The sequence below is a fragment of the Duganella sp. CY15W genome (genome assembly GCF_009857555.1).
GTDB lineage: Bacteria > Pseudomonadota > Gammaproteobacteria > Burkholderiales > Burkholderiaceae_D > Rugamonas > Rugamonas sacchari.
Genome location: NZ_WWCQ01000006.1, coordinates 1 through 57671 on the forward strand (window position 1 = coordinate 1; position 57671 = coordinate 57671).

A 57671-nucleotide genomic window follows, 5' to 3' on the forward strand; every position below is an offset into this window, starting at 1 on the left:
ACGTTGATAGGTCAGGTGTGGAAGTGCAGTAATGCATTAAGCTAACTGATACTAATTGCCCGTACGGCTTGTCCCTATAACCTTGCCGGTTATATGCATTTACTAAGATGGTGAGTGCTACCCCCAACTTTACTTCTCCCAGATTCGCTGTGCAGCCCACCACGTGGCTGCAGAGCATACAAGTCAAAGCTTGATGACCATAGCAAGTCAGTCCCACCCCTTCCCATCCCGAACAGGACCGTGAAATGATTCTGCGCCGATGATAGTGCTGCAACCAGTGTGAAAGTAGGTTATCGTCAAGCTAGTTATATAGAAAAAGCCCCTTCCGAATAAAACCGGTTGGGGCTTTTTTGCGTTTACGCGGTAGTTTTTATGTGCAAAGAATTGCATTAAATATATAATTATTTTATTTTTAATTTCTATTTGGCATGAAAATTACCCTGAATACCGTGGCAGTAGCTCTGCTCCCTTTATTGCTGGCCTCCTGTGGCGGCGAAAACAGTAGTGCGCCATCGGCACAGAGGATGGCAATGCATGCGCCAGTTCCCGCGCAACATGATGCAAACGAGTATCGCCCTCTGATTGAACAGATTTTCCTGGTGTATTCCGGTCTCCCGCCTGCGGTGGCGGACATGGGAAGGCTGTCGCAGGCATTTCAGAAACAAGGCTTGCCCGTGTCTGCACTGGAGTGGCTGACCGCATATCCCCACAATGACGCGGTCAAGCAAGCGCTGGATGAGATATTCAACCGGCAAGAAGTGCAACTGAACTTCCTGGGTAATGACAATACTTTTGTTAACTCCGTCTACCGCCGTGTTTTTGGCCGTAACGCTGAGGCCGCAGGCGTTGCCTACTGGGCCGGTTTTCTGAAGAGTGGCCAGCTAACCCGGCCTCAGCTTGCATTATTGCTGAGTTTGTGTGGTCAGAACGATGATGCGCTGGCCGCTACCAACAAGCTGGCGGTACTCCACAAACTGTATACCTTGATTGATGAAGGCGGTCGGATTCTGCAGTCCTTGTACTCGGGCAACGACGAGCGGGCGGTACAGCTTATCGATGCGGTTGACGCCCACACCGATATCGCCAGTTACCAGGACAAGGTGCGTCATTATGTAGATTCTCTCGGTTCGCTTGGCGGTGCTGTCACTGCTGTTCGTCGCTACTATGGATACAGCAATCAGGAAGATTCAATTGCCTATGGCGCCAAGTATCTCTACTCGGAACGTGCGGTGCCGATCACGCCGTCTGCAGGCACCGTGGTTTTTGGTGCGACGCCTCAGAGCGTTAGCTGGACGCGCAATCTCAGCACGGATATCTGGAACTACACGGCGCCGGTGAGCAATAGTGTGGCGATGATCATCATGTCGGCGCGTTTTCATGACTCACCTAAATTTGTCGGTTATGCGATACCGGACATTGCAATGTTGTGTCAAGGCACGGCAGACAAGCCGGCCAGCGATGTGCTGATACCTAGCCAGGCGACGCCGGTCATCAGTGCAATAGATCTGGCCGGTATTATCACCGGTTCCCATTTTGAAAATTGCACGCAGCAAGGATCGCAGCAGCGTCTGGAGTTTGACAGTGCCGGCAACCTGTTCCTGTACGGCGCCGATGGCAGAACCAGCTACACTGCTGCTCAGGTCAGCGCCGCGTTGGTGGGCAAAAACCTTACCGACCCGAGTGATGGGAAAGGGCTGATGCTGCGCGCATACCGGCTGCCAAAAGTGAATACCAGTACGATGGTTTATGTGTTTGTCACGCAGCATGCGGGAACGCTTGGCCTATGGTCTTCCGAACCTGCTGAATAAGCCAGGACCGAACGGGTTTGTTGCCGTTCTGAGTGCCGTTCGCGCGACGCCGAGTCGGGCGAGCGGACTTTTTTTGGTCAATTGCAAAAATGGGTTGTATTATTAGTGCTCGAAGTGACCAACTCCTAGAGGTGCATTCATGTCGGAAGAGAAGAAATATCGCCTGGTGACCCGTAGCGACTTTGATGGCCTGGTTTGCGCAGTACTGCTAAAACATCTGGATCTAATCGACGAAATCCTGTTCGTTCATCCCAAGGACATGCAGGATGGGAAAATTACGATTACCGGCCGTGATATCACGACCAATCTGCCTTATGTCGCGGGGGCGCATATCGCTTTCGACCATCACCTCTCTGAGACCATCCGTAACACGGGGGAGCGCCAGAATCACGTTATTCACCCTGAGGCGCCGTCCGCAGCGCGCGTGGTGTATGACTACTATGGTGGCCTGAAAGCCTTCCCGGCGTCGTGGGATGACATGATGGCTGCAGTGGACAAGGGCGATGCAGCCCGTTTCAACGAGCAGGAAGTGCTGCATCCGGAGGGCTGGGATTTGCTGAACTTCCTGATGGACGCGCGCACCGGCCTGGGCCGCTTCCGCGAGTTCCGCATCTCGAACTACAACCTCATGATGGACCTGATCGATTACTGCAAGAACCACACGATCGCGCAGATCATGGAGCTGCCGGACGTGCGGGAACGCAAGGACCTGTACTTCGAGCATGCCGAGAAATGCAAGGACCAGATCCGGCGCTGCGCTACGGTGCACCAGAACCTGCTGGTACTGGACTTGCGCAATGAAGAGATCATCTTTGCCGGCAACCGCTTCGTGGTCTATGCGCTGTTCCCGCAGACGAATATCTCGATCCACGTGCTGTGGGGCCTGAAGAACCAGAACACGGTGTTTGCGACCGGTAAGTCGATTCTGAACCGTAGCTCGAAGACTAATATTGGCGCGCTGATGCTGGAGTATGGCGGCGGCGGCCACGAGAATGCTGGCACCTGCCAGGTGGAAAACGAGATGGCGGAAGATGTGCTTGGCGCCTTGATCCACCGGATCAACAAAGACGGATAAAAGAACAACGGCGCCCAGGGCGCCGTTTCTTTATGCTGTCAAGACTGATTAGAACTCTTTTTCAGGCATGGCTATCTGATTGTCCGTGCTGAACTGGTAGTCCTTGAACACGTGTTCCGCGCTCAGCAGCTGGTACTCTCCGTCCGGCTTCTTGAACGTGGTGTCCTTGAGCTTGTAGGTGTAGTGGCCGCAGGTCCAGCAGTTGAAGTTGCGCATGTGGGTGCACAGGCAGGTCTTGTCCATCACCGAGATATTCTTGTCATTCGGATGGGCCGCCACTTCACGGTTGTACGAGTTGATGTAGGCGCAGTTGCCGGTTGCATCCAGCAGATAGCCGTACGATTCGCAGCCCGGACGGATGCCGGCGCCGATCGCCGGCGTGTTCTTCAGCATACGCATCGGGTAGCCGGTCGGCGACACGCCATTGACGATGATGTCGTCTTCCTGCGCCTTGAAGTATTCCTGCTTGACCTTGTCCGGCAGGCCGCATTCCTTGGTGACGGTAAAGCGCGTGGCCACCTGCACGCCGGCCGCGCCCGCTTCCAGGAAGTTCACGGCGTCGGAGCCGGTGAAGATGCCGCCCGCAGCGATAAGTGGAATCTCCAGCTTCTCTTCCTTCAGATACGCCAGCAATTCCTTGGTAATCGTCATCAGGTCGTAGTCTTTCCAGTCCTCCAGGCCAAAGCCCAGGTGGCCGCCGGCCAGCGGACCTTCGACAATGATGTAGTCCGGCAGACGGTTCAGCTTGGCGTTCTTGCGCAGGAAGATCTGCAGCGCGCGCACCGACGACACGATGATGCCCAGCTTGGCTTCGCGGAAGCGTGGATGGTCGGCCATCAGCGCGAACGAACCAAAGTGCAGGCCGGCCGACAGCGTGATGCCGTCAATCCCCGCATCCAGCGCCGCGTTCAGGCGCGTGCGCAGGGTTTCGCGCGGACCGTTCATGGTCAGCTTTTCCATGCAGTTCACGAAGATCAGGCCAGGGCCTTGCTTCTGCTCCATGGTCTTGCCGATATGCAGGCGCTGCGCCTGCGCCAGGCGCTCCAGGTCGAACTGCACCATGGACTTGTCCATGTTGTTGATGTTGTGCTTGTAGAGCTTGGTTTTGTCTTTCACGAAGCTGGTGTCGAACTTGCGGTCGGACACGTCTTCCACCATGGCATCGGAAATGTGGCCGATACCGCCCAGGCGGGCTGCTTCCAGCGCCAGTTCAGAGGTCGAAATATCGACACCCATTCCGCCGATCATGATGGGCACGTACTCTTCATTGCCAAATCGCAGGCGGAAATCATCAACACGTTTCATTGCTATCCTTAGACTACCGAGGTTAAATGCGGTCGCGCGGTAGTACGCATACACGGAGGCTCCGATTCATTCTACTCCATGTGTACTACAGCTTTGTGACGGCGCGACGGCGCGTGGCCTGTCGCGCGCGCAGGCGGGGGATCAGTCGCGGAAGTTATTGAATTCCAGCGGCAGGTCGGTCACATCCTTGCGCAGCAGCGCCATGGCGGCCTGCAGATCGTCGCGCTTGGCGCCGGTGATGCGCACCGATTCGCCCTGGATGGATGCCTGCACCTTCATCTTGCTGTCTTTGATGACGCGCACGATTTTCTTGGAATCATCGGACTCGATGCCGTTCTTGACCTTGATCACCTGGCGCACCTTGTCGCCGCCGATTTTCTTGACGTCGCCGTCCTCCAGGAAACGCACGTCGATCTTGCGCTTGGCCAGTTTGTTGGTCAGCACGTCACGCACCTGCTGCAACTGGAAGTCGGAGTCAGCGGTGACGGTCAGCTCGCGGTCCTTTTGTTCGACGGCGGCGCCGGTACCCTTGAAGTCAAAGCGCGTGGCGATCTCTTTTTGAGATTGCTCAACGGCATTCTTTACTTCGATCATATCGGCTTCCAAAACTACATCAAACGACGGCATAACTATTTCCTTTATCTTGCTGCATCAAAGACTGCCATTTTAACGGACAACCTGCATTTCGCGCCCATATCGGCACTGGTTTTTTGCTTGTTTCGCTCTATAATCGACTAAATTTATTGGTTATTTCCCATATGTCCGCATCATCTTCCATTCAATATCAGTTTCCCCTGCAATTTCTGAATACCTTTGGCATTGCCGCCGCTGCCCACGCCTATTTGCGCGTCACAAAAAAAGAGCAACTGCTCGGCGTTTATGCTGACGGCGCCTGGGTTTCTTTGCCGAAGCTGATTTTAGGCGGCGGCAGCAATTTACTATTGACGCGTGATTTTGACGGCCTGGTGTTGCACATTGCGCTGGAAGGAAAAGAGATTATCGGTGACGATGCGCAATATCATTTTGTGCGCGCGGCGGCCGGTGAAAACTGGCACCAGTTTGTGCAATGGACATTGGCGCAAGGCATGGGCGGATTAGAGAATCTGTCGCTGATTCCCGGCACGGTGGGCGCGGCGCCGATTCAAAATATCGGCGCCTATGGACTGGAAATTAAAGACGTTTTCCACAGCGTGACCGTATTCGATCCAGCCACGGCGGAAACGCGTGTGATGGACGCGGCCACATGCCGCTTCGGCTACCGCGACAGCGTGTTCAAGCACGAAGGCCGCACGCTGATTATCCTGGATGTGACGTTTGCGCTGCCCAAGCAGTGGCAGCCGAATCTGCGCTATGCGGAACTGGCCAACGAGCCAGGCCTGGGCGCTGCGCCGACGCCGCAGCAGGTGGCCGATGCGGTGATCGCGATACGCCGCCGCAAGCTGCCCGATCCGGCCGTGATCGGCAACGCCGGCAGCTTCTTCAAGAATCCCGTGGTGCCGGGCGCGCAGTGCGCCGCGCTGCTGGAGCGCTTCCCGAACCTGGTGCACCACGCGCAAGCGGACGGCACTGAGAAGCTGGCCGCCGGCTGGCTTATCGATCAATGCGGCTGGAAGGGCAAGCACCTCGGTGCGGCCGGCGTCTATCCAAAGCAGGCGCTGGTGCTGGTGAATAACGGCGGCGCCACCGGCGCCGAGGTGGTGGCGCTGGCCAGGGCAATTCAGGCCGACGTGCAGGCCCGTTACGGCGTGCTGCTGGAACCGGAGCCGGTGTTTATTTAAGGCCGCGCCGCCTGCACCAGCTCAATCGCGGTGCGGGCATCTTCCGGATACAGCGAACTGCCCGTGTGGCAGGCCTGGCGCAGCGCGGCGTCGCTGAGGCCGGGCAGGGACTCGCCCGTCACTGAAAGACTGATGCGATGCAGCTGGCTGGTGACGATCGAGCGGCGCGAGGCCATGTTGAGGATCACGCCGAATTCATCGTGGCCGATGCGCGCCACCAGATCGCCCGGCCGGCATTCGCGTTCGATGCGGCGCGAGATATCGGCCAGTGCTTCCGGCAGTTTCTCGATGCCGTCGATGCGGACCACCGCCACGCCCAGATGGGCATGACCGTTTTGCGCGCTGGTCAGCTTGGCCTGCAGCTGCTCGTAGAAGAAAGAGCGGTTGGCGGTGCCGGTGGCTTCGTCCAGCGTCATGCGCTGCTTGAGCACATTCGGGCCTTCGCGGGTGGCGCGCTGCATCAGCATGGCCGTCATATCGGCCAGCAGCTGGGCGATCTCCGCCTCGTTCTGCTTGAATTCACGCGGCTCCTTCCATACCAGCTTCATGACGGCGACCGCTTCATCATCGGCGATCAGGGGCACGATGACCATGGCGCGCAGGCCGACCTTGCGGCAGGCGTCGCGGTTGACGCGGTCGTCGATTTCGCTGTCGGTGCACAGCGCGGCCGTGCGGCTGGTGAGCACGCGGCCGGACAGGCTGTTCGCCACCGGCATGCGCAACCCCAGCTGCGCTTCGGCGAGGCCGCTGGCGGAACGGTAGACGATGGAGTCCTCTTCCAGCAGCTCCACCACGGCGCCATCGGCATCGGTCAGTTCAACCGCCTTGGCGGACGCCGCGTCCATGACCGCGCTGAGGTCATTCCCCAGGCCGACCAGGTGCACCTGGGCTTCGATGATGGCCAACAGTTTGTTTGCAGGTATGGTAGTCATAGTCGTAAAAAAAGCAGACCCTGGTCTGCTTTTAGTGTAGTCCTTGTTCAGCCGAAGTGGCAAACGTAATCGAGGGTTTCCACCGTTTCGATATCGAATTTGCTGTTGCCCGCTACTTTGAACTCCTGTCCCGCGGAATAAGTCTGCCAGTCGCTGGCGCCGTCCAGGCGTACCTTGCAGACGCCGCCCACCACTTCCATGATTTCCGGCGCGCCGGTATTGAAGGTCAGGCTGGAGGGGAAGATGACGCCGACGGTTTTCTTGCTGCCATCGGCGAGGATGACCGTGTGCGACACGCACTTGCCGTCAAAGTAGATATTGGATTTTTTGACGACGCTGACTTGATCGATTTGAGTACTCATGCTGCTGCGTTTCCTTGGTTCGATGGAGTGGGACCGGGCGGCTCGTCCGCGTGCAGGACGCGGTTACGGCCGGCGTTCTTGGCCGCATACAACGCCCGGTCGGCTTGCTGGATCAGCTCTTCGATGCTGGACGCAGGCGAGGGCACCACGCTGGCCACGCCGATCGACATGGTCACGCATGAAAACTCGGTGCTGGCCTGCGGATTTTCAATCGCGAGCTGCTCCAGGTGACGGCGGCACGACTCGGCCACGATCATGGCCCCAGTCAGTGGTGTCTCCGGCAGGATAATCGCGAATTCCTCGCCGCCGTAGCGCGCGGCCAGGTCGGCCGGGCGCTTCAGGTGTTCAGTGAGGACAGCGGCGACCTTCTTCAGGCACAAGTCGCCTGCCAGATGGCCAAAGCTGTCGTTATACAGTTTGAAGAAATCGACGTCGCACAGCAGCAGCGTCAACGGCTTCTTGTCGCGCTGGCCGCGCTGCCATTCGATGTGCATGGTGTCGTCGAAGCGGCGACGGTTGGCGATGCCGGTCAGGCCATCCAGCGCGGCCAGCTTTTGCAGTTCGATGTTGGCGTCGGCCAGCTGCTTCTGGCTCTCGCGCAGGAAGCGGAAGGCCTGGTCGCGCTGCAGGCGGCTGATGTGCGCGCCCGAGTGATAGCGCACGCGCGCCAGCAGTTCCAGCTTGTCCGGCAGCTTGACCATGTAGTCGTTGGCGCCAGTGGAAAAGCTGTGCGCCTTGAGTTTCGGATCTTCCTTGGCCGAGAGGACGATCACCGGCACATGGCGCAGGCCTTCTTCCGCGCGGTACTGAACGATCTGGCCAAAGCCGTCGATGGTCGGCATCACCAGGTCCTGCAGGATCACGGTCGGCTGTAATTGCAGCGCCGTCTCCAGCGATTTGGTGGCGTCGGTCACGTAATGGAATTCGATATCCGGCTGGTCGCTTAGCATGCGCCGCACGGCTTCGACGATGATGAGCTGGTCGTCCACCAGCAGCACGCGCACTTTAAAGGTCGTCAGGACCGGTTCTTGATCTGCTGCAGATACTAATGCTTCGGACATCAGGATTCTCTTCGGTTATTAGCTACGACTGCCCAAGGTGCCACGCAAGACCGGGCCTATCTTCGCCAGCGGTAAAACCATCTGCGCCGCATCCAGCTCCGCGGCTGCACGCGGCATGCCATACACTGCGCTGCTGGCCTGGTCCTGGGCGATGGTGGTCTGGCCGGCACGGCGCATGGACAGCAAGCCTTCGGCGCCATCGCGGCCCATGCCGGTCAACAGCACGCCGATCGCCTCGCCCTTCCAGTGTTGCGCTACGCAGTGAAAGAACACGTCCACCGACGGCCGGTAGGCGTAGTCCTTTGGGTGACTATCGTAACGCAAGCGTAGGTTTTGATCCAGCGTGAGATGATCGTTACTCTTGGCGATAAGCACCGTGCCGGCCACCAGTTCGTCGCCTTCCTCGGCGGCGCGTACCGGCATATCCAGTTGTTCGCCCAGCCAGCGCGCGAAGTTGTCGGCAAAATGTTCGTCGATATGCTGCACCACCACGATGGCGCAACCGCGCGGCGGCTTCCAGCCGGCCAGCATTTTGGAGACCGCCACCGGGCCGCCGGTGGACGCGCCTATCGCCAGCAGCGCTGTGACCTTTTCGGCTTCATGCTCGGCCTGTCCGCCATTGCCATTGCCGATCGCGCTGCGCGGCAGCATGGCCTGGCTGCCGCCGCTGTGGCGTATCAGCTTGTCCATGGTGCGGATTTTTGCGAGCAGCTCGGCATCGCCGCCTGGCTGGCCTTGCAGCACCGGCGTGGCCGTGACATCCAGTGCGCCGGCGCCCAGCGCGCGGAACACCTGGTTGACGTTATCCTGCGGCCGTCCCGTCACCACCAGGATGGCGCACGGGCTTTGCTCCATGATCTGGCGCGTGGCTTCCACGCCATCCAGCTCCGGCATGTTCAGATCCATCAGGATCAGATCGGGGCGCTTTTCGGCCGACATGCGTACCGCCTCGGCGCCGGTGCGGGCGATCCATAGCACCTGGTGTTCGGCGGTGCTGGCGACCACGCGCCGCAGCGCTTCGGCTGCCATGGCGACATCGTTGGCGATGGCAATTTTCATCGGTGGGCGTCTCCAATCAGGTCATTGACCGCATCCAGCAGCGTCTCGTCGTGGAAGCTGCCCTTGGTCAGGTAGTAATCGGCGCCGGCCGACAGGCCGCGTGCCCGGTCTTCAGGCCGATCTTTGTAAGAGACTATCATGACTGGCAGCTTGTGCAGGTGTATATCTTTTTTAATTAATGTAACCAATTCGATACCGTCCATGCGCGGCATATCGACGTCGGTGATGACCAGGTCATAGTCGCCGCTGCGCACCACGTTCCAGCCGTCGATGCCGTCAATGGCAATGTCGACAAGATAGCCGCGACCGAGCAGCAGCTTGCGCTCCATCTCGCGCACCGTGAGCGAATCGTCCACCACCAGCACGCGCTTGGTCTTGCGGCGCTCGGCGGCGTCGGACTTGGCCAGTTGATGCAGGCCGCCTTCGTGCAGCAGTTTGTCGATGGACAGCAGCAGGTCCGGTACATCGAGGATCAGCACGGGCTCGCCATCGTCCAGCAGCGCCGCTGCCGAGATGTCGCGCATCTTGCCGAACACCGGATCGATGGCTTGCACCGCCAGGCTTTGTTCCCCGCTGATGGCATCGACCACCAGCGCATAGCGGCGCGCGCCGGTGCCGATGACCACCACGGCCAGTTCGGCGCTGCCTGCTTCGGTGGCGCCCAGCTCCAGCACCTGCGCCGCCGAGACCAGCCCCAGATGCTCGCCGCCGAAATCGAAGAACTGCTTGTTCTCCAGCGTGTGGATGGTCGATTGCGGCACCTTGAGTACGCGCTCCACCTGCACGATAGGCACGGCGTAGGCCTCGCCCTTGACGTCCACCACCAGCGCGCGCACGATGGATTGCGTCAGCGGCAGTGTGATGTAGGTGTGGAAGCCGACGCCCAGTTCCGACTCGATGCGCACCGTGCCGTTTTGCGAGCGGATGGTTTCGTGGACGATGTCCAGGCCGACGCCGCGGCCGGAAATCTCGGTGATGCCTTCCTTCAGGCTGAACGCCGGCAGGAACAGGAACTCCATCAGCTCCGCGCCGGACATGGAACTGGCCATCTGCGCTGGCGCCATCTTGCGCTCGATAACGCGGGCGCGGATTTTTTCGAGATTCACGCCTTTGCCGTCGTCGCTGATTTCGATACTCAGCATGCCGGCGCGGTGCTTGGCTTCGAGCACGATGGTGCCGGTACCAGGTTTGCCGACGGCGATGCGGTCGGCCGCCGGGTCCATGCCATGGTCGATGGCGTTGCGCAGCATGTGGTTCAGCGGGCTTTCGATCTTGGCCAGGATGTCGCGGTCGACCAGTGTGTCCTCGCCGATGATTTGCAGCTGCACGTCCTTGCCGAGACTACGCGCCAGATCGCGCACCATGCGCGGAAAGTGCTGCACGCCGTCGCGGAACGGGCGCATACGCATGGTCAGCACTTCGTCCACCATGCTTTGCGAGACGCCGAGCAGGCGGCGTTCGTAGGCTTCGATATCGGCGATGTGTTCCAGCACGAACTGTTTGAGCGGGTGGGTCTTTTGCAAGGCCAGCAGCGACTTTTCCTTGAGGCTGGCGTCGGTGCTGTTGGAGATGGCTTCGTGCAGTTGTTCGATCACCGCAAACAGGCTGCTTTGATTGCGCTTGAAGCGCTGCAGGTTCTGGATGAACGGATGCATCTGGTGTGCGTTGATGCGCGACTCGCTGGCCAGCGACAGCAGCTTGTCGAAGTTCTGCGCGTGCTTCATCGGCGCGGGATGGCGCGCGGCAGCGGCGGGCGCTTCTTCGGCGGCGCCGGCGGCAGGCGCGGGCGGCGGTGGTGCGATCGGCAGTTCACCTATCGGGAATTCGGGCGCGGCCGGTGCCGCAGCTGGCTGCGCCACGGCGGGTGGGGGCGGTGGCGGGACCAGCGGCACCGGCTCCGGCAGAAATGCGATGGTGGTGATCGCATGCATGGTGCGCTTGATCTGTTCCCCGTTGGCGCCCAGCCAGGCATCCACTTCGCTGTCCTGCAGGCGCGAGAGCTGCAGGATCAGGTCCACGCCCGCCAGCAGGACGTCGACGCGGTTTGGCGTCAGCGCCAGCTTGCCGTTTTGCGCGGCGATGAATGCGTCTTCCATGCCGTGCGCGAGCTGCACCACCACTTCCAGCCCGACGATGGCGGCGGCACCCTTGATCGAGTGCGCGGCGCGCATCATCGACTCGACGGCGCTGGCGTCATCCTTCAGGCGCTCCATGGCCAGCAGGCCATCGGTCAGGATTTGCGTCTGGCTGTCGGCCTCCATGCGGAACAGGTCCAGCATGGAGAACTGGCTCAGGTCTCTGTTGTTATCCTGGCTCATCGTAAGGTTCTCGCGAGTTGGTAGCCGATCAGCGTTTCGTCCAGTACGCCGATACGCATGTCGTCATGCGTAATCACGCCGGTCAGGAAGCGCGACAGGCCTTTGTTGATGGTGGCCGCAGGAGCCTGCATCTGGCTGCTGGCGTAGCGCAGCAGGCCATGCAGGTCTGCGACCGGCAGCGCGTACGCCTGATCCTCCCATTGCGTCAGCAACAGCCGGGCGAAGGTATGGCGATGGGTTGCCGCTTCGCCCTCGCTGTCATCGATGCCCAGCAGATCGGCCAGCGACATGCAGGGGTACAGCGTGCCACCGACGTTGACGATACCGCTCAAGCCGCGCGAGCTGCGGTGCGGCAGGCGGTGGGGCTTGGCGATGGGCGCGACCGAGACGAACATGCGGGTCGGCAGCGACAGCCATTCACGGCCCACACGGAACACCAGGCAGGACGCATCCTGCTGCTGGTTGTCCGTCGCCACCTGGCGGAAGTGGGCGGCCCATTCCTTTTTGTAGTCGTCGCTGACGGTGCGTTGCAGGTTTTGCTGCGCGGCGGCGGCATAGACTTCGCAGTTGCGGCAGTGGACGTGCTGCGCCAGCCGTTCGCAACTCTGGTCGCCATTGACGCCGATGCGGTTCCAGCAGTCCTGGACGCCGACGGGAATGGGGGAGATGATGGTGCTCATGTCGGATCGCCTTTAGGATGCCTGCTGGCGTTTGTAGATGCGGGCGGCGCGCGCCTTGAGCGCAGCGGCGCCGCTGGCGTCGTTATTGGCTTCGGCCAGCAGGGCCAGATGGCACAGGGCTTCGTAGTGGTCAGGCTGCAGGTAGATGCAGCGCTTCCAGTAGTCTTCCGCCATCTTGGGCTTGTTGGTCAGCTCATTCAGCAGGCCGAGGATGAAGTAGGCCTCGGCCGATTCCGGATGGAGCGCGAGATGGTCGCGGCAGCGCGTCTCCGCCGCCTTGATGTCGCCCAGGTCGGCCAGACGGCGCGCCTCGGCCAGCAGGTTGGCGGCAACTGCGGGCGGTGCGGTAGCCGGCTTGACCGCCGCAGGCGCGGCAACGCGTGGACGCGGCGCTGGTGCGGACGGCGGCAGCGAAGGCGGCGACGCGATGCTGCGGGTGGCCTTGGGCGCTGGCGGCTTGGCGGGCGTGCGCGTGGTGTGCAGCGATTTGCGTGGCGCAGCGGTTTCCTTCTGCAGGCCAAAAGCCTGGTTGTGCGACAGCGGCGAAAAGCCGTGCTGGCAGAAGGAGGGCACCTCGGCGTAGCCGGCAAACAGCTGGCCGTCGTCCATCAGCAGCGCCGACAGTTTTTCGATCGCGGCCTTGGTGGTCGGCTTGTCGAAGTAGATCAGCAGGTTGCGGCAGAAGACTACGTCGTAATAGCCGGCGCGCGTACTCAGGTCGAACTCCAGCAGATTGCCCTGCTTGAAGCGCACCTGCTTGCGGATCTCGTCGTTGACGCGGTAGTCGCCGTCGCCGGCGCTGGTGAAGTGCAGGTCGCGGAATGCCAGGTCCTGCGCGCGGAAGGCGTTGCGGCCGTAAATGCCGCTCTTGGCACGCGCCACGCAGGTGGGACTGATGTCGAACGCGTCCACCATGAAGTTCTCCGGCGGGATGCCGGCGTCCGTCAGCACCATGGCGATGGTGTAGGGCTCTTCGCCGCCCGCGCATGGAATCGACAGGATGCGTACCAGGCGGTCGTTATTGGCGGCCAGGCGCGCGCGCACGAAGTCCGTCATGGCGACGAAGGCTTGCGGGTCGCGGTAGAACCACGACTCCGGCACCACCACCAGTTCCACCAGCGCGGTCATCTCCTCCGGCGTCATCTGCCTGAGATAGTCGTCGTGGTCCTTGGCGGCGGTCTGCTCCATGCGGTTCTTGATCGCGCGCTCGACGATCGACTTGGACAGATTCAGTCCCGTCGCGGCGCGCAGCATGGTTTGGGCGGGCGTCATGATGCGCTGTCCACCGTCTGGAACAGCAGGGCGCGCAGTTCGGCTGGCAGCAGCTGTTCCAGTTCGACCAGTTGCAGCATGCCTTGCTGGTCGCTGGCCACCTGGCCGAGGAAGGGCGCGGCTTGCACGCCGCTGTCGGCCAGCTGGTCGTCGCGCACGTCCTGTACGCCCAGGACGCGTTCGGCGCGCAGGCCCAGTGGATGGTGCGCGCCTTCCGGCGTCACATAGTCCGTGACGATGATGCGCGTGTCGAAGTGGTCTTCGCCGCTGGGGATCCCGGCTGCGCGGCACAGGTCGATCACCGGCACCGAGGCGCCGTGCAGGTCCATCAGTCCCGCCACGGGATCGGGCGCCAGCGGCAGCTGCTTGAGTTCCAGCAGCGGCAGCACGCGCACCACATCACGCAGGCGCAAGCCATAACGATCGGCGCCGATGTGGAAGACGAGTAGTTTCATGGCCGCTCCGCCTTACACCGCCACCGCGAAGTTGGCGACGCTGGTTTGCAGGTCGCCAGCCGCGTATTGCAGCTGGTGCACCGCTTCGCTGGTGGCCTTGAGCGATTCCACCGTCTGCTGGGTGGCGTCATTCAGCTGCATCATGGTGGCGGTGATCTGCTCCGCGCCGACCGCCTGCGACTGCATGCCTTGCAGGACCACGTCGAACTGCGGCGCCAGTTTCTGCACCTGGTCCATCACGCCGGACAGCTGGTCCGTCACCTGGCGTACTTCGCCGACGCTGCGGCGTATCTCTTCGGAGAATTTATCCATGCCCATCACGCTGGCGGAAACGGCGGACTGCATCTCTTTCAGCATCTGCTCGATGTCCCAGGTGGAGACCGAGGTCTGGTCGGCCAGGCGGCGGATTTCCGTCGCCACCACCGAGAAGCCGCGTCCCGCCTCGCCAGCCTTTTCGGCTTCGATGGCGGCATTGAGCGACAGAATGTTGGTCTGGTCGGCCACCTTGGTGATGGTGGTCAGCACGCTGTTGATGTTGGAGGCTTTCTCCGACAGCGCCGCCAGCTTGGCGTTGATCGAATCGGTAGCGGACACCATATGCTGCATGGTGCTGTCCATGCGGCGCAGATTGTTCTGGGCGTCGGCCGTGGCGCTGGTGGTGTAGTCGGCGACAGCGGTGGCTTCTTCCATGGTCTTGAGCAGCTGCGAGGTGTTGGCCGAGATTTCCTTGGTGGTGCTGAGGATCTCGACACTGGTCTGCGCCTGCTCGATACCGGTGGCTTCCTGCTGCTTGGCGGAGGCGGCGATTTCGGTGGCCGACGTCGTCACCTGAATCCCGGCCTTCTGCACATTGTTCAGCAGCGCGCGCAGGTTTTCAAACATGCGGTCCAGGCCATTGGCCAGTTTGCCGATGGCGTCGTCGCCTTGCACTTCGATCTTGCCGGTCAAGTCGCCCGACGCCGCCTTGGAGACCACGCCCAGCAAGGAATCCACCTTGGACTTGAGCAGGTTGGTGGCGGCCAGTTCATTGGCCAGACTGTCCTGGATCGACTGCGCCATGCGATTGAATTCGGTCGTGACATCCCCCAGTTCATCGCCCGACAGCACTAGCGCGCGCGCCGACTGGTCGCCGGCGGCGATCTTGTGGACTGCACTGGTCAGGTTGTACAAGGGCGCCAGCAGCGAGCGCACCAGCAGCCAGGCGATCCCCAGCGACAGCACCACGCACACCACGCCGCCGCCGGTGAGTATCATGCGCATGGTTTCCTGCAGACGCTCCGAAGCGTTGCTGCGTTCGGCCAGCAGGCGCTGCTCTTCGGCCGCCGCGTCGTCCATGTATTTGTAGATGGCGCCGATGACGGATGAAGTGGAACCCGACAGCTGCGGCGTGCGGCCCATGGCGTCCGCCGCGCCGGGCTTGTCGCCCAGCTCCTGGCGCATCTTGATTTGCGTATCGATGACTTCCGCACTCCAGGCCTGGATCATCTCGTCCAGTTTTTTGAAGCGCGTGACCTGGGCTGGATTATCGGCCGTCAGTTTTTGCAGCGCACTGATGGAGGTAGGCAGATCGGTCATCTCTTTGCGGGTGCGCTCCAGGCGCGCCGCGTTCCCGGTCAGGTAGTAGCCGCGTGCCTCCACCTGGACTTGTAGCAGATCGTTGCGCAGCACGTCGATGGCCTGGATCACATCCATGGTGTGGCGGTCCCACGCATTCGCCTCCGACAGGCTCATAAAGCGGTTGTAGGCGATCGCTAATAACACCAGGATGATGGCAAGAATGGCGCTAAAACTCAGGTACAGCTTCTTTTTGATGCTCAAGTCGTTAAACATTTTTTCTCCAGGACTGGCGGGGACGCGCTTGCACGCGGCATTGTCCCACACCGGCCATTTTTATGGTTTTCAGCTAGCTACCGCAAAGGTGGCAACGCTGCTTTGTAGCCCGCCCGCCGCATACTGCAACTGGTGAACCGCTTCACTGGTCGATTTCAGCGATTCCACGGTTTGCTGGGTGGCGTCGTTCAACTGCATCATGGTTTCATTGATCTGGGCAGCGCCGACGGCTTGGGACTGCATGCCCTGCAAGACGAGATCGAACTGTGGCGCCAGTTTCTGCACCTGGTCCATGACGCCGGACAGTTGATTGGTCACCTGGCGTACTTCGCCGACGCTGCGGCGTATCTCTTCGGAGAATTTGTCCATGCCCATCACGCTGGCGGAGACGGCGGACTGCATTTCCTTGAGCATCTGTTCGATGTCCCAGGTGGAGACGGAGGTTTGGTCTGCCAGCCTGCGGATTTCAGTGGCGACGACGGAGAAGCCGCGTCCCGCCTCGCCAGCCTTCTCAGCTTCGATGGCGGCATTCAGCGACAGGATGTTGGTCTGGTCGGCCACTTTGGTAATTGTAATCAGAACGCTGTTGATGTTGCTAGCTTTTTCCGACAAGGCCGCCAGTTTGGCGTTAATCGAGTCGGTGGCTGTGACCATATTCTGCATGGTGCCGTCCATGCGTTTGAGGTTGCCCTGGGCGTCGGCGGTGGCATGCGTGGTGTAGTCGGCCACCGAGGTGGCTTCCTCCATGGTCTTGACCAGTTCCGTGATGTTGGCCGAAATCTCCTTGGTGGTGCTGAGGATCTCGATGCTGGTCTGGGCCTGTTCAACGCCGGTCGCCTCCTGCTCTTTGGCCGAAGCGGCAATCTCGGTGGCCGAGGTGGTGACCTGGATGCCGGCTTTCTGCACATCGTTGAGCAGGGTGCGCAGATTGTCGAACATGCGGTCCAGCCCATCGGCCAGCTGGCCAATCGCATCGTCACCGCGCACTTCGATCTTGCCGGTCAGGTCGCCCGATGCGGCCCTGCTGACCACCCCCAGCAGCGAATCGACCTTGGACTTGAGCAGGCCGGAGGCAGCCAGTTCCTTCTCCAGGCTGTCCTGGATCGCTTGCGCCATCTGATTGAAGGCGATGGATACCTGGCCCAGTTCATCGCGCGAACTGACTTCCACGCGTGCGTCTTGCTCGCCGTGGGCGATGCGGTCAACCACTGCGGCCAACCGGCCGATTGGCCCGCCCAGCGCCTGCAGCAGGATGGCGCCGATGATGAGCGCCAGCACGGTGCAGACGCCGCCGCCCAGCACCAGCAGCAGCATCATGGCGTCCGACAGGTTGGCGGAGGTGCGGCTGCGTTCCGCCAGCAGGCGGTCTTCCTCGTCGGTGATTTCCTTGATCATGCGCCGCGCTTCGCTGATGGTGCGGGTGCCGTTCAGCACATCGGCAGCGGCGGCGCCTTGCGGTGCACCGGTACGGCGTTTTTCCAGCTGCGGATTGACGACCTTGTCGAGCCAGCTGTTGAGGAAGGGCGTCAGGCGCTTGAGGCGCGCTTGCTGGTTGGCGTTGTCCGACGTGAGCCGCGTGACCTCGGCCAGATGGTGGCGCATGGTCTCTTCTTCGGCGGCGATCTGGCTGGCGATGTTTTCATCGCCGGTCAGCAGAAAGCCGCGCGTGGAGCTCTGGATCTGGACGATGGCGGTTTCGATCTGGTTCGCCTCCAGCAGCACTTCCAGCGTATGCCGGTCCCACCCGCTGGCGGTGGAAAGCCGGGTGAAATTATTGTAGGCCATGGCCAGCAGGATGACGATGATGGCGACGATGGCGCCAAATCCCGTGGCGAGTTTTTTCTTGATACTGAGGTTCTTAAGCATGGTTGCTCCACTCTCGATCAGGGCGTGGAAGCAATGTATCAAAAAAATGGCCGCTCAGCGAGCGGCCATTGATGCGGTGACGCGAAGCGTGGATTACTGGCCGCGCTTCAGGCGTGCGTTGGCGGCGATCCGCATGCGCAGCGCATTCAGTTTGATGAAGCCGCCGGCGTCGGCCTGGTTGTAGGCGCCGCCGTCTTCGTCGAAGGTGGCGATGTTCATATCAAACAGGGAGTCGGTCTTGGAGTCGCGCGACACCACGATCACATTGCCCTTGTACAGCTTGACGCGCACCCAGCCGTTGACGGTGGCCTGGGTGTGGTCGATCAGGGTCTGCAGCGCGACGCGCTCTGGCGCCCACCAGTAGCCGTTGTAGATCAGCGAAGCGTAGCGTGGCATCAGGTCGTCCTTGAGGTGGGCGACTTCGCGGTCCAGCGTGATCGATTCGATGGCGCGGTGCGCGCGCAGCATGATGGTGCCGCCTGGGGTTTCGTAGCAGCCGCGCGACTTCATGCCGACGTAGCGGTTTTCCACCAGGTCCAGACGGCCGATGCCATGCTTGCCGCCCAGGCGATTCAGTTCGGTCAGCACTGCGGCTGGCGAGAGGCGCACGCCGTTCAGCGCAACGATGTCACCTTTTTCGTATTCGATGTCCAGGTATTCGGCTTCGTTGGGCGCCTGCTCAGGGCTGACGGTCCAGCGCCACATCGATTCTTCGGCTTCGGCGCTTGGGTTTTCCAGGTGGCGGCCTTCGAACGAGATGTGCAGCAGGTTGGCGTCCATCGAGTACGGCGCGCCGCCGTTCTTGTGTTTCATGTCGATAGCGATGCCGGCGTCTTCCGCGTACTTGAGCAGTTTTTCACGCGACAGCAGATCCCATTCACGCCATGGCGCGATCACTTTCACGCCCGGTTTCAGCGCGTAGGCGCCCAGTTCGAAACGTACCTGGTCATTGCCCTTGCCGGTGGCGCCGTGCGAGATGGCGTCGGCGCCGGTTTGGTTGGCAATGTCGATCAGGCGCTTGGCGATCAGCGGACGCGCGATCGAGGTGCCCAGCAGGTATTCGCCTTCGTACACGGTATTGGCGCGGAACATCGGGAAGACGAAGTCGCGGACGAATTCTTCACGCACGTCATCGATGTAGATGTTCTCTGGCTTGATGCCGAACTTCAGCGCCTTGGCGCGTGCAGGTTCCAGCTCTTCACCCTGACCCAGGTCGGCGGTGAAGGTGACGATTTCGCATTGGTAGTTATCCTGCAGCCATTTGAGAATGACCGAGGTATCGAGGCCGCCCGAGTAGGCGAGGACTACTTTTTTAATGTCGCTCATGCTAGTTCCAAAGTGTGTGTGAAGTGTTCTTTATTTGCCGTCCAGACGGCCGAGCAGCAGGTACTCGATCAGCGCTTTCTGGATGTGCAGGCGGTTTTCCGCCTCGTCCCAGACCACCGATTGCGGGCCGTCGATGACGTCCGCCGAGACTTCCTCGCCGCGGTGCGCGGGCAGGCAGTGCATGAACAGGGCGTCCGGCGCGGCGCGCGCCATCTTGGTGCTGTCCACGATCCAGCCGTCGAAGGCTTTCAGACGGGCGGCGTTTTCCTCTTCGTAGCCCATGCTGGTCCAGACGTCGGTGTTGACCAGGTGCGCGCCCTCGCAGGCGTCCGACGGGTTGGCGAACAAGGTGAAACGGTCGGTGGAAACCAGCGACATGTCCATCTCGTAGCCGTGCGGCGTGGAGACGTTGACGTGGAAGCCGAATACCTCGGCCGCCTGCAGCCAGGAGTACAGCATGTTGTTGGCGTCACCTACCCACGCCACCGTCTTGCCGCTGATCGAGCCGCGGTGTTCGATGTAGGTGAAGATGTCGGCGAATACCTGGCATGGGTGATGTTCATTGGTCAGGCCATTAATCACCGGCACGCGCGAATTGGCGGCGAAACGCTCGATGATGTCCTGGCCAAAGGTACGCACCATGATGATGTCGCACATGCGCGACATGACCTGGCCGGCGTCTTCGACCGGTTCGCCGCGCCCCAGTTGCGAGTCGCGGGTGTTGAGATAGATAGCAGCGCCGCCCAGCTGGTGCATGCCGGCCTCGAAGGACAGGCGGGTACGGGTCGAGTTCTTGTCGAACACCATGACCAGGGTACGGTCGATCATCGGGTGGTAGATCTCGTAATTCTTGAACTTGCGCTTGATGATATGCGCGCGTTCAATCACGTATTCATACTCTTCCAGCGAGAGGTCGGAAAACTGCAGGTAATGCTTGATCGGTTTTTGCATGGGCATAATGACAACTGACAGATGGCTGAAGCTTAGCCGATCAATTATAAAGGCAATTCGGCGAATAGGGCTAATCGCCGCAGATTATGCTGTCTATACAGGTGCCACGGTGCGCTGCAGGTGCTGCACAAACGCGCTGGCGAGACGGTGGCAGTCGCCGGGCCAGCGGCCGGACAGGTAGTTGCCATCCTTGACAATGAAACCATGGCCGGGATGCGCTTCGCTGTCGCGCCTGGAGAGCAGCGGACCGTCGTCGAAATCCTCGGGACTGAGCAGGGCACGGCGCACTTCGGCGCGCACAGTTTCCTGGTAGGTGCGGTAGTAGCCGCCCAGCCACAGCCTGGTCAGCAGCCAGGCGCTCAGCTCCATCGACGGCGGCAGGGCAGTGGTCTTGCGGCCATATAGCACTGACTTGCCGGTGTGCGGATCGCGGGCGCGCGCCGCCAGTAGCACACCGTGGCAGACCGCGGCCACCGGTTTGTCGGCCTCGAAGAAGGCCAGGCAGATCGCCTGTGCGTGCGCCGATTCCAGCATGCTCCTGACGCCCTGCGCGTGGCCGCCCGGGATCATCAGGCCATCGTAGCCGGCCGGATCAACCTGGTCGTAAGGCAGCGGCGCGTTGAAGGCGGGCGAAGCGGCCATGGCGCGATAGCGGGCCAGCGCCGGCTTGCGTGTCATCAGGAAGGGATTCAGCAGGCCGAAACCGATGTCGGTCAGGCGGCGGTCGGCGTGGCCGGGCGCGCCGGCGGGCGTGGTGAACTGTACGTTGATGCCGGCCTGCGTCAGCGCATGCCACAGCACGGCGCTCTCGGTCGGGTCGTGATCAGCGGCGGGCAGGATGCACAGTATCTGCATGGGTCAGTGGTAGATCTGCGTGGTGGCTGACTGCTTGTGTTCCGGTGCGGTCAGCGGCAGGTCCAGCGTGAACGTGGTGCCATCGCGCGAACTGTGTACCGTAATCAGGCCGCCCATCAGCGAGGTGATGATGTTGTAGCTGATCGACAGTCCCAGGCCGCTGCCGCCTTGCCCCAGCTTGGTGGTGAAGAACGGGTCGAAGATGCGCGACATGTGCTCCGGCGCGATGCCGCCGCCATTGTCGCGGAAGGTTACTACTACGCGGCCATCCACCGGCGATTGCGCGCGCAGCCACATGCTGCCGCTGCGTTCACGCGTGAACGCATGCAGCAGCGCGTTGTTGATGAAGTTGGCGATGACCTGGCCATACGGCCCCGGATAGCTGTCCAGCGAAATCGCTTCCGGCACCTCGATCTCGATGCGGTGATTGGAGCCGCGGATGCGGTTCATCATGGTGGCGATGACTTCATGCGACACCTGCGCCAGATTGAACATGCGGCGCTGCTCTGTGGTGCGGTCGACCGCCACCTGCTTGAAGCTGTTGACCAGGTTGGCGGCGCTGTTCAGGCCACGCATCACCAGCTCATGGGCCTTGCGCGCGTCTTCCAGATAGGTGGCCAGCGATGAACGTTTCAGGCCGGGACCATTCATCTGCGCTTCCAGTTCTTCGGACTTTTGCTTGAGCGTGGAGGCGATCAGCAGGCTGTTGCCGATCGGCGTATTCAGCTCGTGCGCCACGCCCGCCATCAGCGCGCCCAGCGCGGCCAGCTTTTCCTGCGATACCAGCTGGGTTTGCGCGTCCTTGAGCTGGCGATAGGCTTCGGCGTTATCCAAAGCGATGGCGCCATAGGCGCACAGCGTGCGGAAGATCAGGCGTTCGCGTTCGCCGTAGGCGTTGCGCTGCCTGCTTTGCACGGTCATCACGCCCAGCGTGCGTTCGCCCACCAGCAGCGGCACGTACAGGGCGCTGGTCATGAGCTGCGTGCCCGGCGCGAGGAAGATGTCTTCCGGGCCGGCATCAGCGACGTAAATCTCCTGGCGTTCGCGCAGGCTGCGGGCGGCGTTGGCGCGCGGGTTGGCGATTTCAATGGTGTTGTTGGCCAGCGGCTGGCCATTCTCCATGCCGAACACGCGGCTGATGGTGTCGCAGCCCGGGTCGCAGATGTAGACCGCCATCGAATTGGCCGGCAGCAGCGCCTGCACGTGGCGATCCAGCGCCTTGAACACGGCGTCGGCATCGAGGTGGGTGGTGATTTCCTGGCCAATTGCCGACAGGCGCTCCAGCGTGGACGTGGTCTGCTGCAGCACCTGCACGCGGCGCGCTTCCGATGCCGCCAGCTCGCGGTGATGGTGGCCTTCGGCGCGGGCGTTTTCGGTCTGGTGCTGTACCTGCATGGCGATGGCGCGGTTGGTGGCGTCCTGGCTGTGGGTCTTCTCGCGTGCTGCTGCCGCCTGCTGCGCCGATGCGTAGGCTTTCTGGTAGTCGCCGATCTGCGCGTACTCGCGCGCCAGCGCTTCATGCAGGTCAGCGGGCAGCGTGTAGCCATTGATGTGGCCCGCCACCGCGAGCGCCTTGTGCAGGAAGTGCAGGGTGGCGTTAGGTTCGGTCATGCCGAGCGGTGTTGGCAACTGGTGGCGCAGATGGATCAGCGACATCACGCGCAGTGCCGCCACCTGGTTGTAGCGGTCGGCCTGCTGCTGCGCGAGGTAGGCCGCCTGTTCGGCCATCGCCATCGCCTCCTGTGGACGGTCGAGGAAGCACAGTGCGTGCGCCTGGCCGCGCCGGGCTACGCTCTGGAAGTCGGCGTGGCGCAGCGCCTCGCCGCGCGCTTCCAGCTTGCGGAAGGCGTCCAGCGCGGCGGTGTAGTCGCCTTTGTCGAGCGACAGGTCGCCCAGATAGTGCAGGGCGGTGGCGTAGCTGCGCGCACCCGACAACGGCGTCAGTATCTGCAAGGCTTCCTGCAGCAGCTCACCGGTCGCCTCCAGCCGCCCCAGGCGGCGCATGGTGTCGGCCGTGTGCATCAGGCAGGCGCCGATGCTGCGCGGCCAACCGGTAGGCCGTGCCAGATCGAGCGCGCTTTCCATCCATTCCAGCGCTGCGTGGTGGTCGTTGAGCAGCGTGAAATCCAGGCCGATATTGATGGCGGCGGTGATGGCCATGCGCAGCTGGCCGGTTTCCAGCGCGGCTTCATAGCAGCGCAGGTAGTGCGCGGCGGCGCCGCCGAAATCGCTGGCCTGGCTGGCGGCCAGACCGTAGTAATCGTAGACCCAGCTGGCGACAGTCTGCAGCGCCTCGTCGTCCTTGCTGAAGCGCTGTGCCCAGCGCTGCTGTGCGCTGGGCAGGTCATGCAACACGCTCCAGCGCGCGTTGACGGCATCGGCAATGGCGCAGCGTTGTGTGTCGCCGGCTTCGCGCGAGGCGGCGGCCATGGATTCGAGTTCGGTTTCCGCGCGCGGATGGTTGCCGCCGTCGATGGCGACCCAGGCGCGCAGCCAGTGGGCGTCGGCGCGGCCGATAGCGTTGTTGAGTGTGGTGAAAGTGGCACAGGCATCAGCCGCCTGTTTGTCGGCGGCGTCCAGTTTGCCGGCCAGCCAGTTGCCTTCCGCCTGCACCAGCAGGAAGCGCGCGGCGATCGCCTGCGCATCGGCGTCGGGAAGGCCGGCGGCGGGCAGCAGCGCCATGCCTTCGCTGGCCAGGTCCAGCGCGCGCGGCGTGTCGCGCTGGCGCAGATGCCATGCCAGCGGCAATAGCATCGGCAGCCGCGCAGCACCACGCAAGGGCGGCAGGGCTGCCTCCCAATCGGCCAACGCGTCATCCAGCGCAAACATGTCCATCACATACCTTCCTTGTACCGCGCGCCGCAGCTGGGGCTGGGCTGCTGATGGAAACGCGCGGAAATTGCCTCAGGGCATTATAGCCCTAAAACTTATTTTTAATACAGTGTCTGTGATGATTCATGCAAGAGCTGTGCATACAAAGTGTGGCGCATTTTGGCGATCTTGCCTTCCTCGACGGCCGCCAATACCGCGCACTGCGGTTCGATCAGGTGACGGCAGTTGTAGAACTTGCAATGGCCGAGGTAGGGTTCAAACTCGACAAAGGCGCGTTCCAGCATGCCCTCGCTCAGGTGGTAGAGGCCGAACTCCTGGAAGCCCGGCGAATCGATGATGGCCGATTCCGGTCCCAGGTCCGGCAGCGTGTACAGCCGGGTAAAGGTGGTGGTGTGCTTGCCGGTGTCGAGCGCGGCGGAAATTTCGCGCGTGGCAATGTCCGCTTCCGGCACCAGCAGGTTGATCAACGAGGACTTGCCCATGCCCGACTGGCCGATCAGGATTGACGATTGGCCCGCCAGCAGCGGGCGCAGCGTGGCAATCGTGTCTTCCGGCTGGGCCGTGGCCGACACTTCGTGCACCGGATAGCCCAGCGCCGCGTACGGCGCCACGCGTTCGCGCGTGCGTGGCAGCGCGGCGGCGACGTCGGTCTTGTTGAGGATCAGGTGGGCCTTGATGCCGGCCGCTTCCGCCGCCACCAGCGCGCGCGACACCAGGTCGTCGGTGAAGCCGGGTTCGGTGGCGACCACGATGAACAGCTGCGTCAAATTGGCGGCCAGCAGCTTGGACTTGTACTGGTCCGAGCGGTACAGCAGGGTTTTGCGCTCTTCGATCTTGTCGATCACGCCCTGGTCGGCCGAGGTCAGCGTAATGTGGACGATGTCGCCAACGGCAACATTGGTCTTTTTGCCACGCGTGACGCATTGCAGCTTGAGGCCGTCCGACTCGGCCAGGTAGTGGCGGCCATGGGCGGCGATGATGGTGGCGGTACGTTTCTCGCTCATTGTGCCGCCAGATTCAGTTGACGGATGCGGACGCTGGCCGGCGGGTGCGAGTCGTAAAACGCCGAATGCAGCGGGTCGGGCGTCAGTGTCGAGGCATTGTCTTCATACATTTTGACCAGCGCCGACACCAGGTCGCGCGCGTCGGTGTATTTGGCGGCGAAGGCGTCCGCTTCAAACTCATGCTTGCGCGAGCCGATCGACGCCAGCGGCGCGAACAGGAAGGTGAATACCGGCAGCACCAGCATGAACAGCAGCAGCGCCATGGCGTCGTTGGCCTGGCCTGGCAGCGTCAGCGGATTGATGCCGAGGCCGTCGTAAAACCAGGGCTGTACCTTGAGGTAGCCCAGCATGGCCATGAACGCCAGCGACAGCGCAAAGATCATCGCCAGGCGCTTGATGATGTGCTTGAGCTTGAAGTGGCCCAGCTCGTGCGCCAGCACTGCTTCGATTTCCTGCGGTTGCAGGCGCGCCAGCAGGGTGTCGAAAAACACGATGCGCTTGGTTGCGCCAAAACCGGAGAAGTAGGCATTGCCATGCGCGCTGCGCTTGGAGCCGTCCATCACAAACAGGCCGCGCGAGGCAAAGCCCACGCGCGCCACCAGGCCTTCAATGCGGCTTTTGAGCGCCTCGTCTTCCAGCGGCGTAAATTTGTTAAACAGCGGCAGGATCAGATTGGGCGCCAGCGCCATCATCAGCAGCTGGAAGCCGGTCCAGACCAGCCACGCGTAGATCCACCACAGGTCGCCCGCTTGCGCCATCAGGGTCAGAATCACCCACGCCAGCGGCAGGCCCAGCGCAGCGCCAATGGCGGTCGAGATCGCCAGATCCTTGAAGAACAGGCCTTTCCCCATCTTGTTAAAACCGAAATGCTGCTCCAGACCGAACTGCTTGTAATAGTCGAACGGCAGGTCGATCAGGCCAGAGATGGCGGCAAATGCTGCCAGCAGCGCTAGCTGGTAGCCCATGCCGGGGCCGGTGAGGTTGAAGATCTGTACCGACAGCCACTGCAGGCCGCCCAGCAGCGTAAAGCCGATCAGCAGCAAGGTGTTGACCATCAGCGTCAGCAGGCCGTACTTGGTGCGCGCGATGGTGTAGTCCGCGGCCTTCTGGTGGGCGGCGAGCGGTATCTTTTCTGCAAATTCCGCGGGGACGGCGCTGCGATGGGCCAGCACATGGCGGATATGGCGCGAGGCCAGCCAAAAGCGGACCAGCAGCGTCAAAATGATGAAAGATACGAACAAAATCGAAAACGCGAGTGAATACATTCTGTGCCTGTGAGAAAATGGCAGATTCGGATTAATTTAGCCAAGAGAAGAGAATTATGTCACAAGCTACTGATTTGCCAGAGGGTTCCGCCGCTGTTCCTGCGACGCCGCGCCAGAACGAGTTCAATCTGGTGTGGGTTGATATGGAAATGACCGGCCTGGAGCCGGACACCGACCGTATTATCGAAGTGGCCATGGTCATCACCGATATGCACCTGAACGTGCTGGCCGAAGGCCCGGTGTTTGCCATCCACCAGTCGGATGAAACCCTGGACAAAATGGATGCCTGGAACAAGGGCACGCACGGCCGCTCGGGCCTGGTGGACCGCGTCAAAGCGTCGACCGTGACCGAAGCCCATGCAGAAGAAGAGCTGATCAAGTTCATGAAGCTGTGGGTGCCAAAAGGCAAAGCGCCGATGTGCGGCAACACCATCGGCCAGGACCGCCGCTTCATGGTGCGCTACATGCCGAAGCTGGAAGCGTTCTTCCACTACCGGAATATCGACGTGTCGACGCTCAAGGAACTGGGCAAGCGCTGGAAGCCGGAGATGGTCAGCGGCTTCAAGAAAGCGCAGAAGCACACCGCGCTGGCCGACATCGTCGAGTCGATCGAAGAACTGAAGTACTACCGCGAGCACTTCATCAAGCTGTGATGAAGGCGCTACTGCTGGCGCTGGGCGCCTTGACCTCTCTTGGCGCGTCGGCGCAGCAGTTTTCCTATGGCGACTGGGCTGTCTCGTGCGACAACACGCGGCATTGCGAGGCGGTCGGCTATCAGCGTGAAGACGCCGAGCTGCCGGTGACCATGTGGCTGGCGCGCGATGCGGGCGGCAATGCACCGGTCACGGTGCGTATCGATGCGCAGTCGGAGCAGGACAGCACCGGACCGTACAGCATCCGTGTCGGCAAGGTGGCCGTGAGTGGCATCAAGCAGGATGGGACGCTGAGCGCGGAACAGATCGCGCGCCTGCTGCCGGCCATGAAGGAGGCCGACAGCGCCATCGTCACCGATAACAAACATCAGTGGGAACTGTCGCTGGCCGGCATGAAGGCGGCGCTGCTCAAGATCGATGATGTGCAGGGGCGTGTGCTGAGCGTGACCGCGCTGGCGCGTCCGGGCCTCAAGCCGGCCAGCGCCGTACCTGCCGCGCTGCCTGCGCCCGTGCTGCGTGCGGCGCCTGTGCTGGCGTCGCGCGACAGCGACCAGAAGCTGCTGCCGGCGATCCTGAAAGTGCTGCGCGATGCGGACTGCGATGCCGATGCGCCCAACGCGGACGAACGCCGCAACAGCGAAATCTACCGGCTGTCCGCCAGCGAAGTGCTGGTGTTCCGTGAATGCACACGTGGTGCTTATCAGGCGTCGTATGGCATCTGGCGTGTGAGCGACAAGTCGCCGTACAAGGCGGTGCGCGTCGTGCTGCCGACCGTCAGCGGCGGCCAGCCCGACGATATGCTGATCGAGCCTTCGTTCGACAAAGGCGTATTGAGCTCCTTTGCCAAGGGGCGCGGGCTGGCCGATTGCGGCAGCTTCGATCAATGGCTGTGGACTGCCGACGGTTTCAAGCTGCTGGAGTCGTCGGAAGGACCGATGTGCCGTGGCATGCCCGGCGGCGGCTTCATGCTGCGGCGCTGGACTGCGAAACACTAACTCACTAGCGCATCGGTGGTGCTGTGGCGCACGGTGAAGCTGCAGACGCAGGTCTACAGTAGGGCATCTTAAACCGCCTCCTTCGCCGCCATGACACGGTCTTCCATCCTGCTGCTGGCTGCAGTGCCGCTGTTGCTGGCGGTACTGGCTGCCTGTTCGCCGCTCACCGCGCTGAATGCCCTCACGCCTGGCACGGCGTCTGAACGCACGGCCAATCTGGCTTACGGCGACGGCCCGCGCCGCAAGCTGGACGTCTACCAGCCCCGTGATGCGCACGGCGCCGCGCCGGTGGTGGTGTTTTTCTACGGCGGTAACTGGGTCGCGGGTGAGCGCGAAGACTATGCGTTTGTCGGCCGTGCGCTGGCTTCGCGTGGCATCGTCACCGTGATTGCCGATTACCGGCTGTATCCCGAAGTGAGCTATCCGGACTTTCTAAAAGATGCGGCGCAAGCGGTGGCATGGGCGCACCGCGAGGCCGGGCATTATGGCGGCGATCCGCAACGCCTGTTCGTCATGGGCCACAGCGCGGGCGCCTACAACGCTGCCATGATCGCGCTGGACGGCCGCTGGCTGGCGGAGCAGGGCATGACGCCATCCGCACTGCGCGGCTGGATCGGCTTGGCCGGGCCGTATGATTTCCTGCCGATCGAAAATCCGACCACCAAACCGGTGTTTCACTTCCCTGCCACGCCGCCTGAGTCGCAGCCCATCCATCACGTCACTGCGGCCAGTCCGCCAGCGTTGCTGATCGCGGCGCGTAGCGACAAGCTGGTCAATCCCACGCGTAACACGGCCCATCTGGCGGCTGCGCTGCGCGCACAGCACGTACCGGTGCAGGAGCTGTACTACGACAAGGTGAGCCATACCACGCTGATCGCGACCTTTGCCACGCCGCTGCGCTGGCTATCGCCGGCCCTGGAGGATGTGGCGGCGTTTGTGCAGAGGCCCTGAATCGCGCGCCGCGATTTTCTTTTTGGAATTATCATTTCGCAAATATCAACTTACCAATATTTATTTGCGAAACCATGTCCGATATCCTGGAACCCTCTCCGCCCGTCCTTCCCGCCGAACCGCCGCCGGTCAAAAAGAAACCCCGCTGGGGACGCTATGTGCTGTATGCGCTGGCAACGCTTGGCGTGCTGGCGATACTGCTGGTCGTGGCAGCCTTCTACAAGGCCAATAAAGGGCCGGTACTGGTCAAGATTGACGAGACCGCTTCTATCGACGAGTCCATGACCCGCAACTACGGCAAGTACTCGCCCGAGAAAAAAGGCTGGGTGTACGTGGATGAAAACAACCAGCCCTTCCTGGTGCGCGTGATCCAGCAGGCGCGCATTGAAGCGGTGGGCGCCAGCGACGAGCTGTACTTTGCCGTGAGCGGCACCGGCCTCGGCGCCAGCCAGAGCAGTTTTTATGGCGTGTTCCAGATCCGTTCGGACGGCAAGGGCGGCGACGGCCTGGTGGAAATCAGCGATCCGCACCGCTACGACAGTCCGGTACCCGTGACGCCGGAAAGAGTGCGCTTTGAGGCCTTGTCGGAAAATACCTGGGCCTGGGTGATCAAGACCCAGGATGCCTCCAATCCCAAGCAGGACCGGGTGAGCGTCAACAACGTCATGCTGGCGCCGCACGGCGACACGATTGCAGTGCTGGCCAATTTCAAGGCGTCGGCGGAATCTGATCCGGGGGATTGTGCGCAGGCCAATGCCGAGCATGAATCGTGGCAGAAGCAGATGACGCAATACGAGAACCTGCCGGAGAACGCATCGGATGAAGACGTCATGAGTGCCGAGGCGCTCTCGGACAACGAGCCGCGCCGCTGTGAGCGCGTGCGCTGGAGCTACACCACCGCGCCCGTGGTGAGTGCCCAGCCAGGTCCGCTCACCGTTTCCGTCAAAGGATCGCAGTACGGCGTGCCGGTGGAGGGCAAGACCTGGAAAGTCATGTTCGACAGCAAGGCCTTTGTGTACAACGTGCCGGCTGAGTTGATCCCGGATTAAAGCCCACGCAACACGAAGGGCACGCCTCTGGCCCAGCGGTTGGACGACAGCGAGAACGTCAGCGCGCGCACCTGGTGGTACCAGCCGGCCGGCACATACAGCATGTCGCCAGGATGCACGATGACTTCGATCATCGTGGCCTGGCGGGCCAGCGGAAACTGAGTGTAGTCCGGCGCCTCCGGATCGAACGGAGAGCCAAACAGGATCGGGTTCGCTTCACGCGGATAGATGAATTCGTCGTGGTGCGGTGGCGACAGGAAGATGCGCTTGGTGCCCCAGATCTGGGCGAAGATATTGTCGTCGTAATCGCAGTGCAGCGGCGTCACCGTGCCGGCCGGGCCGATCCAGAAGCGGGGCGGTCCCATCTTGTCGAAATACGAGGGCCAGTGGCACATGCGGTTCAGCTCGCGCAGTTCCAGGTTGCCGAGATAGGGCGGCAGGCCTTCCGTGGCGGCGGCCAGGTCGAGATATTCGGCCATCGTCATGTCGGCCATCGCGCGGTCGGCGGCAAACGCGGTGCCGATGTAATCGCCAACACGGGCGCGCACGTGCAGATGGCTGTACTGCTCGCGCAGAATGCCGGGCGCTTGCGCGGTCAGTGGCCAGCGGCCGACGATGCCCTCGATCAGAAACGGCAAACCCTGCGCAGCGCGCTCGCGGAATGCCGCCGCATCCATGGCCCGCACGCGCGGCACTTCCTGGATGACCGGCAGGCTGCGTGAGGCCTGCTTGATCTGCTCACGCATCGCGTGAATCGACGCCACCCCACGCACCTGCGCATCGCGCGCCTCCAGCGCCAGCTTCTTGGCCGCCGCTTCCTCCGGCGACAGCACAATACGCGGCGGCAGCTTGTTTGATACTTCTTTCGACATAAGCCCTTCCTTGATGGGGCATCTATTTTACGCGATGCATGGCCCAAGGCAGCCAAGCGCTCATTCGCACTCGAAAGAGATGACGCCGTTTTTCTTTTTCCCCCGCAGCGCCTCTTTCAAATAGCATTGTCCGGCACTGTCAGGGATTCTTTTTCCCAGCAACAGACGTGAGTTGTTGTAAATGCAGGCTACCCAATAGGGGCGCGAGTCCGGAGCAAGATGCCAGATTGTTGTCTCGCCTGCAGTAGAGTTGATCGTCTGGTCAGGGACAAGCGTACCGGCTTCGCCTGGATGACCGACGTAGACCGCGATGCTGACAAGTGAGGGCGCTGTCAGGCCCTCGTCGGCGATGGGTTCCCATTCGTCATTCCGCGCATCGGTTGTTTGTTGAACGCTGATGGTCTGTGGGCATTGGATCGTGATTGGGGCCGCCCACGCAGCCTGCGCGCAGCCGGACAGGTACATGACAAAAAGAGCAGTCTTCATGATGACCCCTTTTTTGAAAAAATAGGAGCTACTGTTATATGTTGAAGATTGCTGTGGAGTATTGAGGAAGGTCCAGCTCAGTAAGCGGCGCGGATGGTTTCGTTGGTGATGGCGAGGCGTGAGGCCAGCGTGTTGACGACGTAGCGGTGGAATTGCTGGGCGGTGTCGCCGTCTTCCGCTTCCATGCGTTGCAGGGCTGCCAGCGATAGGCTGCGCACCAGGGTTGGCACATCAGCGCGGACGTCGGCGCTGCGGGGATTCTGGGTGTACAGCGCCATCTCGCCGACGATGGTGCCGGCGCCGAAGGAGCGCAGGCGCAGGGCGTCGCCGTTGGTCATCGGCAGCGAGACGGTGACGCGGCCGTATTCGACGATGTAGACGGCATCGCCAGGATCGCCACGCGTGAACAGCAGTTCGCCCGCCGCCAGCTGGCGCGGCACCAGCTGCGCATTAAGCCGCGCCAGCGCAGCACGCGTGAAGTGGGTCTGCAGCCCGGCCGCCGTGCCTTGCTGATGCGGGAAAGTCGCCAGGATCTGTTCCTCTATCCATTCCATGCCCGCGTCCAGGCTGCCGAAGTCCTGCACGGTGTTGCTGAACATGCCCGCGCGGGCAAGCAGCTGACGCGCGTCGGCCGGCAGGGCGGTCAGCACCAGCGTGACACCTGCGGTATCGCTGATCTGCCGCAGCTTCATGAAGCTCACGGAGGTGGAAGCGTCCAGGCCGTCGATGCGGCGGAAGTCCAGCACGACAAAGTGCGGCGCCACGCCAGCCGTCAGCCGTGCGCGCACATGCTGCAAAATCGAATTGGCGGTGGCGAAGAATAGGAAGCCGTGCAGGCTGGCGCCAACGACCTGTTCGCCATGCTCGCGCAGCAGCGCCGTATCCGCCATCGAGCGCTCGACGTTGGAGCTGAATGTGCGGCCGTCAAACTCGCTGCGGATCACGCTGATGCGGCCATACTTGACCACAAACAGCACGCAGGCGGCAATGATGCCCAGCCCAACGCCGGACACCACGCCATACACGGCGATCACCACCACGATCAGCGGAATCAGCAGGTATTCAGCGCGTCCCAGCTTGCGGTAGGAATTGACCAGCCATTCGCGGATCAGGCCGATGCCGATATACAGTTGCAGGCCGACCAGCACGGACTTGGGCATCCAGCCGATCAGGCCGGGAAAGAGGGCGATGACGATGAGGCAGCCCGCCGCAGCCGCCAGGCCACTGCTGCGGCCGGAGGCGCCCGCGCGGCGGTTGAGCAGCGTGCGGCTCAGCGACTGGTAGCCGACGATCCCGCCCAGCGCGCCGCATAGCAGATTCGCCAGGCCCGCCGCGCGCATCTCCTGGTTCAGGTCGGGATCCTGCTGGCAAGCCAGGCCGGCGCCCGTGGCGTTGAGCAGGATGGTCAGCGCGGAGACGGCTGCCACCACAAAAAATTCCGGCAGGTGGTGGGCTATGACGGCCCAGTCGATCTGCCCTGGCGGCAGCGACATCGGCAATTGCAGCGCCGAGAGCGGCACGCTTTCAAACAGCAGGCCCAGATGGCGTGCGCGTTCGGGCGTCATGCCGGTCAGGGCCAGTCCCGCAAAGAACACCAGCAAGCCCGAGCCGATGCCGATGGGGACCACCAGCGTGAAGCGCCTGATGTAGCGCGCGCCGGTCAGCAGCACGGCGCACACCACCACAGCTGGCAGCCAGGCCAGCCACGACAGTTCACCCAGCGCGCCCAGGTGCGACCAGTGCAGATTCTCGCCGGTCAGCACACGGAACGAGCCTGCCAGCAGCAGATAGCCCGTGCCCGCCAGGTAGCCTCCCATCACCGGATACGGCAGGAACTGAATCAGCGTGCTGCCTCTGGCCGCGCCCAGCCCATACAGCAGCGCGCCGCTGACCAGTGAGCTCAGCGCCAAAGCCGCCAGCAGTGTCATCAGCAGGTCATGCCCGCCGCTCGGCACCGCCATGTCCGCCGCCATGCCGCTGGCCATGCCGGCCAGGATGGCGGCCGAGTTGCCATCCGGTCCGCCGATGGAAAACTTGATCGAGCTGCACAGTGCAATCACCGACGCCGCCACCACGCAGCTCATGAGCGTGACCAGCACACCCGCGTGCTGGTACTGCGCCAGGTCGCCGCTGAAGATCAGCGCCGCATAGCTGAGCGCGTAGCACAGCATCACGACCGAGGACAACAGCCCGGCGCCGATATTGGCCGGCAGCGTGCCGGCGCTGGCCGGCGGCGGCTGCAATCTGACGGCCGGGCGCATCAGGCGAACGCCTGCCACACCAGCCAGGCATTGGCGGCGGAGATGATCGCAAACAGGCACCACGACAGCGCCATGGTCCACCAGGCGTTGACGAAGTTGCCCATGATGCGTTGCTGCGAGGTCAGGCTCACCAGCGGATACATGGCAAACGGCAGTTGCATGCTCAACACTACCTGGCTCAGCACCAGCAGCTTGCCGACCGAATGCTCGCCCAGCACCAGCACGCCGATCATGGCCGGCACCAGCGCCAGGCCGCGCGTGATGGCACGCCGCTGCCAGCACGGAATCTTCATTTTCAGAAAGCCTTCCATGATGACTTGCCCTGCAATGGTGCCGGTGAAGGTGGAGCTTTGGCCCGACGCCAGCAAGGCCAGGCCAAACAGAATGGCGGCCAACGCCGTGCCGGCGACCGGCTCCAGCAGGCGGTAGGCGTCGTCGATGTCGAGCACGCGGTCATTGCCCGGCTGGTAGAACGCGGCCGCCGCCAGCACCAGGATGGCGCCGTTGATCAGCAAGGCCAGCAGCAGCGACACAATCGTATCGATGCGCGACAGGTTGATGGCCTGGCGTTTGGCGCTGTCCTGTTTTGCGACCACACGTGTCTGCACCACCGACGAATGCAGGTAGAGGTTATGCGGCATTACGGTGGCGCCCAGGATGCCGATGGCCAGGTACAGCGGCTCGCGCTGCGACAGTGTGGTGATGGATGGGACGAGGCCGGCGGCCACGGCGTGCCAGTCCGGCTGCACGAAAACCAGTTCGGCCAACAGACAGATGGCGACCGTCAGGATCAGGCCCAGCACAATCGCCTCGACCTGGCGGAAGCCTTTGCCTTTGAGGCCGAGCACAATCAGCGTATCCAGCGCGGTCAGCGCCACGCCGACCGGGAGCGACACGCCCAGCAACAGTTTGAACGCGAGCGCACAGCCCAGCACTTCGGCCAGATCGCAGGCAATGATGGAAATTTCAGCGAAGCCCCACAGCGCCTTGCCGACTGCGGGCGGATATTGTTCGCGGCAATGCACCGCCAGGTCCTTGCCGGTGACGATGCCCAGCCGCATGCTCAGACATTGCAGCACAATCGCCGCCAGGCTGGATAGCACCACCACAAACAGCAGCTGATAACCGAACTGCGAACCGCCCTGAATCGCTGTGGCCCAGTTGCCCGGGTCCATATAGCCGACCGACACCAGCAGGCCGGGGCCGGCAAAGCGCAGGACTTTCTTCCAGAAGGGATCGCTTTCCGGCACCGCGACGGTGCCCGCGACTTCGGAAGGACAGAACGGCGCAGTCGCGGTGGTGGGCAGCTTGAACGGGAACATAGGCATTCTGCAAAAAGATGCCTAAATTCTACTTTAGAAAGTGCCTTGACGCCTCTGTCATTGGGCGAACAGCCACACTCGCCAGGCTTTGGACAACAGCATATCGTCCGGCACCTGGTGCGGCATGCCCTGATATTCCAGCAAGCGGACCCTGGCGCCTGGCTGGCGCTGCAAGGCGGCGACCATGGCGCGGTCGGGCGCGATAGGGTTGTCGCGGTCGGCGGTGCCATGCACGATCAGCAGCGGCGTGGTGGCGAGCCGCGCAGCGGCGCTGCGTTCGGGCGGCACGCCAGAGAAAGCTGCGGCGGCAGCAAACATGCTCGGCCGTTGCAACAGGGCTTGCGTCGCGGCCGAGGCGCCCATCGAAAAGCCGGTGATGTAGATGCGTTTGGCGTCGATGGGGTAGCGCTGGCGCAGATCGTCCACCAGCGCGGTCAGCGTGGGGAGGTTCGGGCCGGGACTGGCGGCCAGCAGGCCGTCGGCCGCGGAGCGCTGGTAGTTGGCGCTGCGTTCGGGGAATTGCGGCGCCAGGACGTATGCGGGAAAGCTGGCGCGGATATCCGGGGCGGACCACGACAGGGCCAATGCGCCCAGCTGGCTCAGGTTGTCGTGGCCGATGCCGCCGGAGCCATGCAGGACGATCACCAGCGGGTAGCGTTTGGCGCCATCAACCGTGGCTGGCGGCAGCAGCCGGTAGGGCAAGGTGTTTTTGCCGGAGTGGAAGCTGCCGGCGGTCCAGACCTTGCGGTCCAGATTTTGCAGCAGCGTAGCATCGGCGGCCTGCGTGGCCGCCGTGGTACGGTCCGTCAGCAGTTCGGTTTGCGCGGCGAGGTTTGCAGTCAGGCAGGCCAGTGTCAGCAACAGCGCCGCGCGCGCCATCATTCGGCGGACTCGGCGCCGTGGCACTTCTTGAACTTCTTGCCGCTGCCGCATGGGCAGTCGTCATTGCGGCCAACCTTTGGTTCTTCGCGCTTGACGGTTTCCACGGCGGCCTTGCGGCGTGGCAGCCAGAACTTGTAGATGTTGGGCAGGTTGGCTTCCAGTTCCAGCGCCAGCTTGTGGGCCTTGACCGGATCTTCTACCAGCGCCAGTTCCTCCTCTTCGATTTCGTCCGCGCCCAGCAGATACACAGGGCGCATGAGGTCGGCCACTTCCGAATCCCAGATCGGCTGCCACGAGCCTGGACGCAGGTCCATGCCTTCATAGAAGCCCCAGCACCAGGCTTCGGCGTTGATCAGGGTCTGGCCTTCGTGCTCGTGCTCGACGAACAGCGGCTCGAATTCTTTCGGCGCCACTTCAAACGTCACCAGCACTTCGTTCATGAAGCGCATGATGAGGTGGATGATGCGCTGCTCTTCCTTCTCGTGTTTGAAGGACGGGATGTCGGTGTCTTCCTTGCCCCAGACTTTCTTCAGCCATTCGGATGGCATGATGGATTCCGGGCCGATGGCGATGGCCGTCAGATAGCCATGCAGCATGTCCATGGTCATCGCATCTTCTGGCGTGCGGTCGGACAGCAGGAAGCTGTCCAGTTCGTCGAATTCTTTTTCGCTCAAGGGCTGATCGAGTTGCATAGCGTGCTCTTTTTATTTGGTGGAAGCCGACAGTATACACGCCGCGCCCCGTACAATGGCGCTTATGACAGTCCAACACCCTTATTCCGCGTTGAGCCCCGATTGTGTGCTCGACGCCCTCGACAGCATCGGGCTGCGCGGCGATGGCCGCCTGCTGGCGCTGAATAGCTATGAAAACCGTGTCTACCAGGTCGGCATCGAAGACGACAAGCCGCTGGTAGTGAAGTTCTATCGTCCCGGCCGCTGGAGCGACGAAGCCATCCTCGAAGAGCATGCGTTCACGCAGGAGCTGGTGGCGGCCGAGATCCCCGTCGTGCCGGCGCTGGCGCTGCATGGCAGCACGCTGCACCAGTTCAACGGCTTTCGCTTTGCCGTATTCACGCGCCATGGCGGCCGGGCGCCGGAATTGAGCGACCCGTCCGTGCTGGAATGGACCGGGCGCTATATCGGCCGCATCCATGCGGTGGGCGCGGCGCGGGCATTTCAGCATCGTCCCGCGCTCGATATCGACACCTTCGGCACCGAGCCGTGCGAATTCCTGCAGGCGAACGACTTTATCCCCCTGGACTTGAAAGCCTCCTATGCCGCCATCGCCCAGCAGGCGCTGGATGGGGTGCGCCGCAGCTACGACCGGGCAGGAGCGTTGCCGCAGCTGCGTCTGCACGGCGATTGCCATGGCGGCAATGTTCTGTGGACCGATGCCGGCCCCCATTTTGTCGACTTTGACGATGCCCGCATGGGACCGGCCATCCAGGATTTGTGGATGATGCTGTCCGGCGAGCGTGCCGAACAGGTGCGCCAGATGGGCGACATCCTGGCCGGCTACGAAGACTTTTGCGAATTCAATCCGCGCCAGATGCATCTGGTCGAGGCCTTGCGGACGCTGCGGCTGATTCACTATTCGGCCTGGCTGGCGCGTCGCTGGGACGACCCGGCCTTCCCGGCGGCTTTCCCATGGTTTAACACCCAGCGCTACTGGCAGGATCGCATCCTGGAGCTGCGCGAGCAGGTCGCGCTCATGGACGAGCCGCCGCTGCCAATCTAAGAAATAGCGGGGTTTTCCGTGTCTGCTTGCGGCTAGGCTTGTCTGGTTGCTACATGATAATGAGTGCTCAGAAATCCTTTTCTAGCGAGAATTCTCATGCAAGCACAACTGGACAAACAAGACCGCGCAACCGACCACGACTTGCTGCCGCTGCCCATGCTGTCACTGCATGAGACCGAGGACGTCAGCCCGGCCCAGCTGCCGCGTGCGGCAATGGAAATGAAAGCCATCCAGGAAGCCATCGCGCGCGTCGAAGCGGAAGCCAAGGCCGCCTGCGCCGCCGAAAGCCGCGCGCATGCCGAAGCGCGCGCCCGGGCGCTGGCGGACGACCGCGCTGCCATGGATGCGGCAGCGGCGGCGGTCGCGCTGCAAAATGCCCAGGTCTCGGAAGAGGCGATCGTTGCCAACAAAGAGCGGCTGGAATCGCTGCGCGCGGCGGCGCAGGCCAGCGTCGCGCGTCTGGATGCCGTCAAACAGGAAACCGCCGAACTGCGCGCCCGCGCCGAAGCGGACAACCAGATCCGCCAGGCCGCCGAAGAACGCGCCAAGGCCGAAGGCGAAAACCGCAAGCGCGCGCAGGAACACATGGCCACCGAAGCCGAGCTGGCACAGCAAGCTTCGCGCGCGGCAGAAGAACTGCAAGTCCAGACCGAGCAGGCGCGCCTGCAGGCCGCGGAGCGCGTCGCTGCCGTCCAGGCCGCCAAGGATGAAGTGGTGGGGATCGCCTCGGCCGATGCGCGTGTCGCCACGCTGGCGCGCGAACGTGAACGTCACGCCCATGCTGCACGCCAGACCGCGCAGCAGCTGGCCGAAGCGGAAGCGGAAGCGCTGGAACTGACCAAGCAGCGCGAACGTGCGGACCAGATCGCGCTGGAATCGGCGTTCAACCGTTCTGCCGCCGAAGTGCGCGCGCTCGAAGAAGCCCGCGCGCTGGCGCACCTGGAACAGGAGCGTGAACAGATCGCGCTGGCTAAGGCCGAATCCGAACACAGCGCTGCGCAATCGCTGCGCCTGCGCCTGCAAACCGAAAAAGAAATCCGCGACGCGGCCATCCACCGCGAACGCCTGGAAGCCGTTGCCGCCGCCAGCGCGCAGGCGCGCCGCGAAGCCGATGCACGCATCCTGGCCGCGACCGAAGCGCGTATCGAAGTCGACAACCAGCTGCGCGCCGTCGCCCAGGCGCGGGTGCAAGCGGAAGAAGAGGCCGAGATCGCCACCCATGCCAAAGTCGAGGCCGAATCCGCCGCGCTGCAACAGGCCAAGCTGCGCAAGGCCGCCGATGACATCGCCGCCGAAGCTGCACGCGTGGATAGCCTGGAGCAGCAGCGCGCTGCCGTGCTGGCCAGCGAGCGTGCCGCACTGTCGCAGGCCGCTGCCGAACTGGCCGCCAGCCAGAACGCCGCCGAACAACAAGCCGTCGCCACGCTGGCCCAGCACGTCGAAGCGCAAAACGCCGCCAATACCGTTGCCGCACAGCGTGCAGAACAGGCTGCCGCACTGCTCAAGGCCGAGCAGGAGCGCACGGCCGCCGAGCAGTCAGCCATCATCTCGCTGAAAGAAAAACTGGACGCCGAACAGCGCGCCACCGAAGCCGCGCAGCAGCGCGTCGCCGCCGAGCGCGCCCAGACTGCGGCGTTCCGCCAGCAACAGGAAGCCGAGCAACGTCTCACCGCAGCGGCCGAGCGTGAAACCGAAGCCGCGCGCGTGATGGCGCAGCAGGTATCGGCAGAAGCGGAACAGAAAGCCATCGCCGCGCAAGCGTTGGCGGTGCAAGCGAGCCTGGCGGTCGAGCTGGGCGTGGTGCACGCCGAGCGCGCCCGTACCGAACAGGAAAAAGCCGCCAAGGCAGCAGAGTTGCTGCAGGCAGAACGTGAATTCGTCGAAGCCGAACGCAAATCGCTGGCGCTGATCGACCAGAAGTTGACCCAGCAGCGCATCACCACGGCATCGGAAGCGCGCGCATCGCAAGCGATTGCCGGCCGGCTGGAAGCCGAGAAAAACGTCGCCGCCAGCGCCCGCCAGCGCGCCGACGATGAGCAGGCCGAAACCGCGCTGATGCAAGAACGCGAGCAAGCAGAGCAGGCCGCCGCCCAAGCCGCCGCCGACAAAGCCGCCGCGCAGAAAGCCTTGCTGGAAGCGGCACAAGCCCACGCCGCGATGCAACGCAAAGTCGCCGACACCACAGCCGCGATGACCGCCACCAAGCAACAGCTGCTGGCACTGGAAACCCGCCGCCTGGCCGCCGCCCAGAAAGTACTGGCCGCCGTCGAAGCCAAAGTCGCCGCCGAAGCCGCCCTGGCCGCCGACAACAGCCCAGTGATCGCCACGCTGGACGACGCCCGCGCCCGCAAAGAAGCCGCCCGCCAATCGCCGTCAGCCGACGCTACCCAAGCCGTCTGGCGCGCCCGCTAACAATCCGGGGTCAGGTCCGTCATTTCTACACGAGCTCTGTCGTAGTCACGTGACTACGGCAGAGCTCGTGTAGAAATGACGGACCTGACCCCGGAGTTTAGAAGCTGTAGCCGAGGCCGATGAGGAGCAGGTCGGCGTCGCGGTGGTAGTCGGTGACGACGCGGTTCCAGGCGGCTTCCGCCACTACGCGCTTGGCTAGGTGGTAGCGGCCGGCGATGCTCACCAGGCCGGCTTTGTGGGAGCGCTGGCCTTCCGCATCCGGCACCTTGGCCGTGAAGTAGGGGCCTGCGCCCATCCCCAGCTCGACTTTCTCATTCAGTGATCGGATCAGCCACAGCTGTGTGGCGATGCCGTTGCGCTTGCTTTGCGCGGTGTTGCCTTCGTTGATGGCGGTGACTGTCCAGTCGATGTAGCGGCTCACTGCGCGCCGGTATTCTATCGCCGCGATCGTGGCGCGCTCCGAGTCCAGGCTGTTGTTGATGCCCTGGCCCGCCATGATGGTCACTGCTTCGTCGGCGCTTGCATCTTGCACATGCAGTTTGTCGCCTTTGACGCCGTTGAACTGGTAGCCCACGCCCAGCATCAGCGCGGTGGTCGCGTCTTTGCCGGTCGGTGAGATGCGGTTGAGCTGTACCTGGTTGTACCAGCGGCTGTCGGGATAGTGGTAGGTCGCCTGCAGGCTGTAGATCGCGGCCCAGCCGTGGTCGTTGGTGTACTGGGTGCCGACCGGATTGTGCAACTCGGTGGTGTCGAAGTAGTAGTACTGGCCGGCCCCTGCGCCGAAGGTCCAGCCGGGCTGGTTGTAGCCGGTGCGGACCCAGATCTGCCCGGCGACGCCGTCGCGGTGGTGGTCGGTCGGGTGGCCTTCGTTGAGGTAGCTCAGGCTCAGCGCGAAGTGCTGGCCTACCGGGTGGGAGTAGGAGACGCCGGCGCTGAAGCTGTTCTCTTGCGCTTGGTTGACGTGCAGCGCGCCCGCATAGCCGGTCACTTCCTGGGCGGACACGGCGCCCGCTGCCAGCGCCAGCAGGCCACAAATGATGTGTTTCATATAACTTGATTTCCAGCAAAAGAACAAGTCTACTGGAAATCAATATTTGCTGTTTTTCAGTACGTGTTTTGCGTAGGGGTTACTGCTGGGTTACGACTTTGGTGACGTAGTATTCCGTCTCGCCAAAACACTGGGTGGGCACGCCTTTATGCTGGGCGTAGCTCAGGATCACGCGCTTGCCGGTGGCGGCGGTGAGGTCTTTGGCCACTTGTTCGTCGCGCACGCTGAATTCGAATTTCTCGGGAATCGCGCCCGGCATCGAGGTCAGCAAGATTTCGCCTTCCCAGGTTTTGCACACCCAGCCGCGGGTGGAGAATTTTTGCAGGTAGCCGGCGCGTTCGCCTTCGGAATAGGAGACGTGCAGCATGGCCCAGGTGTAGGCCGCCATCAGCAGCACGGCGGCGGCGAGCAGGCCGATGAAGGACAGCAGGATGCGTTTGGAAGTGGTCATAGTGGTTTTGAGTTAGGCAATGTTTTGAATATTATCACGCGGCGTTCCGGCGTTTGTGGCGCACCGATGACCACAGTGAGACGGCAATAAACGCCACGCCGGACAGGCCGGTGAACCATTCGGGAATGTGGTATTTGACGCTGGCCAGCATGATGACGGCCAGAATGCCGATCGCGTAGTGCGCGCCGTGCTCAAGGTAGACGTATTCGTCCAGCGTGCCCTTGTGGACCAGGAATACGGTCAGCGAGCGCACGAACATGGCGCCAATCGCCAGCCCCAGCATGATGACGACGACGTCGGTGGTAATCGCGAAGGCGCCGATCACGCCGTCAAAGCTGAACGAGGCGTCCAGCACTTCCAGGTACAGGAAACCGCCGATGCTGCCTTTGGCGACGGCGGCCACCACCGGCGCGACGCCGGCTTCGGTGGTGTCGTCGTCCTCGTCCGGCTCGTCTTCTTCCAGCAGGCTGCTGATCCAGCCGACGGCCAGGTAGATGATGACGCCGACCACGCCGGCGGTCAGCACGGTGTATTGCGCTTCGGCCGCAACCAGCGAGACGCAGGCAAACACTGCTGCCAGGGTCAGCAGCACGGCCAGGCTTTCGGTGCCGTGCTGGCCCAGTTTTTCTTCGATCCAGCCCAGCCAGTGCAGTTCTTTCTGGTCGTCGAACAGGAAGTTCAGGAACACCAGCAGCAGGAAGGCGCCGCCGAAGGCCGCCACCTGGGCATGGGCGCCGGTCAGGTAGCGCGAGTATTCCTGCGGCGCGTTGGTGGCCATGTGCCACACGTCCATCAGGCCGAGGCCGGTGGCCAGCGAGACGATCAGCAGCGGGAACAGCAGGCGCATGCCAAATACCGCGACCAGGATGCCGACGGTGAGGAACAGTTTGCGCCAGAATTCGTTCCAGTGGCGCAGCACGGAGGCGTTGACGACGGCGTTGTCAAACGACAGCGACACTTCCATGATGCCGAGGACGGCGGTGATCCACAGCGCTTGCACCATGGCGCTGACGCCGCCGTGGTTGTAGCCCCACCAGCCCGCCAGGGCCATGAGGATGAAGGTGACGGCAAAGGAGATTCGGAAGTGCTGCATCGTTGTCTTTATTGAAATTTTGAGGATGGGGTGAATTTTATATTACTTGCTTCCGCCGCTGGGGCACCGTCTGCCATAATGTCGCCACAAAAAATGCAAAGGATTCAATCATGGACATCGCTTACCTCGTTACCCCGCTGCTGACCTGGATCACGGTGGGCCCGATCAAGTTTCTGATTAATAGCGCCAAGGCGCGCAAATGGGCGTTTAATCTGGTCGGTAACGGCGGTTTTCCAAGCAACCACAGTGCGGTGGTGTCCAGCATGGCGACCTTGATCGCGTTGCGCGAAGGCATCGGCCATCCGGCGTTCGGCGTTGCCGTGACGTTGTGCTTTATCGTGATTATCGATGCCAACAGCCTGCGCCAGCACGTCGGCAAGCAGGCCGCCGCCATCAACCGGCTTGCCAAGGAAGATGGCGGCCACAAGTGGCTGCGCGAGCGCATGGGCCATACGCTGGTGGAAATCGCCGGCGGCTTGACCACCGGTATTATCATGGGCCATATCATCCACGCCGTGTTCGGCCGCGGCTAAGGCTGCCTGGGCGGTGCGGGCTGTCCGCACCGCTGTCCGGCTGGACGTCCGCGCCAGCCTGCCGGTTTACCGTTTATCCTCCTATTTGGCGTTTCAGCCACAAATTCTACCGTCCGTCGCACTATGATTGACCTGACAACGTCGGTCACGGATACTCTGCGCCCTGTAGTCTGGATCATTCTAAAAGCACCTCAGGTGCCACTTTCTCGGAGAACTTTATGTTGCGCAAAACCCTTCTCGCTCTCGCCATTGCCTCTGCCCTGGTTGCATGCGGCAAGTCAGCCAAGGAGCCTGAAAAAGCTGGAGCGTCTGCTTCGGCCTCTGCTTCCGCAGGTAAAGACGACAAGAAAGTCACCTTGCAGATGTCGCCCGAAGATACCTTGACGGTTGAATCCAATGCGCTGGCGTCCGGCCCGGTCATCACCGGTTCGATCCAGCCCGAGCGCCGCGCCGATCTGCGCGCGGAGGTGAGTGCGGTTGTAGTTCAGGTACTCAAAGAGAATGGCGAGCCGGTGAAAAAAGGCGATGTGCTGCTGAAGCTGGACGAAACCTCGATCCGCGACAGCCTGACCTCGGCCGATGAAGCCACCCGCGCCGCCGAGCAGACGCTGGCCCAGACCCAGCGCATGTACGAGCGCCAGAAAACCCTGCTGGCCTCGGGCATGGTCTCGACCACCGCGATGGAAGACGCGGAAGTGCGCCGCAACAATGCCCAGAGCGATCTGGCCGCCGCCCGTTCGCGCTCGGTAGCCGCGCGCCAGCAGCTGACCCGCACCGTGGTGCGCGCGCCGTTTGACGGCATCGTCAGCGACCGCAAGGTGTCCAACGGCGATACCGCTGCGGTCGGCAAGGAACTCGTGAAAGTGATCGATCCCAACAGCATGCGCTTTGAAGGCATGGTCTCGGCCGACAAGATCGGCGTGGTCAAGGTGGGACAGCCGGTGCTGTTCCGCGTGAACGGCTATCCCGGCCAGGGCTTTAACGGCAAGGTCAAGCGGGTCGATCCGGCCGCCAACGCGGTAACGCGCCAGGTGGAAGTGCTGGTGGAGTTTGCCGACGCCAGCCGTCCCGGCGTGGCCGGCCTGTACGCCGAAGGCCGCGTTGAATCGCAGACCTCGTCGTCGCTGATGATCCCGCCGTCGGCGCTGGTGCAGGCGGGCGACAGCAATTATGTGTGGCGCGTCAAGGGCGGCGCGCTGACCAAGGTGCCGCTGACCATCGGCACGCGCGACGAACGCAGCGGCCGCTGGCAGGTGCTGACCGGCCTGCAGGCGGGCGATATGGTGGTGCGTGTGCCGGCTTCCGGTTTCAAGGATGGCCAGAAAGTGGAAATCGCTGCGCCTAAGGCAGTGGCTTCGGCTAAATAAAAGGGATATCAGCCATGTTCTTATCGGATTTTAGTGTTAAACGGCCCATCGCCACGATCGTGCTGATCGTCGCCATGATGTGCCTGGGTTTGATGGCGCTGAACAAGCTGCGTGTCAACCAGAACCCGGACGTGGAAGTGCCGTTCATCGTGGTCAACATTCCGTATCCTGGCGCCTCGCCGGAGACGGTGGAGCGCGAGATCATCAACCGTCTGGAAAAGTCGCTCAACTCGATTACGGGCGTGACCGAGATTAATAGTACGGCGTCGGAAAGCTCGGCCAGCATCTTCATCAAGTTCACCTTTACCAAGAACCTGATTGAAGCGTCGGACGAAATCCGCAACGCGATTGCGGCCGTGCGCTACAAGCTGCCAACCGAGATGCGCGAGCCCATCCTGCAGCGCATCGATCCGGCGGCGCAGCCGGTGATGCAGATGGCGCTGTCGTCGAGCACCCAGACCCACGCGGAAATTTCGCGCCTGGCCGAAGACAAGCTGGCCGACCGCTTCCGCAGTATCGACGGCGTGGCTTCGGTCAACATCGACGGTTCGCTCAAGCGCGAGCTGAGCGTGCTGCTCAAAGCTGAGAAGCTGCGCGAGTACAACGTCTCGGTAGGCGATGTGGTGAATGCGCTGCGCAACCAGAACACCAATGCGCCAGTCGGCAAGGTGCGCGGCGATCTGGATGAGAAGAGCATCCGTCTGGTCGGCCGTATCGAACGCCCGGAAGAGTTCCAGCAAGTGGTGGTCAAGCGCAATGGCGATGAGCTGGTGCGCCTGGCGCAAGTGGCGACGATTGAAGACGGCTTCGCGGAAGTCAACAGCCTGAGCGTGCGCTCCGGCAAACCCAACGTCGGTATCTCGGTGACCCGCTCGCGCGATGCCTCGACCGTGACCGTGGCTGCGAAAATCCGCGACATGGTCAAGGAAATGCAGAAGGAAATGCCGACCGGCACCAAGCTGGAAGTCACGCAGGATGATGGCGAAAACGCCGAGTCCAGCCTCAACAACGTGATCGAGGCGCTGGTGTTTGGCGCCGGCCTGACCATCTTTGTAGTGTATGCGTTCCTGAATTCGTGGCGCTCGACGCTGATTACCGCGCTGTCGCTGCCGACCTCGGTACTGGCGGCCTTCATCGGCGTCTGGCTGTGCGGCTTTACGCTGAACTTCATGACGCTGCTGGGCCTGTCGCTGGCGATCGGCGTGCTGATTGACGATGCCATCGTGGTGCGGGAAAACATCGTGCGCCATATGCAGCTGGGCGCCGACCGCCGCACCGCCGCGCTGCGCGGCACGGCCGAGATCGGCATGGCGGTGGCCGCCACCACGTTCTCGATCATGGCAGTGTTTATTCCGGTGGCCTTCATGCCTGGCATCACGGGTGAATGGTTCCGTCCGTTCGCGCTGACGGTGACCTGCTCGGTGGCCGTGTCGCTGCTGATCTCGTTCACGCTGGACCCGATGCTGTCGGCGTTCTGGGGTGATCCGCCGGATCACCATAACGCACCGCGCAAGGGCATCGAGAAGTATTTCGCCAAGTTCAACCACTGGTTTGACCACCAGGCCAACCGCTACGGCAATGTGATCGAATGGGCGCTGCATCACCGCCGCTCGATGGCCGTGATTGCGATGGCCACCTTTGTGGGCGCGATCATGCTGCAAGCCAAATTCGGCGGCGCCAGCTTTGTGCCGGCCTCCGACTGGGGAACGATTGCAATTGATGTGCGGACGCCGTCGTCGTCGTCGCTGGAGTACTCGCGCCTCAAGCTGGAAAAGGCGGCCGTGATTGCCCGCACCATCAAGGAAACCAAGGAAACCAATAGCTACGTCAACCTCAGTGGCGGCCGCATCTACGTCGATATCGGCAAGAAGACCGAGCGCAAGCGCGGTGCGATCGAGGTTGCCAAGGAACTGCGCGAGAAGCTGGCAGGCCTGGTTGGCGCCGAGTACACGGTGCTGGACGACCTCAGCAACGGCGCCCGCAAACCGGTGCAGATTGAATTTACAGGCACCGATTCGCGCAAGCTGATGGAAATTACCAATGCCTTCATGGACCGTCTGCGCAAGGTGCCGGGCGCGGTTGATGTGGGCCTGTCGGAAATGGACCCGAAAGACGAGCTGCAGATTGAACTGAACCGCGGCCTGGCCAATTCCATGGGAATTGCGGCGGGCGATGCGGCGCAGGCGCTGCGTGTGGCGTTTGCCGGTATCGAAGTGGGCGACTGGGTCGATCCGACCGGCGAGTCGCGCGACGTGGCAGTGCGCCTGGCGCCGGAAGACCGTACCAGCGCCGAGAACATTGAGCGTCTGCCGATCGCGGTGGCAGGCACCAACCAGATGGTGCCGCTGGACCAGATCGCCAGCGTCACCATGGGCAAGGGCCCATCGACCATCAAGCACAAGGATGGCAAGCGCGTGATTGCGGTGAGCGCCAACGTCGAAGGCCGTTCGCCAGGCGAGGTGACCACGGACGCCATGAAGCTGGTGAAGGACATCGACTTCCCGCCAGGCTACGGTCTGGCCCTGGGCGGCGCCGGCAAGGACATGCAGGAAGTGTTTGGCGCCATGGGCATCGCGCTGATTGCCGGTATCGGCCTGATGTACCTGATTCTGGTCATGCAGTTCGGCTCGTTCACGGCGCCGATCGGGGTGATGCTGTCGCTGCCACTGTCGCTGATCGGTGTGGTGATCGGTCTGCTGCTGACCAACAGCACGATTAATCTGATGAGCTTGATCGGCGTGATTATGCTGATGGGCCTGGTGGCGAAGAATGCGATCCTGCTGCTGGACGCTGCCCGCAAGCGCCAGGAAGAGGGCTTCAGCCGTGAGGATTCGCTGATGTACGCCGGCCGCATGCGTCTGCGTCCTATCCTGATGACCACCTTCGCGCTGATCGCCGGCATGTTCCCGGTAGCGCTGGGGCTGGGCGAGGGCGGTGAGTTCTATCGCCCAATGGCGATCGCGATTATTGGCGGCACCATCACCTCCACGCTGCTGACCCTGCTGATGGTGCCCACCTTCTACGACAGTATCGAGATTGCCAAGGACAGCATGGGCGCCAAGTTCCGCCACCGTGCCGCCCGCCAGCCGGTCGCCCTGGCGGCCGTGGTGACGCTGCTGGAAGCACTGCTGACGCTGCTGCTGGTGCGCTTTGTGTACCGCATGATCGTCAAGGCGGTGCGCAAGCTGACCGGCCGTGGCGGCCCGCAAACGCCTGCCGCCGCACCGGTGGAAGAAGAGCGAAAAATTGCCTAATAGTATTTTTAATTAAATACGGGAAAGGGCCTTCGGGCCCTTTTTTTGTGACTGACGTGCAGAGCATCTGCTCGGTTTCAAGGTCTTAATTAGTATTCCTCCTCTAACGGCTTGCCTTTTGCAATGTTTTACTTGTGTAGTATGCTGCTGGCCTTCCGGTACTAAAAATTGGTTACCGGACCACAAAACCATTTATAAAGCGAGACTGTCATGCAGCACAAATATCTCCCCCTGATTATTGCCGCCGCGCTCAGCGCGATTTCCGTCAGCGCCCAGGCGTCGGGCTACCGTTTTGGTTCGCAAAGCGTGTCCGGCCAGGGCACGGCGGACGCCAACGGCGCCGAAGCTGCGGATGCTTCGACCATCTTCTACAACCCGGCTGGCCTGTCCCGTCTGGACGGCACGCAGATCAGCGCCGGCGCCACCGTCGTGGTGCCGCATTCGACCTTCTCGGATGCCGGTTCGACCCACTTCACCGGCCAGCCAGCTGGCGGCACTGCGGCCAAGGACTACGCACCGGACTCCGTGACCGCGCCATCGCTGTACGTCAGCAAAAAGCTCAACGACCAGTGGGCCGTCGGCCTGGGCCTGTTCGTGCCTTACGGCGCCAAGCTGAACTACGGCGACACCTGGACCGGCCGTTACGCACTGTCCAACATCAAGCTGGAAGCCATCAACCTGAACCCTTCGGTATCGTGGAAGCTCAATGAGCACCACGCGTTTGGTTTCGGTATCGATGCCGAATACATGAAAGCCGAACTGGCCCAGGCCGTGGACGTGCCAGGCTCGGTGGCCGCACTGTCGAGCGGCCCGGGCGCTGCACAAGGCGCGCTGCTGATCAAGCAGATCGCGGCACTGGGCGGCAATCCGGCACTGCTGCGCGCTGTCAACGACGGCCACGCTTCGAACGACGGCAAGGACTGGGGCTGGGGCTTCAACCTGGGCTATATGTTCACGCTGGACCAGAACACCCGCTTCGGCCTGGCATACCGCTCGTCGATCTCGCACCAGCTGAAAGGCAGCACCGTGTGGGACTTCTCGAAAGTGACCACCGATCCGATCGTCAACCAGGTGCTGCAAGCGGCTTCGCATAAAGTGAACTCGGCTGCATTGGTGGCGTTGCGCACGCCGGAAACCCTGTCGGCCAACGTGTTCCACCAGTTCGACTCGAAATGGGCCGGCATGGCGGACGTGACCTTCACCCGCAACAACCGCATGGGCGACCTGGACATCCAGTTCCCTGGCACCACCGAAGGCGCGGAAGTGATCCGTCAGCAGTGGAAAAATACCGTGCGCGTTTCGCTGGGCGGCAACTATGCGTACAACGAAAACCTGACCCTGCGTGCTGGTGTCGCCTACGATGAGTCGCCAGTGAAAAACGCCGAGCTGACCCACCCAGCACTGCCGGACAGCGACCGTATGCAGTATTCGGTCGGCGCCAACTGGAAGCTGAGCCCACGTTCGTCGATTGATCTGGCCTACAGCTTCCTGGACTTCAAGGATGCGAAGATCAACTACACCAACAACTGCAACCCGCTGATGACCACCTGCACCGGTAACGGCGAAACCACGCGCGGCACCTACAAGACCCATCTGTCGCTGCTGGGCTTTGCCTACAACTACAAGTTCTGATACGGAACGGCGTAGCTGACAAAAAAAGGGCCTGCGGGCCCTTTTTTTTATTGCGTGCACTGCTTGGGTGCCCAGGAAGAGCGAAGGCCGCAGCGGGGTGCAGCCCATTCCGTCAGGCGGCCTTGCGCTCGCTGTCGACCGGTGGTTCAGCGTCGCTGTTGAAGACGGCCATGTCGGTCTCGCCCAGCACGCGGCTGGCGACGGCGCCTGCCGTCACCGAACCGCTGACGTTGAGGGCGGTACGGCCCATGTCGATCAGCGGCTCAATCGAAATCAGCAGGCCGGCCAGCGCCACCGGCAGGTTCATCGACGACAGCACGATCAGCGCGGCAAACGTGGCGCCGCCGCCGACGCCCGCCACGCCCACCGAGCCGATGGTGATGATGGCCAGCAGCGGCGCGATAAAGCCCAGCGTGAACGGATCAATGCCGACCGTCGGTGCAATCATCACGGCCAGCATCGCCGGATAGATGCCGGCGCAGCCGTTCTGGCCGATGGTGGCGCCAAACGAGGCGGCAAAGTTGGCGATGCCTTCAGGCGTACCCAGGCGCGTGGTCTGGGTCTGCACGCTCATGGGGATCGCACCGGCGCTGCTGCGCGAGGTGAACGCAAAGGTCAGCAGCGGCAGGATTTTTTTGCTCCAGCGCAGCGGATTCAGGCCCAGGCCCGAGACGATGGCCAGGTGCACCACAAACATCAGCAACAGCGCGCTGTACGAGGCCAGTACGAAATCGATCAGGTGCAGGATGTCGGTATAGCTGGAGCTGGACACCACCTGCGCCATCAGCGCAAACACGCCATACGGTGTCAGGCGCAGCACCAGCGTGACGATACGCATGACGATGGCGTGCGCCACCTGGATAAAACGCTCGAATGAGGCGAAGATGTCCGGCTTCTTGTCGTGGATGCCGGTGGCGGCGATGCCGATGAACACCGAGAAGATCACCACTGCAATGGTGGACGTCTTGCGGCCGCCCGTCATGTCCAGGAAGGGATTGGCCGGGATAAAGCTCAGCAGCATGCTCGGCAGCGAAATCGCCTGCGCCGTTTCCACCTTGCCTTGCAGATAAACGCCGCGCGCGATGTCAGCCGCGGACGCGGTCAGGCCCACCGCGCTCAGGCTGAACAGTTTGGCCATCAGGATGCCGATGCTGGCGGCCACCAGCGTGGTGATCATCAGCGTTCCGATAGTTAGCGCACTGATTTTGCCTAATGAGTTGATACCCTTGAGCTTGAGGATGGCGGAAATGATGGACACCATAATCAGCGGCATCACGATCATTTGCAGCAATTTGACGTAGCCGCTGCCGACGATGTCCAGGTAGTCACCGGTGGTTTTCACTTCGGCCGCACCGGCGCCGTAGAGGGCTTGCAATGCCGCACCCAGCAGCACGCCCAGCCCCATGCCGGTGAATACGCGCACCGAAAACGATGCATGTTTGCGTTGTTGTGCATACAACAGGCCCAGCAACGCCAGCGCCGCCAGCAGGTTGAGGATTACATTTGTCGCCATTTCTTGCCCCTTGCTACTTGTTTTGTCACCGATCGTGCATTTTATATGCGACCAGCGTTGGTTTAAATGCGTTTATGCGAATTTCTGGCTATATGCCTATGAGAAAAACGTATATAGCATCTTGCAATTAATTAATTTATTGAAACTATATGTATGGGCAGGCGTACAATTTCCTGCATCGATTTTTACAGGAGCAGCGCATGGTTATCGCAAACATGAAAGTCGGTACCCGCCTGGGGCTGGGCTTTGGTCTGGTGCTGGTGCTGCTGTTGCTGGTAGCCATGCTTGGCGTATTCAACATGAGCACGATTCATGCCAAGCTCGACCGAATCGTCAATGAAAATGCCGTCAAGACCGAGCTGGTGACCGAGATGTCGGAATCGGTGCATATCGTCGCGCGGGTGACGCGCAGCGTGGTGCTGCTCAGTGATGAAGCAGCCATCCGGGCGGAACTGGACAAGGTCACCAAGGCGCGCGCCGCCTACAACCATGCTGTGGAGTCGCTGGCCAGGCTGCCGGCCACGGCCAAGGGGCTGGCGATCCGCGAGCGCATTGCCGCTCAGGCACAGGTAACCCGGCCGCTCAATGACCAGGTGTTTACGCTGGCGCTGGCCAACCAGGATGAGGTGGCGACCGAGCTGCTGATGAAACAGGCCGGTCCAGCCACCCAGCAGTGGCAAGACGCGATGGATGACTATGCCGCCCTGCAAAAGGAAACCAACCAGGCCGATGCAGCCGCAGCCACGGCGGCCTATCACCGCGCCCGCGTGCTGATGCTGACGCTGAGCGGGCTGGCGATCCTGGTCGGCGCAGTGGCTGCAGCGCTGATCGCGCGTGGCCTGCTGCGCCAGCTGGGCGGCGAGCCGGACTATGCGGCGGCGATTGCCGGCCGTATCGCGGCAGGCGACCTGAGCGTGCAGGTTGATACGCGCAGCAACGACGAGCACAGCATGCTGCACGCGATGAAACTGATGCGCGATGCCCTGGCCCAAATTGTGAGCGAGGTGCGGGTGGGTACGCAGACGATTGCTGCGGCATCGACCGAGATCGCCAGTGGCAACCAGGATTTGTCGGCGCGTACCGAGCAGCAGGCCAGCTCGCTGGAAGAGACGGCGTCCTCGATGGAGGAGCTGACCAGCGCGGTGCGCGCCAACACCGACAATGCGCGCCAGGCCAACCAGCTGGCGCAGTCGGCATCGGCGGTGGCGCAGCAGGGCGGGGCGGTGGTGTCGCAGGTGGTCGATACCATGGGCGCCATCAATGCATCGTCGCGCCAGATCGTCGACATCATTGCAGTGATCGACGGCATCGCTTTCCAGACCAATATCCTGGCGCTCAACGCCGCAGTGGAGGCGGCGCGCGCGGGCGAGCAGGGCCGCGGCTTTGCCGTGGTGGCGTCCGAAGTACGCACGCTGGCGCAGCGCTCGGCCACTGCCGCGAAAGAAATCAAGACCTTGATCGGCACCTCGGTGGAAAAGGTTGAGATCGGCAGCAAGCTGGTGGAGCAGGCCGGCCAGACCATGGAGCAGGTGGTGACCAGCGTGCAGCGCGTGACGGACATCATGGCCGACATTTCCAGCGCCGGCGACGAGCAGAGCGCCGGCATCGAGCAGATCAACCAGGCCGTCAGCGAGATGGATGTGGTGACGCAGCAGAATGCGGCGCTGGTGGAAGAGGCTGCCGCCGCAGCCGAAGCCATGCAGAACCAGGCTGCCAACCTGGAGCGCGTGGTCAGCATCTTCCGCATCGACGGCCAGCAGCCCGGCGCGGTACGGCCGGCTGCGCCCAAGCCGGTGCCGTTCAAGCCGGCGGCGAAACGGCCGCCGCTGAGCAGCGCGCCAGCCACGCCGCCGAAACAGCTGACGCGCGCTGCCAGCGGCGATGGTTGGGAAGAATTCTGAATCTGACTATAATCGCGGCAGTGTTGACCTTTATGGATGAGTCGCGATGAAAGCTTTGTTTGCCCTGATGTTGGTTTCGACGGCCGCCCTGGCCAATGATGCGGCGCTGCTGAAGTGCCGCCAGCTGGAGGACGGCCCGGTGCGCCTGGCCTGCTATAACGCCATCCCGGCCCAGCCAGGCGCCTTGCCGCCGCCGGCAGGCGTGGTGGCCGCCGCTGCCGCACCACGTGCGGGCGCGGCGCCTGCCTACACCACGGTGGCCGCGCCCACCCCTGCCGAGCTGGAAGCCATGTTTGGCCGCGAGCCGGAAATCCTGCGTCCGGTGCGCCTGAACGCCATCGAAACCACGATTGCCGGCCAGTTTGATGGCTGGGTACGTGGGCAGCGCATCCGCCTGGCGAACGGCCAGGTGTGGAAAGTGGTGGATGAGACGGAAGATATCGTCGAGCTGAAAAATCCCAAGGTCACGGTCAAGCGCGGCATGCTGGGCGCGATCTTCCTCGATATCGAGGGCGCGCACCGCAACCCTAAAGTGCAGCGCGTGGACTAAGCAGCCAGATGTCGAAGCTGGTGGCGCCGTCCGGCGTCGCGGCCAGCCGGTAGCGGAAGCCGTGGCGATTCAGCACCTCGCGCACAAATAGCAGGCCGATGCCCTGGCCGCCTTTTTTGGTGGTGAAGAAAGGCGTGAACAGCTGATGCGCGGGGACTTCTCCCAGCAGGTTGCCGCTGTCGATCACGGACAGCCGGACCGCGCCTGCCTCCTGCGCCAGCACCAGGTGGATGTGGCGGTCCGCGCCCGCGCCCATCTCCACCGCCTCCATCGCGTTCTTGACGATATTCAGCAGCGCCTGCTCCATGAGCTGGCGGTCCATGGCGATGGCCGGCACCTCGTCACAGCGCTGCCACGCGATGCTGATGCCCCGGCTGCGGCATTGTTCGCGGTACAGATACAGGATGTCGTCCATGACATCGCGCACGGCATTCGGCCGCAGTTCCGGCGCCGGCATTTTCACCACGCGCGTGAAGCGTTCGATGAATTCGCCCAGGCTGGCGTTGCGGCGCTGGACGGCGTGGATGGCGGTGCTGAAGTCTTCGCTGTCGCGCTCGGCCAGCTGGCGGCGGTAGTAGAGCAGCGAGTCGAGCACCGAGCCGGTGGCGGCGACGGTGTTGTTGACCTCGTGGGCCAGCACGCGGATCAGCTTTTCATACGTGGCTTTTTCCGAGCTTTCCAGTTCCTCGGTCAGCTCTTCCACCAGCAGGAAGTGGCGGGCGAAGCCGCGGTCATAGAACTGGCCGCGCTGGCCACGGTAGCGGCGGCCATCGGCGCCGGTCAGCAGCTGGGAATCGCCGAGCGGCAGCGCGTCCAGCTGGGCCAGCAGGCTGTGCTCGCCAGCAAAGGCCGAGAGTGGCTGACCATGCGCCTGGGCCAGGCCGGGCAGGGCGAGGGCGCTGGCGTTGAGCAGGCTGATACGCCCATCAAAGTCAAACACGATGACCGCGCTGGGTGTGGCTTCCAGCAGGCGGTCGAGAAAGCCTTGCTGCTCGCCGATCTGCAAGCGTTCCTGATACAGCGCGCCCAGCATGGTGTTGAACAGCTGGACCAGTTCATTGAGTTCCTTGTCGTCGCTGTGTTGCAGGCGGGCCGCGTAGTGCTGGTCTTGCAGCAGGTCGTGGAAGTGGCGTGTGTAGCCCAGCGGCTCCAGCGCGCGGCGGATCAGGCGGATGCCCAGCACCAGGCTGAGCAGCACGGTGGCCTCCAGCCCCAGCATCAGCAGCGGCTGGGTACGGAACAGCAGCACGGTGATCGCCAGGAACAGCAGGTGGGCGGCAATCAGATAGCCATACAGGCGCCACCGCAAGGTCATGGCAGCGCTTCGCTTTCCGGTGCGCTGCCGAGGCCGTGACGTTCCAGACGGCGGTAGAGCGCGGTGCGGCTGAGGCCGAGCGCCTTGGCGACGCGCGAGATATTGCCCTGATGCTGTTCCAGCGCGTGGGCAATCATGTGCCGCTCGACCTGCTCCAGCGTCATGCCATCCACGCCGAGACGCGCGCCGGACGCGTTGAGCGGGCCACCGTGTTCATGCTGCTCGGCGGCGACAAAGTCGGCCTGGCGCAGCTCGCTACGGCCGACCAGCAGCAGCGTGCGCTCCAGCGTCTGCTTGAGCTGGCGGATATTGCCGGGCCATGGCTGCGCGCTGAGCCACTCCAGCGCCTGCGGCGCGATGCTTGCCGCCGGCAGGCCATAGCTGGCCGCCACCTCGCCCAGGATGTGGCGCGCCAGCAGCGGAATATCGCTGCGCCGCTCGCGCAACGGCGGCAGGCGTATCGTAATCAGGTTGAGGCGATAGAACAGGTCTTCGCGGAACTCGCCGCTGGCCACGAGTTCCGCCAGTTCGCGGTTGGTGGCCGACACCACGCGCACGTCGGCGCGCTCGGTGCGGCTGGCGCCGACCGGCTGGTAGGTCTGGTCCTGCAGCACGCGCAGCAGCTTGACCTGGTCCGAACGATTGAGCTCGCCGATTTCATCGAGGAACAGCGTGCCCTCGTGCGCGCTGGCGACGTGGCCCTTGCGGTCCGCCTTGGCATCGGTGAAGGCGCCGCGCACATGGCCAAACATTTCGCTTTCGAACAGCGACGGCGTGATCGCGCCCATGTTGATCTTGACGATGGCCTGGCCCGCCCGCGAACTGTTGCGGTGGAGCGCGTCGGCAATCAGCTCCTTGCCGCAGCCGCTTTCGCCCAGGATCAGCACCGGCGCGCGCGTGTTCGCGACCTGGCCGATGGTGCTCAGCACTTTGAGCAGGCGCGGATGTTCGCCGACGATGCCGCTGAAATCAAACTGCGCGTCCAGCGCCTGGCGCGAGGCGCGGCCGGCCGGCGTGGCCGCCTCCAGCGTGGTGCGGATCAGTTCGGCCAGCTGGGTGTTATCCCAGGGCTTGGTGAAGAAGTTGGCGGCGCCGGCCTGCATGCCGCGCACCGCCAGCGCGATCGAGCCCCAGGCCGTCATCAGCAGCACCGGCAGGGCTGGCTGCGCGGCACGGATGCCGGCCAGCAGCTGCAAGCCTTCCTCGCCGCTGGTTTGCAGGGAGAAGTTCATGTCCTGCAAAACCAGGTCGATGGGCTGCTGCGCCAGCACGGCCAGCGCCTGTTGCGGATCGTCGGCGCATACGGCGTCGTAGCCGGACTGCTTGAGCAGCAGGGCCAGCGACACCTGCACCGCGCTGTCGTCATCGACAATTAAGATGCGTTGCTTACGGGTGGATTCCATGTCTTATTCATAGTGCAGCGCTTGTGTCGGACTCAGGCGCGCGGCGCGCCAGCCGGGGTAGAGTGAACACAGCAAGGATAGCAGATAGATCACACTGGCCGAAAGCACCACGGCCGCGATAAACACAGTCCAGTTCAGGCTGTCGCCAAACACGCCGGTCAGCGGCAGCTGGATGACCAGCACCAGCGCCACCAGCATGGCGACCGTGCTGAGCAGCATTTGCTCTGAGACGATCTGGCGGTAGATGCTGCCCGCATCGGCGCCCAGCGCGCGGCGCAGGCCGATTTCCGGGATGCGTTGCGTGGTGTTTTGCCACAGCACGCCGAACAGGCCAAACGCCACCATCACCAGCAGGAAGGCGGCAATCACGCCCAGTATCTTGAGCGGCACCAGCTGCGTGTTGAGCATCGACGAGCGGGCATCGGTCTGCGGCGTGACCACATAGGACCAGTCGCTGCGGACCTGCTTGAGCTTGGCGTTGAGGCGGGATTCAAAGATGCGCGGCGTGCCGGGCTTCAGCTTGAGCATGATGTTGTTGACCGCATCCTTGCCGGTACCCGGCACCCAGCGCAGCAGCATGAAGTAGACCGGGTCCATGAACTCGCCATGGGAACGGAAATCCTCCACCACGCCGACGATGCGGCGGCGCGGCACCTCCTGCTTGCCATCCACCTTGAGCACGACGATCTGGCCCACTGCCTGCTTGCCGGGGAACCACTGGTCCGCCAGGCGGCGGTTGATGACCACCGGAATGGCGTCGGCGCCATCGTCCGCCCTGGAAAAGAAGCGGCCGGCCGCCGGTGTCATTTCCATCGTGGCGAAGTAGTCGTCGCTGACGTTGAGGCTGTCGACTTGCAGCCGGTTGCTGCCGTCGGGCAGCGCATAGTTCTCGGTCCAGCGCGACATTTCGTAGGTGCCAAACGAGCTGAAGGCGACCGACTCCACTTCCGGCAGCGCGAGCAGGCTGCGCTTGAGGTTGTCGAACAGGGCGCCATCGTTGGGCAGGTCCTGCGCGCTGCGGATGGTGACCGACCACTGGTGTTGATAGGCGTGGCCGGTCGGCAGCTGGTACAACTGCCAGTAGCGCAGGCCGAACGCGGCAATCGCGAACACCACCAGGAAGGCCAGCAGGATTTCCAGGCTCAGCATCATGTTGCGGGACTTGCGTTTCCAGATCAGTTTCAGCATATGGCGCAGCATTATGCGGCTCCTTTCAAGGCGTGAACCGGGGCGAGGCGGGACATTTTCCAGGCCGGGATCACGCCCGACAGCACGCCAAACACCAGTGTAATCAGCAGGCCATAGCCGAACACGGCCAGGTTGAGGTGGACTTGCAGGTAGGGGATCAGGCCCGAGCCTTCCAGCCACCACAGCACGCCGGCCGCGCACACCAGGCCGACCACGCCGCCGGCCAGGCACAGCAGCACGTTCTCCATCACCAGCTGCGCCACCAGTTGGCGGCTGGTGGCGCCAAACGCTTTGCGCACGCCGATTTCGCTGCTGCGTTCCATGATGCGGCCCACGTTCAGGTTAATCAGGTTCAGCGCGGGCAGTGTCATGAACAGCAGCATCAGCAGCACCAGGCCCGCCAGCAGCTTGGGGACGCCGCCGTCTTCCGACTGGTCGACGAGCAGCGTGCGGGAAAACAGTTCCAGCTTGGAGTCGCCCCAGAACATGGTCTTGTTGAAGCTGTTGGGATCGTCGTATTGCACAGTGGTGGCGGCGTGGATGATTTCCTGTTTCAAGGCGGGAATTTCTTGCGGCGTGCGCGCCATCATCATCGCGGTGTAGCCGCCAAAGAGGGTGTTCTTGTAGTCGCTCGATGGCTGCGAGGTGATGGGCGCCCAGATGTCTGAAAACGCGTTGAGGTGCAGCTCATCCTTCACCACGCCGATCACGCTAAAGATCTGGCCGCCCGCGCTGAATTTCTGGCCCAGATAGGTCTGGCCGGGGAAGA

47 protein-coding genes and 2 rRNA genes (1 of these 49 running past the window's edge) are annotated in these 57671 nt (G+C 62.5%); 17 read left to right on the forward strand and 32 right to left on the reverse strand.

The window, feature by feature from the left end:
- From GTP58_RS24750 to GTP58_RS24765, 4 genes are all read left to right on the forward strand, one after another.
- Positions 1-76: ribosomal RNA gene (locus GTP58_RS24750) — 23S ribosomal RNA — on the forward strand; the annotation flags it as partial.
- Between the two features lie 113 nt (positions 77-189).
- A 5S ribosomal RNA gene (gene rrf, locus GTP58_RS24755) occupies positions 190-302 on the forward strand.
- A gap of 126 nt (positions 303-428) precedes the next feature.
- Positions 429-1808 carry a DUF4214 domain-containing protein gene (locus GTP58_RS24760; protein WP_161079745.1) on the forward strand — a complete coding sequence of 460 codons (1380 nt, stop codon included), beginning with the start codon at positions 429-431 and terminating at the stop codon, positions 1806-1808.
- 139 nt (positions 1809-1947) lie between these two features.
- Positions 1948-2883 (forward strand): exopolyphosphatase, encoded by a 936-nt coding sequence (locus GTP58_RS24765; RefSeq protein ID WP_161079746.1) that lies wholly within the window; start codon positions 1948-1950, stop codon positions 2881-2883.
- Between the two features lie 48 nt (positions 2884-2931).
- On the opposite strand, the gene GTP58_RS24770 is transcribed toward GTP58_RS24765, so the two are convergent.
- Both GTP58_RS24770 and GTP58_RS24775 read right to left on the reverse strand, forming a co-directional pair.
- Positions 2932-4188, reverse strand: coding sequence for a nitronate monooxygenase (locus GTP58_RS24770; RefSeq protein ID WP_161079747.1), 1257 nt, complete (start codon positions 4186-4188; stop codon positions 2932-2934).
- A 141-nt stretch (positions 4189-4329) separates the two neighbouring features.
- Positions 4330-4815, reverse strand: a complete 486-nt coding sequence (locus GTP58_RS24775; RefSeq protein WP_161079748.1) for a YajQ family cyclic di-GMP-binding protein — start codon at positions 4813-4815, stop codon at positions 4330-4332.
- A 131-nt stretch (positions 4816-4946) separates the two neighbouring features.
- Between GTP58_RS24775 and murB the strand changes: the two genes are divergently transcribed.
- The gene (murB, locus tag GTP58_RS24780) at positions 4947-5966 is read left to right on the forward strand and encodes a UDP-N-acetylmuramate dehydrogenase (protein WP_161079749.1); all 1020 of its coding nucleotides are present in this window, start codon (positions 4947-4949) and stop codon (positions 5964-5966) included.
- Here the strand turns inward: murB and GTP58_RS24785 are convergent.
- The 16 genes from GTP58_RS24785 to GTP58_RS24860 form a co-directional block, all read right to left on the reverse strand.
- Positions 5963-6898, reverse strand: a complete 936-nt coding sequence (locus GTP58_RS24785) for a GAF domain-containing protein (RefSeq protein WP_161079750.1) — start codon at positions 6896-6898, stop codon at positions 5963-5965. The two genes, murB and GTP58_RS24785, sit on opposite strands and share 4 nt — an antisense overlap.
- A 47-nt stretch (positions 6899-6945) precedes the next feature.
- Positions 6946-7260 carry a pyrimidine/purine nucleoside phosphorylase gene (locus GTP58_RS24790; protein WP_161079751.1) on the reverse strand — a complete coding sequence of 105 codons (315 nt, stop codon included), beginning with the start codon at positions 7258-7260 and terminating at the stop codon, positions 6946-6948.
- Positions 7257-8321, reverse strand: coding sequence for a diguanylate cyclase (locus GTP58_RS24795; protein ID WP_161079752.1), 1065 nt, complete (start codon positions 8319-8321; stop codon positions 7257-7259). The genes GTP58_RS24790 and GTP58_RS24795 overlap by 4 nt, the downstream gene beginning before the upstream one ends.
- A gap of 18 nt (positions 8322-8339) precedes the next feature.
- Entirely contained in the window at positions 8340-9380 is a 1041-nt protein-coding gene (cheB, locus tag GTP58_RS24800) for a chemotaxis-specific protein-glutamate methyltransferase CheB (RefSeq protein WP_161079753.1), read from the reverse strand.
- Entirely contained in the window at positions 9377-11698 is a 2322-nt protein-coding gene (locus GTP58_RS24805; protein WP_161079754.1) for a hybrid sensor histidine kinase/response regulator, read from the reverse strand. The genes cheB and GTP58_RS24805 overlap by 4 nt, the downstream gene beginning before the upstream one ends.
- Complete coding sequence (locus tag GTP58_RS24810; protein ID WP_161079755.1) at positions 11695-12378, reverse strand: chemotaxis protein CheW; 684 nt, start codon at positions 12376-12378, stop codon at positions 11695-11697. The genes GTP58_RS24805 and GTP58_RS24810 overlap by 4 nt, the downstream gene beginning before the upstream one ends.
- 12 nt (positions 12379-12390) lie before the next feature.
- Positions 12391-13650 (reverse strand): protein-glutamate O-methyltransferase CheR, encoded by a 1260-nt coding sequence (locus GTP58_RS24815; RefSeq protein WP_161079756.1) that lies wholly within the window; start codon positions 13648-13650, stop codon positions 12391-12393.
- Positions 13647-14105, reverse strand: coding sequence for a chemotaxis protein CheW (locus tag GTP58_RS24820; RefSeq protein ID WP_161079757.1), 459 nt, complete (start codon positions 14103-14105; stop codon positions 13647-13649). The genes GTP58_RS24815 and GTP58_RS24820 overlap by 4 nt, the downstream gene beginning before the upstream one ends.
- Positions 14106-14117: 12 nt before the next feature.
- The gene (locus GTP58_RS24825) at positions 14118-15935 is read right to left on the reverse strand and encodes a methyl-accepting chemotaxis protein (protein ID WP_161079758.1); all 1818 of its coding nucleotides are present in this window, start codon (positions 15933-15935) and stop codon (positions 14118-14120) included.
- Between the two features lie 69 nt (positions 15936-16004).
- On the reverse strand, positions 16005-17801 hold the full coding sequence (locus GTP58_RS24830) for a methyl-accepting chemotaxis protein (protein WP_161079759.1): 1797 nt from the start codon (positions 17799-17801) through the stop codon (positions 16005-16007).
- Between the two features lie 93 nt (positions 17802-17894).
- Complete coding sequence (locus tag GTP58_RS24835) at positions 17895-19127, reverse strand: argininosuccinate synthase (RefSeq protein WP_161079760.1); 1233 nt, start codon at positions 19125-19127, stop codon at positions 17895-17897.
- Between the two features lie 30 nt (positions 19128-19157).
- Positions 19158-20084 (reverse strand): ornithine carbamoyltransferase, encoded by a 927-nt coding sequence (argF, locus tag GTP58_RS24840; RefSeq protein WP_072790273.1) that lies wholly within the window; start codon positions 20082-20084, stop codon positions 19158-19160.
- Between the two features lie 87 nt (positions 20085-20171).
- On the reverse strand, positions 20172-20933 hold the full coding sequence (locus GTP58_RS24845; protein ID WP_161079761.1) for a type 1 glutamine amidotransferase domain-containing protein: 762 nt from the start codon (positions 20931-20933) through the stop codon (positions 20172-20174).
- A gap of 3 nt (positions 20934-20936) precedes the next feature.
- Positions 20937-23768: an ATP-binding protein gene (locus tag GTP58_RS24850; protein WP_161080073.1), complete on the reverse strand. Its 2832-nt coding sequence runs from the start codon at positions 23766-23768 to the stop codon at positions 20937-20939.
- A 98-nt stretch (positions 23769-23866) separates the two neighbouring features.
- Entirely contained in the window at positions 23867-24769 is a 903-nt protein-coding gene (gene rsgA / locus GTP58_RS24855) for a ribosome small subunit-dependent GTPase A (RefSeq protein ID WP_161079762.1), read from the reverse strand.
- Positions 24766-26034, reverse strand: coding sequence for a M48 family metallopeptidase (locus GTP58_RS24860; RefSeq protein ID WP_072790295.1), 1269 nt, complete (start codon positions 26032-26034; stop codon positions 24766-24768). The genes rsgA and GTP58_RS24860 overlap by 4 nt, the downstream gene beginning before the upstream one ends.
- A 56-nt stretch (positions 26035-26090) precedes the next feature.
- Between GTP58_RS24860 and orn the strand changes: the two genes are divergently transcribed.
- The 4 genes from orn to GTP58_RS24880 all read left to right on the forward strand — a co-directional run bounded on the left by orn (position 26091) and on the right by GTP58_RS24880 (position 29682).
- On the forward strand, positions 26091-26687 hold the full coding sequence (gene orn / locus GTP58_RS24865) for an oligoribonuclease (protein ID WP_202413857.1): 597 nt from the start codon (positions 26091-26093) through the stop codon (positions 26685-26687).
- Positions 26687-27682 (forward strand): DUF1176 domain-containing protein, encoded by a 996-nt coding sequence (locus tag GTP58_RS24870; RefSeq protein WP_161079763.1) that lies wholly within the window; start codon positions 26687-26689, stop codon positions 27680-27682. The genes orn and GTP58_RS24870 overlap by 1 nt, the downstream gene beginning before the upstream one ends.
- 90 nt (positions 27683-27772) lie before the next feature.
- Entirely contained in the window at positions 27773-28633 is an 861-nt protein-coding gene (locus GTP58_RS24875) for an alpha/beta hydrolase (RefSeq protein WP_161079764.1), read from the forward strand.
- Between the two features lie 74 nt (positions 28634-28707).
- On the forward strand, positions 28708-29682 hold the full coding sequence (locus GTP58_RS24880) for a hypothetical protein (protein WP_161079765.1): 975 nt from the start codon (positions 28708-28710) through the stop codon (positions 29680-29682).
- Here the strand turns inward: GTP58_RS24880 and GTP58_RS24885 are convergent.
- The 6 genes from GTP58_RS24885 to GTP58_RS24910 form a co-directional block, all read right to left on the reverse strand.
- Positions 29679-30554: a cupin-like domain-containing protein gene (locus GTP58_RS24885; protein ID WP_161079766.1), complete on the reverse strand. Its 876-nt coding sequence runs from the start codon at positions 30552-30554 to the stop codon at positions 29679-29681. The genes GTP58_RS24880 and GTP58_RS24885 overlap by 4 nt on opposite strands.
- A 60-nt stretch (positions 30555-30614) precedes the next feature.
- On the reverse strand, positions 30615-31040 hold the full coding sequence (locus tag GTP58_RS24890; protein WP_161079767.1) for an STY0301 family protein: 426 nt from the start codon (positions 31038-31040) through the stop codon (positions 30615-30617).
- A gap of 77 nt (positions 31041-31117) precedes the next feature.
- Entirely contained in the window at positions 31118-33301 is a 2184-nt protein-coding gene (locus GTP58_RS24895) for a SulP family inorganic anion transporter (RefSeq protein WP_161079768.1), read from the reverse strand.
- Complete coding sequence (locus tag GTP58_RS24900) at positions 33301-34629, reverse strand: Nramp family divalent metal transporter (RefSeq protein WP_161079769.1); 1329 nt, start codon at positions 34627-34629, stop codon at positions 33301-33303. Before GTP58_RS24900 ends, GTP58_RS24895 begins: the two co-directional genes overlap by 1 nt.
- A gap of 51 nt (positions 34630-34680) precedes the next feature.
- The gene (locus GTP58_RS24905; protein WP_161079770.1) at positions 34681-35505 is read right to left on the reverse strand and encodes a prolyl oligopeptidase family serine peptidase; all 825 of its coding nucleotides are present in this window, start codon (positions 35503-35505) and stop codon (positions 34681-34683) included.
- The gene (locus GTP58_RS24910; RefSeq protein WP_161079771.1) at positions 35502-36197 is read right to left on the reverse strand and encodes a UPF0149 family protein; all 696 of its coding nucleotides are present in this window, start codon (positions 36195-36197) and stop codon (positions 35502-35504) included. The genes GTP58_RS24905 and GTP58_RS24910 overlap by 4 nt, the downstream gene beginning before the upstream one ends.
- A 64-nt stretch (positions 36198-36261) precedes the next feature.
- Here GTP58_RS24910 and GTP58_RS24915 point away from each other — a divergent pair, with 64 nt between their 5' ends.
- Entirely contained in the window at positions 36262-37242 is a 981-nt protein-coding gene (locus GTP58_RS24915) for a serine/threonine protein kinase (RefSeq protein ID WP_229215743.1), read from the forward strand.
- Between the two features lie 96 nt (positions 37243-37338).
- Positions 37339-39654 (forward strand): hypothetical protein, encoded by a 2316-nt coding sequence (locus tag GTP58_RS24920; RefSeq protein ID WP_229215744.1) that lies wholly within the window; start codon positions 37339-37341, stop codon positions 39652-39654.
- A 97-nt stretch (positions 39655-39751) separates the two neighbouring features.
- Here GTP58_RS24920 and GTP58_RS24925 read toward each other — a convergent pair whose 3' ends face one another.
- From GTP58_RS24925 to GTP58_RS24935, 3 genes are all read right to left on the reverse strand, one after another.
- The gene (locus GTP58_RS24925) at positions 39752-40702 is read right to left on the reverse strand and encodes a hypothetical protein (protein ID WP_229215745.1); all 951 of its coding nucleotides are present in this window, start codon (positions 40700-40702) and stop codon (positions 39752-39754) included.
- Positions 40703-40781: 79 nt separating this feature from the next.
- Entirely contained in the window at positions 40782-41153 is a 372-nt protein-coding gene (locus tag GTP58_RS24930; protein ID WP_072790333.1) for a hypothetical protein, read from the reverse strand.
- Between the two features lie 34 nt (positions 41154-41187).
- Positions 41188-42246 carry a DUF475 domain-containing protein gene (locus GTP58_RS24935; RefSeq protein ID WP_161079772.1) on the reverse strand — a complete coding sequence of 353 codons (1059 nt, stop codon included), beginning with the start codon at positions 42244-42246 and terminating at the stop codon, positions 41188-41190.
- Positions 42247-42356: 110 nt separating this feature from the next.
- Between GTP58_RS24935 and GTP58_RS24940 the strand changes: the two genes are divergently transcribed.
- The 4 genes from GTP58_RS24940 to GTP58_RS24955 all read left to right on the forward strand — a co-directional run bounded on the left by GTP58_RS24940 (position 42357) and on the right by GTP58_RS24955 (position 49032).
- Positions 42357-42779: a divergent PAP2 family protein gene (locus GTP58_RS24940; RefSeq protein ID WP_161079773.1), complete on the forward strand. Its 423-nt coding sequence runs from the start codon at positions 42357-42359 to the stop codon at positions 42777-42779.
- Between the two features lie 218 nt (positions 42780-42997).
- Positions 42998-44146: an efflux RND transporter periplasmic adaptor subunit gene (locus tag GTP58_RS24945; RefSeq protein ID WP_161079774.1), complete on the forward strand. Its 1149-nt coding sequence runs from the start codon at positions 42998-43000 to the stop codon at positions 44144-44146.
- Positions 44147-44160: 14 nt separating this feature from the next.
- Positions 44161-47400, forward strand: coding sequence for an efflux RND transporter permease subunit (locus GTP58_RS24950; protein WP_072790346.1), 3240 nt, complete (start codon positions 44161-44163; stop codon positions 47398-47400).
- A 210-nt stretch (positions 47401-47610) separates the two neighbouring features.
- Positions 47611-49032, forward strand: coding sequence for an OmpP1/FadL family transporter (locus GTP58_RS24955; RefSeq protein ID WP_161079775.1), 1422 nt, complete (start codon positions 47611-47613; stop codon positions 49030-49032).
- Positions 49033-49144: 112 nt separating this feature from the next.
- Here the strand turns inward: GTP58_RS24955 and GTP58_RS24960 are convergent, their stop codons facing one another.
- Positions 49145-50545, reverse strand: a complete 1401-nt coding sequence (locus GTP58_RS24960; RefSeq protein ID WP_161079776.1) for an L-cystine transporter — start codon at positions 50543-50545, stop codon at positions 49145-49147.
- A gap of 200 nt (positions 50546-50745) precedes the next feature.
- Here GTP58_RS24960 and GTP58_RS24965 point away from each other — a divergent pair, with 200 nt between their 5' ends.
- Together GTP58_RS24965 and GTP58_RS24970 are read left to right on the forward strand one after the other, a co-directional pair.
- Positions 50746-52446, forward strand: a complete 1701-nt coding sequence (locus tag GTP58_RS24965) for a methyl-accepting chemotaxis protein (protein WP_161079777.1) — start codon at positions 50746-50748, stop codon at positions 52444-52446.
- A gap of 46 nt (positions 52447-52492) precedes the next feature.
- Positions 52493-52996, forward strand: a complete 504-nt coding sequence (locus GTP58_RS24970) for a hypothetical protein (RefSeq protein ID WP_161079778.1) — start codon at positions 52493-52495, stop codon at positions 52994-52996.
- On the opposite strand, the gene GTP58_RS24975 is transcribed toward GTP58_RS24970, so the two are convergent.
- The 4 genes in view from GTP58_RS24975 to GTP58_RS24990 are tightly spaced (at most 3 nt apart) and all read right to left on the reverse strand, a layout consistent with a single transcriptional unit that may run on beyond the window.
- Positions 52974-54311 carry a PAS domain-containing sensor histidine kinase gene (locus GTP58_RS24975; RefSeq protein ID WP_161079779.1) on the reverse strand — a complete coding sequence of 446 codons (1338 nt, stop codon included), beginning with the start codon at positions 54309-54311 and terminating at the stop codon, positions 52974-52976. The genes GTP58_RS24970 and GTP58_RS24975 overlap by 23 nt on opposite strands.
- Positions 54308-55714, reverse strand: coding sequence for a sigma-54 dependent transcriptional regulator (locus tag GTP58_RS24980; RefSeq protein WP_161079780.1), 1407 nt, complete (start codon positions 55712-55714; stop codon positions 54308-54310). The genes GTP58_RS24975 and GTP58_RS24980 overlap by 4 nt, the downstream gene beginning before the upstream one ends.
- Before the next feature lie 3 nt (positions 55715-55717).
- Positions 55718-56914, reverse strand: coding sequence for an ABC transporter permease (locus GTP58_RS24985; RefSeq protein ID WP_161079781.1), 1197 nt, complete (start codon positions 56912-56914; stop codon positions 55718-55720).
- On the reverse strand, positions 56914-57671 hold the 3' portion of the coding sequence (locus GTP58_RS24990) for an ABC transporter permease (RefSeq protein WP_161079782.1). Its footprint extends 481 nt past the window's final position; only the last 758 of its 1239 coding nucleotides appear in the window; the start codon falls outside the window, past its right edge — the gene reads right to left on this strand; its stop codon occupies positions 56914-56916. The genes GTP58_RS24985 and GTP58_RS24990 overlap by 1 nt, the downstream gene beginning before the upstream one ends.

Excerpts from the sequence above, each read along its gene's own strand:
- GTP58_RS24930 (WP_072790333.1), bottom strand. The coding sequence starts at position 41,153 with ATGACCACTTCCAAACGCATCCTGCTGTCCTTCATCGGCCTGCTCGCC.
- murB (WP_161079749.1), top strand. The coding sequence starts at position 4,947 with ATGTCCGCATCATCTTCCATTCAATATCAGTTTCCCCTGCAATTTCTG.
- GTP58_RS24805 (WP_161079754.1), bottom strand. The coding sequence starts at position 11,698 with ATGAGCCAGGATAACAACAGAGACCTGAGCCAGTTCTCCATGCTGGAC.
- GTP58_RS24775 (WP_161079748.1), bottom strand. The coding sequence starts at position 4,815 with ATGCCGTCGTTTGATGTAGTTTTGGAAGCCGATATGATCGAAGTAAAG.
- cheB (WP_161079753.1), bottom strand. The coding sequence starts at position 9,380 with ATGAAAATTGCCATCGCCAACGATGTCGCCATGGCAGCCGAAGCGCTG.
- GTP58_RS24870 (WP_161079763.1), top strand. The coding sequence starts at position 26,687 with ATGAAGGCGCTACTGCTGGCGCTGGGCGCCTTGACCTCTCTTGGCGCG.
- GTP58_RS24900 (WP_161079769.1), bottom strand. The coding sequence starts at position 34,629 with ATGCCTATGTTCCCGTTCAAGCTGCCCACCACCGCGACTGCGCCGTTC.
- GTP58_RS24820 (WP_161079757.1), bottom strand. The coding sequence starts at position 14,105 with ATGAAACTACTCGTCTTCCACATCGGCGCCGATCGTTATGGCTTGCGC.
- GTP58_RS24795 (WP_161079752.1), bottom strand. The coding sequence starts at position 8,321 with ATGTCCGAAGCATTAGTATCTGCAGCAGATCAAGAACCGGTCCTGACG.
- GTP58_RS24890 (WP_161079767.1), bottom strand. The coding sequence starts at position 31,040 with ATGAAGACTGCTCTTTTTGTCATGTACCTGTCCGGCTGCGCGCAGGCT.
- GTP58_RS24850 (WP_161080073.1), bottom strand. The coding sequence starts at position 23,768 with ATGGACATGTTTGCGCTGGATGACGCGTTGGCCGATTGGGAGGCAGCC.
- GTP58_RS24825 (WP_161079758.1), bottom strand. The coding sequence starts at position 15,935 with ATGTTTAACGACTTGAGCATCAAAAAGAAGCTGTACCTGAGTTTTAGC.
- GTP58_RS24960 (WP_161079776.1), bottom strand. The coding sequence starts at position 50,545 with ATGGCGACAAATGTAATCCTCAACCTGCTGGCGGCGCTGGCGTTGCTG.
- GTP58_RS24905 (WP_161079770.1), bottom strand. The coding sequence starts at position 35,505 with ATGATGGCGCGCGCGGCGCTGTTGCTGACACTGGCCTGCCTGACTGCA.
- GTP58_RS24810 (WP_161079755.1), bottom strand. The coding sequence starts at position 12,378 with ATGAGCACCATCATCTCCCCCATTCCCGTCGGCGTCCAGGACTGCTGG.
- orn (WP_202413857.1), top strand. The coding sequence starts at position 26,091 with ATGTCACAAGCTACTGATTTGCCAGAGGGTTCCGCCGCTGTTCCTGCG.
- GTP58_RS24940 (WP_161079773.1), top strand. The coding sequence starts at position 42,357 with ATGGACATCGCTTACCTCGTTACCCCGCTGCTGACCTGGATCACGGTG.
- GTP58_RS24770 (WP_161079747.1), bottom strand. The coding sequence starts at position 4,188 with ATGAAACGTGTTGATGATTTCCGCCTGCGATTTGGCAATGAAGAGTAC.
- GTP58_RS24950 (WP_072790346.1), top strand. The coding sequence starts at position 44,161 with ATGTTCTTATCGGATTTTAGTGTTAAACGGCCCATCGCCACGATCGTG.
- GTP58_RS24815 (WP_161079756.1), bottom strand. The coding sequence starts at position 13,650 with ATGACGCCCGCCCAAACCATGCTGCGCGCCGCGACGGGACTGAATCTG.
- GTP58_RS24970 (WP_161079778.1), top strand. The coding sequence starts at position 52,493 with ATGAAAGCTTTGTTTGCCCTGATGTTGGTTTCGACGGCCGCCCTGGCC.
- argF (WP_072790273.1), bottom strand. The coding sequence starts at position 20,084 with ATGCCCATGCAAAAACCGATCAAGCATTACCTGCAGTTTTCCGACCTC.
- GTP58_RS24785 (WP_161079750.1), bottom strand. The coding sequence starts at position 6,898 with ATGACTACCATACCTGCAAACAAACTGTTGGCCATCATCGAAGCCCAG.
- GTP58_RS24760 (WP_161079745.1), top strand. The coding sequence starts at position 429 with ATGAAAATTACCCTGAATACCGTGGCAGTAGCTCTGCTCCCTTTATTG.
- GTP58_RS24765 (WP_161079746.1), top strand. The coding sequence starts at position 1,948 with ATGTCGGAAGAGAAGAAATATCGCCTGGTGACCCGTAGCGACTTTGAT.
- GTP58_RS24860 (WP_072790295.1), bottom strand. The coding sequence starts at position 26,034 with ATGTATTCACTCGCGTTTTCGATTTTGTTCGTATCTTTCATCATTTTG.
- GTP58_RS24895 (WP_161079768.1), bottom strand. The coding sequence starts at position 33,301 with ATGCGCCCGGCCGTCAGATTGCAGCCGCCGCCGGCCAGCGCCGGCACG.
- GTP58_RS24955 (WP_161079775.1), top strand. The coding sequence starts at position 47,611 with ATGCAGCACAAATATCTCCCCCTGATTATTGCCGCCGCGCTCAGCGCG.
- GTP58_RS24790 (WP_161079751.1), bottom strand. The coding sequence starts at position 7,260 with ATGAGTACTCAAATCGATCAAGTCAGCGTCGTCAAAAAATCCAATATC.
- GTP58_RS24885 (WP_161079766.1), bottom strand. The coding sequence starts at position 30,554 with ATGTCGAAAGAAGTATCAAACAAGCTGCCGCCGCGTATTGTGCTGTCG.
- GTP58_RS24920 (WP_229215744.1), top strand. The coding sequence starts at position 37,339 with ATGCAAGCACAACTGGACAAACAAGACCGCGCAACCGACCACGACTTG.
- GTP58_RS24845 (WP_161079761.1), bottom strand. The coding sequence starts at position 20,933 with ATGCAGATACTGTGCATCCTGCCCGCCGCTGATCACGACCCGACCGAG.
- GTP58_RS24925 (WP_229215745.1), bottom strand. The coding sequence starts at position 40,702 with ATGAAACACATCATTTGTGGCCTGCTGGCGCTGGCAGCGGGCGCCGTG.
- GTP58_RS24975 (WP_161079779.1), bottom strand. The coding sequence starts at position 54,311 with ATGACCTTGCGGTGGCGCCTGTATGGCTATCTGATTGCCGCCCACCTG.
- GTP58_RS24910 (WP_161079771.1), bottom strand. The coding sequence starts at position 36,197 with ATGCAACTCGATCAGCCCTTGAGCGAAAAAGAATTCGACGAACTGGAC.
- GTP58_RS24935 (WP_161079772.1), bottom strand. The coding sequence starts at position 42,246 with ATGCAGCACTTCCGAATCTCCTTTGCCGTCACCTTCATCCTCATGGCC.
- GTP58_RS24915 (WP_229215743.1), top strand. The coding sequence starts at position 36,262 with ATGACAGTCCAACACCCTTATTCCGCGTTGAGCCCCGATTGTGTGCTC.
- GTP58_RS24835 (WP_161079760.1), bottom strand. The coding sequence starts at position 19,127 with ATGAGCGACATTAAAAAAGTAGTCCTCGCCTACTCGGGCGGCCTCGAT.
- GTP58_RS24985 (WP_161079781.1), bottom strand. The coding sequence starts at position 56,914 with ATGCTGCGCCATATGCTGAAACTGATCTGGAAACGCAAGTCCCGCAAC.
- GTP58_RS24980 (WP_161079780.1), bottom strand. The coding sequence starts at position 55,714 with ATGGAATCCACCCGTAAGCAACGCATCTTAATTGTCGATGACGACAGC.
- GTP58_RS24830 (WP_161079759.1), bottom strand. The coding sequence starts at position 17,801 with ATGCTTAAGAACCTCAGTATCAAGAAAAAACTCGCCACGGGATTTGGC.
- rsgA (WP_161079762.1), bottom strand. The coding sequence starts at position 24,769 with ATGAGCGAGAAACGTACCGCCACCATCATCGCCGCCCATGGCCGCCAC.
- GTP58_RS24965 (WP_161079777.1), top strand. The coding sequence starts at position 50,746 with ATGGTTATCGCAAACATGAAAGTCGGTACCCGCCTGGGGCTGGGCTTT.
- GTP58_RS24945 (WP_161079774.1), top strand. The coding sequence starts at position 42,998 with ATGTTGCGCAAAACCCTTCTCGCTCTCGCCATTGCCTCTGCCCTGGTT.
- GTP58_RS24875 (WP_161079764.1), top strand. The coding sequence starts at position 27,773 with ATGACACGGTCTTCCATCCTGCTGCTGGCTGCAGTGCCGCTGTTGCTG.
- GTP58_RS24880 (WP_161079765.1), top strand. The coding sequence starts at position 28,708 with ATGTCCGATATCCTGGAACCCTCTCCGCCCGTCCTTCCCGCCGAACCG.